The following is a 50,382-nucleotide window of genomic DNA, read 5'->3' on the forward strand; positions in this document are numbered from 1 at the left end:
CGTAGTCGCCACGGTAGGTGCGCACCGCCATCCCGAAGCCCCAGCCGCCGTGCTGCCCGGTGCCGTACGCCAGATGGGAGACGTCGCGGGCCCAGGCCTCTCGGGCGGCCTGCTGGTCGGACGTGAGGCGGTTGGTGGTCATCAGCTCGACGGCGGGCCGGGACAGGATCCGCCGGGTGCCGTGCATGCCGTGGTCGAGCAGCATCCGGAAGTAGGCGTGGTAGTCGTCGACGGTGGAGTCCAGTCCGCCGCCGCCCGACTGGAACGCCGGGGGCCCGCTGTGGTGTCCCCCTTCGGCCTCGTCCTCCACGTTGAACGCTCCGCTCTGCCCGTCGGGGGCGTACAGGGGCGGCAGCCGGTCGATCTTGGCGTCGGGCACGTGGAAACCGGTGTCCTTCATGCCCAGCGGGTCGAAGATGCGCTCACGCAGGAACTCCTCGAACGACTGGCCGGTGACCCTGGCCACCAGCACGCCGAGCAGGTCGTCGCCGACGTTGTACAGCCACCGCTCGCCGGGCTGGTACATCAGCGGGAGCGTGCCCAGGCGGCGCATCCACTCGTCCGGTCCCGGTTCGGGCAGCAGCCAGCCGTCCGCCTGGCCGTAGACCCCCCGCTCGAAGAACGCGCTCATCATCGGAGCGGTCCGCGCCGTCATGTCCAGCCCGAGCCCCAGCGTGCTGGTGAGCAGGTCCCGCACGATGATCGGCCGCCGCGCCGGCACGGTGTCGTCGAGCGGGCCGTCGGCCCGCTTCAGCACCCGCCGGTCGGCGAGCTCCGGCAGCCACGTGTCCACCGGGTCGTCGAGCCGCAGCCGGCACTCGTCCAGCAGGACCATCGCCGCCGACACCGCCACCGGCTTGGTCGTCGAGGCCATCCGGAAGATCGTGTCGCGGCGCATCGGCGCGCCGCCGTCATGGCGCATCGTCCCGATCGCCTCGACATGCGTTTCCTCGCCCCGGCTGACCAGGGCGACCAGGCCGGGGATCCTCCCGGACTCGACATGACGCGTCAGCACCTCGCGCAGTCTGCGCAGCCCTGCTTTCGAGAAGCCACTCATCATGAATCTCCTGACGTTCAGTGTTCGACCTTGCGATAGGTGTCCGGGCGTGCCGCTCGATCGCTTCGACCGCCGCGCGGTGGTTCGGCGGCCACGCCTACTTGGTGGTGCCGACTACCGGTACACAGTAACGCCGAGTACCGGTATCTAGCAACACTGAATAGTCGCGGAGGTGGTGAAGAAGGCGGCGGTCTCGGCGTCCGTCGGGTAGTACGACTCGATCGCGACCTCGTCCAGGGTGATGTCCATCGGCGTGCCGAACGTGGTGGTGGTCGAGAACAGCCGCAGCTCCCGCCCCCCGAAGTTGAAGATCATCGGGATCGCGACCTCGGACGCGACCGGGTGGCTCACCTCGTCCGGGCCGGATGCCAGCAGTTCCTCGTAGAGGGTGGTGAGCTCGGGGTCGGGTGCCGCGGCGAGCTGACGCGTGATCCGGGTACGGAGCAGCGAGCGCACCTCGGCCAGGTTGACGATGTGCGAGGCGAGCCCGCGCGGGTCCAGCCCCAGCCGCACCATGTTGATCGGCGGCCGGAGCAGGTCGGGGGCGACGTGCGCGAGGAACGGGTCAAGGGCGCGGTTGGTCATCACGATGTTCCACCGGCGGTCGATGACCAGCGCCGGGTACGGCTCGTGCGCGCGCAGCACCCGTGCGACCGCGTCCCAGGCCGCCGACAGCGCCTCCCCGTCGAGCGGCCGCTCGGCATAGCGGGGCGCGAAGCCGGCGGCGAGCAGCAGCCGGTTGCGCTCACGCAACGGCACGTCGAGCTGGGCGGCGAGCCGCAGGATCATGTCGGCGCTCGGGTTGGACTTTCCGGTCTCCACCAGGCTGACATGACGGGCCGAGACGTCGGCGGCGATCGCCAGGTCGAGCTGGCTGAGTCCGCGACGCCGCCGCCACTGCCGCAGCATCTCCCCGACCGTGCGCATGGCCGCCGATGCTACTCCTCAGCCGGCGGAACGCCATGACATGCGATGTCATCGACAGCCGTCGCGACGACGGCGACACTGCTGCCCGTGACCGCACAGAGCACGACCCCAGACAACAAGACCATCGTCCAGCGGGCGCTGACGGCCCTGGTCGCGACGGGCGACGTCGACGCGCTCGCGCTGCTGCTGAGCGACGGCTTCCTCCACCACCGGCCGGACGCGACCTCCTCGACCAAGGCGGAATGGCTCGCCGCCGTCCGCGCCGCGCTCGTCCCGCTCGCCGGCATGCAGGTCGAGATCCGGCACGTGCTGGCCGACGGCGACCACGTCGTGATGCACTCGCTGCGCCGGCTCCCCGGCGGCGGGCCGGAGATCGCGGTCGTCGACATCTGGCGGCTCGACGACGGCCTGATCGCCGAGGCGTGGGAGATCATCGAGCCGACGGCCGAGGCGGCCGCCCATCTGGTGTGGTGGGAACCGGCTGATCACTGACCCGCTGGAACCGCACGGCCGGGCGGCGCGTCTTTCGACCATGGACTCGGAACCATGGCGCCCGCTCCCCGAAGCGCCCTCGCGGGCCGGGCGTCGCGCAGGGACGCCGGCATGAGGCGTCTCGGCGCCTGGCTGGCGACGATCTGTCTCGGCGGCTCCTTCCTCGTGCTCGGCGTACGGACCGGGCCCGAGGAGGATCCGGATCCGCGGCCGACGGTGCAGCCGGCGGCGCGGCTGCCCGGGTTGCCGGCCACGAGGGCGCCGCGCCTCGACTACGCGGTCTTGTACGACCCCGACGTCGTACGGGAACCCGCGGCCGCGCATCATCCCTGGCGGGTCGGGAGCGGCTCCGGCGAGGAGTGGCGGTTCGAGGACGCACTGGGCTTCGTGCCCGAGGACGGCGGCCAGGCGGTCTCGCCCCTCGCCATCAGCGATGACGGGCGGCGCCTGGCGTATCTCCGGCGTTCCGACCGCGCCCTGGTGGTCAGGGATCTCGCCGGCGGAACGGCCGAGCGGATCTCCACCTCGGTCTACCGGCCCGGTGACGAATCGTGGAACGTCGAGCTCGGCTTCCAGGGCGATGGCGAGCTGCTGTTCGTGTGGAGCGCCGGCGCGGGGGCGAGCTGATCGATCTGTCGTCGAAGGCGCGTCTCCGCCTCGGCGTCGCTCAGAACGACGACCTGCTGGAGGCGCGTGCGGATGGCGGCCGGATCACCGTCCTCAGCCGCGAGGAACTCCTGGTTCGTGAGAACTGGAAGGCTCCGTTCACGGTGGTCCATCGCGACGGCGACACCGAGGACGGCACGCGCCCCGTGGTGCTGGGCGACGAGGCGGTGAGCGTCGTCCGGCTGGGAGACGTGGGAGACCTGCGCTACCGGCTGAAGCGCGTGGATCTCCGGCACCCCGGACACCGGGTCGCGCTCGCCGATCTCGCGCTGCCCTACGACCTGGAGACCGTCCAGGCCGTCCGCCCTCTGGGGCGCGACAGCGTGCTCCTCCGCGCCGAGCGGAGCCGGACCTGGCCCGACCACGGTTACCCGCCCGGACCGTGCGACTGGGAGGAGTTCTACGTCGTCGACCTGAGGACCGGGGCCGCCACGTGGGCCGACTACCGGGCGGCCGAGATCTGGGGAACGGAAGGCAAGCACATCAAGCGGCAGGCCCACGCACGCGACTTCGTCCCCAGGCCGATCGCGGAACGCCCCGTACCGGCCCAGGACCGCGGGCGCTGCCTCTGATCCGGCGTCGGCGCCCGCCGTGGTCACACCCCAGGCCGCCGCCGGCCCCGCGGCGCCGGACCTTCGTCCCGCGAGGGGCCACCAGATCGACTCCACTAGGATCGGGCCATGGTTCTGACCGCGGACGACGTCACCTGGTTCGAGGCGTCCAGGCCGCGCATGGAGGCCATCGCCTACCGCCTCCTCGGCTCCGCGGGCGAGGCCGAGGACGCCGTGCAGGAGACGTTCCTGCGCTGGCAGGCCGCCGACGTCGGCCGCATCGAGGTCCCCGAGGCCTGGCTGACGAAGGTCCTCACCAACCTGTGCCTCAACCAGCTCACCTCCGCGCGGGCGCGCCGCGAGACCTACGTGGGGCGCTGGCTGCCCGAGCCGCTGCTCGCCGGTGACCCGATGCTCGGCCCGGCCGAGACCGCCGAGCAGCGCGAATCGCTCTCGTACGCGGTCCTCACCCTCATGGAACGCCTCTCCCCCATCGAACGGGCCGTGTACGTGCTGCGGGAGGCGTTCGACTACCCGCACCGGGAGATCGCCGAGATCCTCGACATCACCGAGGCCGCCAGTCAGCAGATCTTCCACCGCGCCAGGAAGCACGTCGCCGACGGCAGGGCCCGCGCCGAGATCGACGAGGCCGCCACCCGGCGCGTCGTCGAGGAGTTCCTGGTGGCCGCCGCCAGCGGCCGGACCGAGCCGCTCGTCCGCCTGCTCATCGGCGACGCCATCGCCGTCGCCGACGGCGGCGGGAAGATCCCGGCCCGGGTCAAGGCGTTCGAGGGCGCCTCCGCGGTCGCGACGTTCCTGCGCGGCATGTTCAGACCCAGCGAGGCCAAGCGCGCCATGGTCGGCGGCGCGCCCGCCATCTACGCCTGGACCGCCAACGGCGGCCCCGCCGTGGTGGCCGTCGTGGACGGCCGGGTCGTCGGCGTCATGTGCCTGGAGGTCGCCGCCGAAGGCATCGCCGCGTTCCGCAGCCAGGTCAACCCCGACAAGCTCGCCCGTGCCACCGCCCGATGGGCGGCCACCGACCACGGAGAGCCCCTGGTCTCCTGGTGACCCTTGCGTGAGGCGCTTCACACCGCTGTGTGCCGGCCGCCCCGGCGCGCTGCGGCTGCGCGAGCGCCTGGCCAGCCTCGACGCCGGGCGGAGCGTGGTGGTGGTCGGCGGCGGCCTCACCGGCCTGGAGGCCGCCACCGAGATCGCCGAGGCCCGCCCGGACCTCCACGTCGCGCTCGCCACCCACGGCGCCCTCGGCGACGGGTTCTCGCCCAAGGGCCGCGCGCACTTGCGGACGGTCCTCGGCAGGCTCGGGATCACCGTGCACGAGCACGCCGCCGTCACCGGCGTCGAGGCCGGCCGCGTCGTCACCGCCGGCGGCGCCATCCCGGCCGAGGTCACCGTGTGGACGGCCGGCTTCGCGGTCCGTCCGATCGCGCGGGCGAGCGCCCTGGAGGTCACCGGCACCGGCCGGATCGTCGTCGACGCGACCATGCGCTCGCTCTCGCACCCGGACGTGTACGCCATCGGCGACGCGGCCCTGGCGATGGGCCCCGGCGACAAGCCGCTGCGCATGTCGTGCGCCTCGGGCATCCCGACCGCCTGGCAGGCCGCCGACGCGATCACGGCGCGCCTGACCGGCGGGAAGCTGCCGAACGCGCCGCTGCGCTACTTCAACCAGTGCGTCTCGCTGGGCCGGAAGGAGGGCCTGATCCAGTACGTCACCGCCGACGACCGCGCCGTGCCGGCCGTCCTGACCGGCCGGCTCGCCGCCGTCTACAAGGAGCTCATCTGCAAGGGCGCCGCCTGGAGCGTCGCCAACCCGACGTTCGCGCTGCCGGGCCGGCGCCGCCGCGTCACGCGGGAGCCGGCCGCGGCGGGCTCGGCCGTCAGGACGCCGGCGCGGAGCACGCCGTCCGCGCGGTGACGGCCGCCCCGGCGGGCTACGGGTTGTGGAAGGCGACCTCGGGGTTGGCCGGGGACGGCCCGTCGAGCAGCGGCTGCTTCCTGCCCTTCAGGTGCAGGTCGAAGAACGCGCCGACGTAGGCGCGGGTGAGCTCCAGGGAGCGCAGCGGCGGCAGGGCGTCAGGCCCCGGCCTGCCGACCGCGTGGTGCAGGATGGTCAGGTCCGTGAAGCTGGCGTGGTCGGTACGGTCCACGGTGAGCCAGCGCTTCCAGCCGCGCATCTCGCGCCAGCCGTCGTCCCAGGTGTCGTCCTTGCCGGGGACATGGTCGGCCTTGCTGCCGAGCAGCAGGAACGGCCGGTCGAGGGCGACGACGGGGTGGAAGGTGCCGTCCAGGTCCACCCCCGCCCGTACGCGCCTGTCGACGACCATGGTGGCCGCGGCGGCGTCGCCGCCGAGGGAGTGGCCCGCCATGCCGATCCGCCGGGGAGCGATCATGCGGGCGTTCCTCCAGGCGGGGTGCCGGCCGGTCAGCTCGTCGAGGACGAAGGCGATGTCCTTGGCGCGGTTCCTGGTGATGGTCGCCTGCCCGCCTTCCGGGGGCTTGGGCTGGTCGCACAGCGGGGCGCAGGTGATGGTCCGGCCGTCGGGCAGGGTGGTGCCGGAGGACTCGTAGGCGTGGTCGACCAGGGCGACGACGTAGCCGCGGCTGGCCAGGTCCTCGGCCAGGAAGGTGAGGCTGGCGCGCGGGAGGCCGAGCCCGGGAGACAGGACGACCAGGGGATGCCGGCCGCGCTCGGGCGCCGCGCCGGTGGCGGCGTAGGTGCGGGTGGCGCTGAGGATCTCGGGCGGAAGCTTGACGCCGGGGGCTTTGCGCCGCAGCAGCGAGGCGGCCTCCGCGGTGGTCATGTAGGGGGCGGGGGCGCCGGTGGCGGATCGGGCGGGGTAGTACATCGACACCATGAGCCGGCGCGGGCCCGAGGCGGGCACCCAGGGGTCGGTGCGGCCGCGGTCGACCAGGTACAGGATGTCGCGTCCGACCGGGTGAGGGCCGGTCGGACGGGGAAGCTCCAGCCGGACGTCTGCGGCCCGAGCGGTGGAGGGGGTCGGTTGCGCGGTCGCGGCGGCAGGGGCTCCCCAGCCGGACGCGGCAGCGGCAGGGGTGGTCCGGCCGGATGTGGCGGCGGCCGTGGGCCCGCCGGACGCGGCGGTGGCCGCCGTGGCCCAGGCCGGCGCGCTCAGGGTCAGGCAGGCCGTCAGAGGTACGGCCAGCAGGCGCGCTCGGGTCGACGGTGCTGTCATGTGATTTCTCCTGTTCGGAAGGGTCATGAGCGTTCGGGGCGGTCATACGTCGCGGCGACGTACGACGATCAAGGTCACGACAGCGGCGGCCAGGGGCCACAGCGCGAAGGCGGCCCACGAGCCGGCCACCGTCGGCAGGGCGGGGTTGTCGCGCAGCTCGGACAGTCCCAGGCAGGTGCGCCAGACGTAGAGGGGCACCAGGGCGTACAGGTCGTTGAGCCACTGGTGGACGGTGGGCTGGAAGAAGCTGGGCACGATGACCAGCGCGGCGCAGACGGTGACGACGGCGGCGGCGGTGTGCCGCAGCAGCGCGCCGATCCCCATGCCGGTCAGCGCGGCCACCGGCGCCAGCAGGGCGTTGGCGGCCAGGACGCGCAGCACGCCGGGGTCGCCCGGCGAGACGGCGACGCCGCGGCCGGACAGGACGGCCTGGCTGACGGCGAACGTGCCCGCCGAGATGATCGCGCCGGCCGCGAGCGTGACCACGGCCACGACGGTGAGCTTGGCGGCCACGACGCGGTGGCGAGCCGGTACGGCGACCAGGGTGAAGCGCATGAGGCCGGTGGCGTACTCGCCGACGATCGTCAGGGCGCCCAGGCTGCCGGCGCCGATCATGAGCAGGGAGGCGGACACCCCGCTGAACGCCTCGTCCAAGGGGTTGAACATGGCCTTCTCCATCGCGGTGAAGCCGGGCCAGCTCTGGTAGGTGTCCAGGCTGCTCTGGGCGGCGAACGCGACTATGGCGAGCGTGCCCGCACCGATGAGCCAGGCGGTGGAGCGCAGGGACCAGAGTTTGATCCACTCGGCGGCCAGCAGGTCGCGGAACCGGCCGGCGCTCATCGCGCACCACCGGCCAGGGCCTCGGCCCGGCGGTCCGGCCGAACACCGGTCCGTACGTCGGCCTGGTGGTCGGCGCGGTCGGCGGTCAGCTCCATGAACGCCTCCTCCAGCGAGGCGGCCCGCGGAGCCAGTGCGTGCAGCATGATGCGGCGCTGATGGGCCAGCTCGCCGATGCGGGAGGCGTCCACCCCGGTCACCGTCAGCGCGTCGCCGCCGTCCGTGCGCACGGTCGCCCCCTCCAGGGCGAGGACCGCCGCCAGCTCGGCAGGGTCGGGAGTGCGCACCGTGACGGACGCGCCGGCGCCGCGGGCGGCGAACGCGGCCAGGCTCTCCTCGGCGATCAGCTCGCCGCGGCCGATGACGACCAGGCGGTCGGCGGTGTTCTCCATCTCGCTCATCAGGTGGCTGGAGACCAGCACGGTGCGTCCCTCGGCGGCCAGGCGCCGGAACAGGCCGCGTACCCAGCGCACGCCCTCGGGGTCCAGGCCGTTGATCGGCTCGTCGAACATCAGCACGGGCGGGTCGCCCAGCAGGGCGGCGGCGATGCCGAGCCGCTGGCGCATGCCGAGGGAGAAGCCGCCGATCCGGCGTCGCGCCACCGCGGCCAGGCCCACCTCCTCCAGCACCTCGCTCACCCGGCGGCGGGGCAGCCCGTTGCCGGCCGCCAGCGCGCGCAGGTGGGCGGCGGCGCTGCGGCCGCCGTGGACGTCGGCCGCGTCCAGCAGCGCGCCGACGTGACGCAGCCCGGCCCGGTGGCGGGCGAACGGGCGGCCGTCGATGGTGGCGGCGCCCGCGGTGGGGCGGTTGAGGCCGAGGATCATGCGCAGGGTGGTGCTCTTGCCGGCGCCGTTCGGGCCGAGGAACCCGGTGACGTGCCCCGGCCGTACGGTGAAGGTGAGGTCGTGCACCGCCGTCACCGCGCCGTAGCGCTTGGTCAGTCCGTTGACTTCGATCACGCGGCCAACGTTGTCGCAGCTCGCGGGTGCGCCGCATCGGGCCGCGGGCCGGTTTCCACGGCGCGGGGGTGGCCTGCGGGCATAGGCCCGCGGGCCGATGCCGGGACGCGAGCGGGTCACTACGATCGACCGGGTGCGCGACAGAACGCCCAGGCCACCCCTTTGGTCACGGTTGCCCCGTGGCGTGCGGACGCTGCTCGCCTGGTGCGGCGTGGCGGCCTTGGTGCCGCCGCTGTACGCCGTGACGCTGACCGACGGCGAGAACCTGCTCCCGGTGGGCGCCTCCCATGCGGCGTTCGCTGCGGCCATGGCCGTTCCCCTGGCCTGGGCGCGGCGGCGGCCGGGTGTGGTGCTCGCGGTGGTGCTGAGCGGGGCCGTCGCGGCGATGGTCCTGGGAGCGCCGGCCCAGCGGTTCTGGCCGCTCTTCCCCGCGGCCGACGTCCTGGTCTGCCTGCTCGCCGCCGCCCGGTCGCGCCGCGCGGGTCTGGCGGCGGCGGCCGTCGCGCTGCTCGTGCAGGAGACGGCCTACCAGGTGGATCTGGCGCGTCACGGCCTGCGCGCGGGGGCGCCGGGGTTCGCCGGGCTTGCGGGCCTGCTGGGGCTCGGCGTCGCGGTGGCGTGGCTGGCCGGGACGTTCGTCCGGCAGCGGCGCGCGTACGAGCTGGCGCTGCGCGCGCACGCCGAGGCCCGGACGGTCACCGAGGAGCGGCTGCGCATAGCGCGTGAGCTGCACGACATGGTCGCGCACAGCATCGGCGTCATCGCCATCCAGGCCGGCGCGGGCGCCCGGGTGATCGACGACAGTCCGGAGCGGGCGCGCGAGGCGCTGGAGGCGATCGAGGCCACCGGCAGGCAGACGTTGAAGGGGCTGCGGCACCTGCTCGGCGTGCTCCGCGCGCCCGAGGACGGGCATCCGGGCGCGCCCGGGAGCAGGCATCCGGGCGTGCCCGGGCGCGACCATCCCGGCCCGTCCGAGGGCGGGCGTCCCGGCCCGTCCGAGGGCGGACGTCGCGGCGGAGCGGCGTTCCCGGCCGGGCTGGACGATCTGGACCGGCTGGTCCGGACGACCACGGCCGCCGGTCTGCGGGTGGACGTGCGCCGGCGCGGTGAGCCCCGCCCTCTGCCCGCCGCCGTCGACCGGTCCGCCTTCCGCATCATCCAGGAGTCGGTGACGAACGTGCTGCGCCACGCGGGCGCCGACCACTGCCGGGTCGTGATCGACCACGGGGAGGAGGACCTGCGCATCGAGGTCGTCGACGACGGGCCCGCCACCGCCCGATCCGCCGCTCGGCCCGCCGTCGTCCGCGAGGGCGGCGGCGGGCACGGCATCACCGGCATGCGGGAACGGGTCGCCCTGCTGGACGGCGACTTCGACGCGGGCCCCCGGCCCGGCGGCGGCTTCCGCGTCACCGCACGCCTGCCGCTCGCCGACGAGCCGGATCCCAGGTCCCGGGGTCAGAAGACGTTCTTCAGGAACGGCAGCAGCGCCGCGGCCGTGCGCTCGGGGAACTCCGACATCGGGTAGTGGCCCGCGTCGTCGATCACGACGGCCTGCCCGCGCAGCAGCGACGCCTGGGTCCGCGCCTCCGCCGCCGGGTCGGGGAAGTCGGGGTCCTTGGCCCCCATGAGGACCAGGACCGGGCAGCGGACCTGGGCGGCGGCCCGCCCGGCGTCGGGTTCGCGGTTGAGGAGCATGGCGCGCATCGCCTCGCGCCGTCCGCGCTGGCGCAGCATGGCCACCAGCCTGGCGCGGTGTTCGCCCAGGTCGGCGGGCTTGGCGGTGCGGTGCGCCATGGCGTAGGAGAGGCTCCACAGGCGCGGGGACGCGGCGACCAGCCGGAGCAGCGCGCGGACGGCGACGTTGAGCGGGACGGCTCTGACGAAACCGTCGATCACCACGATGCCGGCCACCCGCTCGGGCGCCTCGGCGGCGGCGTGGACGATCCCGCCCCCGGCGTAGGAGTTGCCGAGCAGCACGGCGCCGGGCGCGTCCAGCTCCTCCAGCAGGGCCACGAGGTCGCCGCCCACCGCGGCCTGGGAGTAGTCGTCCCACCCCGCCGACGACTCCCCGTGGCCGCGCAGGTCCGTCGTCACCACCCGGTAACCGGCCTCCACCAGCAGGGGGCGCAGCGACCGGTAGGCCCCGCGGATGTCGCCCAGGCCGGGTACGCACACGACGAGCGGCCCTTCGCCGGCGCAGTCGTAGGCCAGACGGCCGCCCGGCACGTCAACGAACATCTCGGCGCGCCTCCTAGGTGAGGACGTCGACGGCCAGGCCCAGCACGAGCAGCAGCGCCATGACGCCGCCGGAGAGCGTCGCGCGCCAGGTGATCGGGGCGCGCCGCCGTACCGAGCGGAAGTACAGGACGGCTCCGGCCACCAGCAGGACCCCCTCGACGGCGGCCGTGGCCCACGGGGCCCGCCACAGCCCGAGGCCGAGCAGCGGCAGGTCACCGGCGTTGCCGGGCAGCAGCGGCAGGTCGGCGCGGTGGACGAGCAGGTCGAGCAGCCAGTGGCTGAACGTCGTCGCGCCCAGCACCCACCCGGCCCTGCGGCCCCACCGCCAGGCGCCGAGAGCGCCGTACAGGGCCGACAGCAGCAGCGCGCCCAGCAGCGAGTGGGTGTAGCGCGCGTCGATCAGCGCCTCGCCGTAGGTGCCCGGGGCGACGGCCTGGAAGGACTCGATCCCGCCCGCCAGGTACAGCACCACGAAGACCACGTCGAGGAACTGCGTGGCGAGCATGAGCGACCACAGCGGGACGCGCGGCTGGGACGCCTTGACCGCGGCGGCCAGCCCGAAGTGTCCGACGAACATCTCAGCGTCCTTTCCCGGAGGCCGGCTCGGCGGCGCGGGTGGCCCACTGGTCAAGCCATCCGCACAGAACTGCGAATAACAGCAGAAAAATCAGGAAATCCACGCTTTTCTCCCCATGTCGGCGCGTCCTCGCGCGGACCGCGTCTCGTGGTACGACGCTAGGGATCGGGACCGTCCGTCCGGTATCGGACGAATGTCTGGTGCGCCCCCCGGCTGTCTGGTGCGCCCCCCGGCGGCCCGGCCAAGCCCGGGACGCTACATTCTGATGATGCTGGTGGGGCGGGAGCGGGAACAGGCGGAGATCGCGGCGCTCGTCGCGCGGGCCGCGGCCGGCCGCAGCGGCAGCCTGATCCTGCGCGGCGAGCCCGGCATCGGCAAGTCCGCGCTCCTCGAGCACGCCGCCCGCTCGGCGCGGGACGTGCGGCCGCTGCGCGGCACCGGCATCGAGACCGAGGCCGAGCTGCCGTTCGCGGCGCTCCACCTGCTGCTGCGCCCGGCCCTCGACCGGATCGGCCGGCTTCCGGCGCCGCAGGCCAGGGCGCTGGAGGGCGCCTTCGGCCTCGCCGCCGCGCCCGAGGACCGCTTCCTCATCGGCCTGGCCGCCCTGTCGCTGCTCACCGAGCTGGCCGAGGACGGCCCGCTGCTCTGCCTCATCGACGACGCCCAGTGGATGGACCGGCCGTCGGCCGAGGCGCTGCTGTTCGCGGCCCGGCGGCTGCACTCGGAGGGGATCGCGCTGCTGTTCGCGGCCCGGGAGGCCTTCCCCGCGCACGGGCTCCCGGAGCTGCGGCTCGAAGGTCTCGACCGGCAGGCCGCCGGCGATCTGCTGCGCGAGCGCACGCCCGGCCTGGGCCCCGCCGTACGCGACAGGATCCTCGCCGCGAGCGGCGGCAACCCGCTCGCCCTCATCGAGCTGCCCCGGATGTCGGATGCGTCGCAGCACACGCAGGAAGGGCTGCCGCTGCCGCGCCGGATCCAGGAGGCCTACGAGGCGCGGATCGCCGTCCTGCCTCCCGGCACCCAGACGATGCTGCTGGTCGCCGCCCTGGACGACGCCGGGGACCTCGACGTCGTCCTGCGCGCGGCCGGGACGCTGGAGCTCGACGCCGCCGCCCTGGGCCCGGCCGAGCGCGCCGGTTTCGTCTCCGCCGCCGGCGGGCGCCTGACCTTCGGCCACCCGCTGATGCGTACGGCGGCGGCGCGGCGGGCGGCCTACGACGAGCGCCTGGCCGCGCACCGCGCCCTGGCCGCGGCGCTCGACGACGAGCAGGACGCCGACCGCCGCGCCTGGCACCTGGCCGCCGCCGTGACCGGCCGCGACGAGCCGATCGCCGCCGCGCTCGAACAGGCGGCGGGCCGGGCCCGCGAACGCGCCGGCCACGCCGCCGCCGCCGCGGCCCTGGAGCGGGCGGCCCGGCTCACCCCCGGCCTGGCCGAACGCGCCCGCCGGCTGGCCCTGGCGGCCGAGGCCGCCGCCGACGCCGGCGACCTGGAGCACGCCCAGGTCCTGGCCGAGCAGGCGCGGCGGATCGGCGACGACCCGCTGACCGCCGCCCGGCTGGCGGGGCTGCGCGGCCGGATCGCGTTCGACCGCGGCGCGGTCCACGACGCCCACCGGATCCTGCTGGACGGCGCCGCCTCCATCGCGGAGCTGGACCACAAAGGCGCGGCGCTCCTCCTGCTCGACGCGGTGCGCAACGCCTGGTACCTCAGCGATCCGGCGGCCGTCGCCGAGTCCGCGGCCCGGCTGGCGGCGCTGCCGCTGACGCCGCAGGACGGGCTCGACGGGTTCGTGGGGGCGGCCCGCGCGATGGCCGACTTCCTGGCCGGCGACCTGGACCGGGCGCTGCCGCCGTTCCGCGAGCTCATCGCCGTGGCCGCGGCCATCCCCTCCGGCCTGGCCGCCCTGCGGATCAGCATCTGCTCGCTGGCCGGGATCTCGGGCGACTTCGACAACGGGCTGGCCATCGCCCACTCGGTGATCGAGGAGTGCCGCGCCGGCGGCGTCATCGGGCTGCTGCCGCTCGGCCAGGCGGTGCTGGCGATCCATCAGATGTACCTCGGGCGTTTCCGCGACGCCGTCACGACCGCGACCGAGGGCCGCCGCCTGGCCGGCGACATCGGCCAGACGCACCGCATCGCGCACTTCGAGAGCGTCATGGCCATGGTGGCCGCCGTCGAGGGCCGCGAACAGGACTGCCGTGAGCTGGCCGAGCGTACGATCGCGCACGTCAGCACCCATCCGGTGGCGACGATCGTCGGCTGGGCCGAGTGGGCGCTCGGGCTGCTGGATCTCGGGCAGGGCCGCTTCGAGCTCGCGCTGGAACGCTTCGAGGCCGCCGCCCGCGGGCCGCTGCGGCACCAGATCATGCCCTTCTACTTCGCTCCCGACCAGATCGAGGCCGCCGTACGGCTGGGCCTGCCCGACCGCGCCGCGCAGCCGCTGGCCCGCTTCGCGTCCTGGGCGACGGCGGCCGGCCATCCGTGGGCGCGGGCCGTCCTGCACCGCTGCCGCGCCCTGCTGGCCCCCGACGACGAAGCCGAAGGGCACTGGGAGCGGGCCGCGCGAGCGCACGCCGAGGCGAACCGGCCGTTCGAACGGGCCCGCACCGACCTGCTCCACGGCGAGTGGCTGCGCCGCGCCCGCCGCAAGAGCGAGTCGCGGACCCGGCTGCGCGCGGCGCTGGAGACCTTCGAACGCGCCGGCGCCAACCCGTGGGCCGAGCGGGCGCGCGCCGAGCTGCGCGCGGCGGGTGAGACGGTGACGCGCGGCGCCCCGGACCTGGCCGCCTCGCTCTCACCGCAGGAGCTGCAGGTGGTACGCCTGGCCGCCACGGGGATCACCAACCGGGAGATCGCCGCCCAGCTGTTCCTCAGCCCCAAGACCGTCAGCCACCACCTCTATCGCGCCTTCCCCAAGCTCGGCGTCACCACCCGCACCGAACTCGCCCACCTCGACCTGGGCTGACGCGCCGTCCTCCGCCGCGACGTGCCACCTCAGGCACCGCGCACCCGCGCTGGACGTGAGCGGGACCCGTTGTGATACCTTCGGCGGCGCCGTGCAACCGCATCGAACCGGAGGAGGTGAGACCGATCAACGCTGTGACAGGTCGGGGCTCCCTCCCACGCATGGCCTAGGGAGCGCCCGCGCAAGGCATCCCGAAAGGCTTGAAACGCGCATGCGCTTCACCACCCTGACGTCGACCGACGGCGTCACCGAACGATCCTTCACCCTCGGCGAGATCCCCGGCGTGCTGTGGACGCCGGACGACGCCGAACCCCGCGCCCTGGTCCTGCTCGGACACGGCGGCGGACAGCACAAGCAGGCCCCCGGCGTGGTGGCCCGTGCCGTCCGGCTGGCGGCCGAGTGCGGGTTCGCGGCGGCCGCCATCGACGCCCCCGCCCACGGCGGCCGCCCCAGGAGCGCCGAACACGACCGGATCATCACCGAGATGCGGGCCCGCATGGCCGGCGCGGGCGACCCGATCCCGCTGCTGGCCGAGCTCCACACGCTGCTGGCCGCCCAGACCGTCCCGGAATGGCGCTCGGTCCTGGACGCGCTCGGCGATCTCGGCCCGGTGGGGTACTGGGGCGTGTCGCTGGGCTGCGCTCTCGGCATCCCGCTGGTCGCCGCCGAGCCACGCATCCGCGCGGCCGTGCTGGGGCTGAGCGGGACGTCGCTGGCTTCGGCCGAGGCCGCCTCCCGGGTCACCGTACCCGTGCGGTTCCTGATGCAGTGGGACGACGAGCGGGTTCCGCGCGAGGACGCCCTCGCCCTGTTCGACGCCCTGGCCTCGGGCGAGAAGACGCTGCACGCCAACCCCGGCAAGCACGAGGACGTGCCGGCCTTCGAGGCCGACGACGCGGTGCGCTTCCTCGCCCGCCGGCTGGGCTGACCCCGTCGCCTGCCGTGCGTGACGCGCCGGCCGGGACCCGTTCCCGACCGGCGCGTCCGCCCCGCCCCCGCGGGTGTCAGCCGTCCAGCAGGCCCGCGGGGACGACGCTCTCGTGCCGATCCCGCCTGCTGTGCATGTCCCACAGGATGTCGGCCAGCTCGGCGGGGTCGGCGGCGGCCATGTCGGGCACGGGTTCGCCCTGGGCGCGGCGACGCTCGTAGTCGGCCTCGAAGGGGGTGCCGACGATGCGGGCGCCGATGTAGAGCGCGCCGACGTGGACGCCCCTGCCGGCGACCTCGGCCGCCAGCGACTGGAGGTAGTTGCGCTGCGCGGCCAGGACCGTGGGCCAGCCGCTCATGTTCGGCCGGCCCCGTACGGCGGCGGCCCCCTGGGCGCTGAGGATGGCGCCGTCTCCCCGCTCGACCATGGCGGGCAGGAACTCCCGGACCAGGGCCAGGAGCGTGTCCATCGTGATCGGCAGGCGTTCCCGGAGCAGCTCGGGGGTGAGGTCCACGGCGGGCACGAACATCGGGCCCGCGGGCACCGGGCCGTAGTAGAAGGCCGTGGGGTCGCCGACGCTCGCGCGGATCCGCTCGGCGAGCGCCGGGACGTCGCCGGTCCGGGCGAGGTCGGCGGTGACCACGTGCGCGGTGACGCCGCCGGCCGCCAGCTCCCGGGCGAGCGCGTCCAAAGGCTCCTGGCGGCGGGCGACCAGGACGACCTCGTACCCCTCCCTGCCGTATCGGCGGGCGACGGCCTGGCCGACTCCGGGACCGGTTCCGAACACTGCGATGGATTTCGTCATGCCGCCCAGCCAACCCCACCGGCCCTCAGACGATCCATGGGAGAAAGTCTGAAATACCTTTGTGGTCGTCTACGCTGATCGGGTGGACGTGCTCACAGACCTCCTGCATCGGGCTCGCGCGCAGAACGCCCTGGTCAGGCGGCTGATCCGGCGGCCGCCGTGGGGCATGGCCTACGCCGACGCGCCGCCGCTCACGGTCGCGGCCACGCTCGGCGGCCATGCCTGGATCCGGGTCGCGGGCGGCGTTCCGACGCGCCTGGCCGCGGGTGACATCGCCCTCGTCACCGCCCCCGGGGGGTACACGATCGCCGACGATGCGGCGACCGCGCCGGAGTTCGTGATCCGGGACGGGCGCAAGTACCTCCCGACGGGCGCACCGGCGCCGGCCCACCCGATGCCGGCGCCCCGCACGTACGGCGCCGACATGTCGCAGGCCGACGCAGCGGAGGCCGGCGCAGCGGAGGCCGGCGCAGCGGGGGGCGACGCGGCGGGGGCCGGCAGGTCCGGGGCGGGCCTGCCGGGGGTCACCGTCATGCTCCGCGGCGCGTACGAGCTGCGCGGCGACGTGGCCGCCCGCCTGCTGGAGCTGCTTCCGCCGCTGGCGGTCGTCCCCGCCGGTCCGCGTACCCGTACCGCGCTCGAACTGCTGTCCGCCGAGGCCGCCCGCGACGAGCCGGGCCAGGACGCGGTCCTCGCCCGGCTCCTGGACCTGGTCCTCGTGATCGCGCTGCGGGCCTGGTGCACCAGGCCGGAGGCGACGCCGCCCGCCTGGTACCGGGCGCTGGGCGACCCGTCGATCGGCGAGGCGCTGCGGCTGCTGCACGACGATCCCGCCCACCGCTGGACGGTCGCCTCACTGGCCGCCGAGGTCGGCATGTCCCGCGCCGCCTTCGCCCGGCGCTTCACCGCCCTGGTCGGCCGGCCGCCGCTGGGCTATCTCACTGACTGGCGCATGACCCTGGCCGCCGACCTGCTCCGCGACACCCGCCACAGCGTCGCCACCGTGGCCCGCCGGGTCGGCTACCAGGATCCGTTCGCCTTCAGCGTGGCCTTCAGGCGCGCCCGCGGACGCACGCCCTCGGCCTGGCGCGTCCCCGCCTCCGAAGCCTCAACGCTCGCGATCAATCCGCCCGCGGGCGCGGCGCCGGCCGGCAGTCGAGAGGCCGGCAGTCGAGAGGCCGGCAGTCGAGATAGGCGTCCAGGGCGGCCGCGCCCGTGAGCATGGCGCGGCCCCTGGCCGAGAGCCGCTCGCCCCACTCGCGCAGCGTCGACTCCAGCGGCGCCACCCCGCCGGCCGCGCGGACCTGGCCGATCAGCGGAGCGATCTGCTCCAGCAGGTAGCCGCCGCGCCTGAGCTGGTGGGCCAGCCGGACGTCGCGGACGTCGGCCGCGCCGTAGACCCGGTAGCCCGTCTGCGGATCGCGGCGCGGCCGGACCAGCCCGGCGCGCTCCCACTTGCGCAGCGTGGCCGGGCGGATGCCGAGCCTGCGGGCCAGGGGGCCGATGAAGGTGTCGCCGCGTTCCTGCGGCACGGGCGCGTGCTCGCCCAGGGAGTCGCGCAGCGCGGCCTCGACGGCCTGCAGGGTGCGGCGGTCGTCGAGGAGCTGGGCGTGGCTGGCGTCGATGAGCCGCAGCGCGTCGTCGGTGGCGCCCCGGTTGACCGCCTGCATGATCGACGTCGCCGTCTGGTGGCCGTGCCCGGCCACCAGGGCGAGGAACGCGCGCAGGGCCTGCGCGTGCAGCGGGGTGTAGGTGCGGTAGCCGTGGACGGTGCGTTCGGCGGCCGGCAGGATGCCGGCGTCCTCGTAGTTCCTGACCGCCTGGGTGGACAGGCCGTGCTCGCGCGCCAGGTCCACCGGTCTCATGGTGAGGCTCCCACCGGGCGGAAGAGGAGGTTCACCGGCCGAAGTCTACGCCGCCGTCCCCCGCGACCCCCACTGTGCGGAGTCAGGCGACGCCGAGGGCCTCGGCGGCGTCGTCCCACAGCCGGCGCGCGAGGGCGGTGTCGAGGGCCGGCGGCCGCAACGGGACCTGCTTCGACTCCTCGAAGTACCGGCCCGTCCCCTGCGCCGCCAGCAGGTCCGCCACGGGCGGGGCCGCGTGCTCGGCGGGCTTCCACGTCCGCTTGACCAGCTTCAGGACCAGCCCGAGGGCCCCGCCGCGGTCGCCGAGCCCGGTGCGCAGCACCCCGGGGTGCACCGCGTCGATCGTCACCCCGGCGGCCCGCCACCGCTCGGCGAACAGCGGGAGCATCAGCAGGTTGGCCAGCTTGGTGGCGGCGTAGGTCTTCATGGGGTGGAAGTCCTCGCCCGTCGGGGTCCGCGCGGGGTCGACCTTTCCCGTCACGTACAGGCCCGCGCTGATCTGCACGACCCGGCGCAGCCGGTCCTCCAGCAGGTGGTTGAGCTGGAACGGCGCGAGATGGTTGGTGAAGAACGCCTGCTCGAAGCCGTCCTCGTTGAGCACGCGGCGGCTGGGCCACAGCGCCGCGTTGTGGACGAGCACGTCGATGCCGGGGACCGCCGCGGCGATCTCCTCGGCGGCGTGCCGCGTCGTGCGGACGCACGCCAGGTCCGCGACGACGAGCCGCGCCCCGATCTCGCGCGCCGCGGCCGTGCCCTCCTCGGCTCGCCGGGCCACGATCGTCACCCGATGCCCCCGCCGGACGGCCTCCGCCGCCACCGCCCGCCCGATGCCGCGGTTCCCGCCCGTCACGACCACGCTCAGCGACTCGCTCATGCCCGGAGTCTAACCGACGAACTGACCAACAGAACTGTTTTGGTCAGTTCGTCGGTTAGGGTGGCGGCTGACCTCACGGAAAGGGAACGCCATGACGGACACGGCCCGGCAGGGACGCGCGCTGGTGGTCGGACTGGGCATCGCGGGCATCGCCACCGCGCTGCGGCTGCGGCAGATCGGCTGGGAGCCGCTGCTGGTGGAACGGGCCGCCGCCCGCCGCTCGGGCGGGTACTTCATCATGCTGTTCGGCACCGGCCTCGCCTCCGCCGACCGGCTGGGCGTGCTGGAGGCGATCGGCGACCGCACCCCGCGGCGCCCGCCGTTCGAGGTGAACCGGGCCGGCCGCCGAAGCGTCGGCATGAGCCTGGCCGCCCTGCCCGGCAAACCCCGGGTGGTGCTGCGCGGCGACATCGAACGGGCGCTGTTCGCCGCGCTGCCGGACGATGTGGAGATCCGCTACTCCACCGTCCCGACCCGCATCACCCAGGACGACTCCGCCGCGCGGGTCACCCTGCGCGACACCGCCTCCGGCGCCACCGTCACCGAGCGCTTCGACCTCGTGGTGGGCGCCGACGGCATGCGCTCGACCGTACGCAGGCTGGCCTTCGGCCCCGAGGACCACCTGCGTCCGCTGAACTACATGATCGGCGCCACCGTCCTCGACGAGCCGATCGAAGGTCTCGGCCAGGACCAGGGCCTGACCCTGGCCGAGCCCGGCCGCTCGGCGTGGGTCTTCCCCTTCGCCGACCATGCGCCGGGCCTGCTGTTCTCCTACCGCACCGGCGACGTCGACGCCGAGTTCACCCGCCCGCCCGCCGACTCCATCCGCGCCGCCTTCGGCCCGCAGCCCACCGGGCCGCTCCTGGAGAACCTGCTCACGGCGTTCGAGCGGGCCCCGGACTTCCTGTTCGACTCGGTGAACCAGGTGCGGATGCCGCGCTGGCACCACGGCCGGGTGGTCCTGGTCGGCGACGCCGCCTGGTGCGTCACCCTGTACGCGGGCATGGGCGCCTCCAGCGGCATCGCCGGAGGCGAGCTGCTGGGCACCATGCTGCGGCGCCACCCCGGCGACCTGCCCGCCGCGCTGGCCGCGTGGGAGGACCGGATGCGGCCCTTCATCCAGACCGAGCAGGACAACGCGCTGATCATGCGCAAGATCTTCACGCCCCACGACCGCAAGGAACGGATCACGCGCGCCGCGATGCTGCGCCTGCTGAACGTGCCGCTCATCCGCCAGGCCATGGGCAAGATAATGAGAGGCCCCGACTTCGCGAACAAGGAGTTCGACGTCGCCGCCGTGTGACCCGCTCGCGCGGCCACGACAGCACAGCGCCCGACCCGTCGCGCGCCACGGACCACAGCCACGCAACAAGAGGACGACCCCGGTGAACCAGCTGATCGAGCACCACTCGCGCAAAGCCGCCCGCATCCTGGACAGCGCGCGCGAGCTGGTGGTCGACCACGGCGTGCGCAAGGTCACGGTCAGCGAGATCGCCCACGCGGCCGGCGTCGGCAAGGGCACCGTCTACCTGTACTGGGCCGCCAAGGAGGACCTCATCCTCGGCCTGTTCGCGCGCGAGCTGCTGACGTTCCTCGACGAGATCATCGCCCGCATCACCGCCGACCCGGCCACGGTGCTGCCGCGCCGCCTGGCGCCGATGCTGGTCGGCACCGGCCTGCGGCTCCCCCTGGCCTCCCGGCTGAAACACGGCGACACCGACCTGATGCGGGTGCTCACCCAGCAGGCCGCCGACCTCGACGTGTTCGCCCGCGTCAGGCCCAGCGCCCTGTGCGACGCCGTCATGCCGATCCTGCGCCGCAACGGCCTGATCCGCCACGACCGTCCCCTGTCCGAGCAGTCCTACGCCATGCACGCCGTGCTCACCGGGTTCGGCACCGCGATGTCCGACCCGGTCAACGCGCCGCTCGGCGTCGCAGACCCGGGCGCGGTCCTCGCCGACACCGTGGCCCGCCTCCTCGAACCGCCCGCCGCCCCGGACGAGGAGGCCGTCGCGGCGGCCGCCGCCGACACGGTCGCCGTCTTCGGCCAGAGCAGGGACGCCGTCCTCGGCCTCATCGCACGCAGCCAGGTCACCGGTCAGTGACCCGGGATCACGTGAACGATCTCGTCCACCGGGCCCTCGCCGCCGAGGCGGCCGGGGCCGCGGCACCCGCCGAACGCGCCGTCCGCGACCTGCTCACCGCTGGCCCCGGAGCGCTGCGCCACGTCCTCACCGTCGCCGAGGAACGCCCCGAACGCCACCACCCCCTGCGGTACGAGGTCGTCCGCCGCAGCACCACCCCCGAGGCCGTCCCGGTGCTGCCCGCCCACACGGGCACGGGCCCCTGAGTGGGGCCCCCTCGGCCGATGCCGCCACTGGATCGGCAGCCTCAGTCCGTGAAGTAGTGTCCCGCGTTCAGATCGGCGAGGAGCCCGGGCCGGTCAGCACTAGTACTCCAGCCCACCAGCTTCCGGGTCAAGGCGGAGGAGGCCGGCATGTCGAGCGTGACGAAGGAGGCCGGCCAGCCGAAGTGCTCGCCCGCCTGCCGCGCGGTGATCGCGGTCACCGGCACGCCGAGCCGGCGCCCGACGACGCCGGCGACGTCGCGTACCGGCACGCCCTCCCCGGTGCACCAGCGGCAGCCGCATCACCGAGACCCGCACCCCGCGCTCCACGAACGACAACGCCACCTGCTCGGCGGCCCCCCGGGGCGAATGCGCTCCCGGCTCGTCCTCCTCGGTGCCGACGCGGCCGGGCGGGAGCAGACCGGTGCCCGAGGTGATCGCGAACGGCCGGCCGGATCCCGCCGGCGCCTCGCCGAGCGCCGCGACGGCCCGCCGGTCGGTCCGGCCGGCGGCCTGGAAGTCCGCGAAGTCGTGCACGAAGGCCAGGTGGATGACGCCGTCCGCGGCGGCGGCCGCGGCGCGCAGCCCGGCGAGGTCCTCGAGCGAGCCCGGGCGGGGCTCGGCTCCCGCGGCCCTCAACGCCGCGGCGGCCTCCTCCGTACGGGCCAGCCCGAACGGGGGCGCCGAGTGTTCAGGTCGGGGTCTTCGACGTTGAGCGCGAGATTTCCGTTGCTCTGGCGGCTGTCCGGAACAGGCGCTTACGGGTCAGGACGCGAAGCACCGCAGGAAGCGCCGCAGGGTGGATGCGTCGCCGGTGACGGCGGCGTCTGCGGCATGCACGGCATCATCGAGGTCCCGACCGCCGAACACCAGGTCCTGCAGGACGCGCACTCCACAGGTGATCGTGGCCGCCGCGTCGGAAATCTCGCCTCGGGCGATGTGCAGCCGTCCTTCGGCGACTTCTGCGTAGAAGGCGTCGTCTCCAAGGCGCAGCTGGTAGCGGCCACATAGATCGCTCGCCGCGGCGGGGACAAACGTGGTCTTGAGGGCGAAAGCCAGCGCGTCCGTGCTCAACTCGGTCGCCGACGTGCTCGCAGGCGGGATGGAGCTGCCCCACCGGCCGAGCGCCAGCAGAACCGGCTCGAGCTCCCGGCCGCGCGGCGTCAGCTCGTAGACCCGGGCTCCAGCGGGCGGTCCCAGGACGCGACGCGCAACCACGCCGGAGTCCTCGAGCTCCCGCAGGCGCTGCGACAGCACGTTGTGACTCACTCCGGACAGCCCGCGATGCAGATCCACGAAGCGTTTGGGACCGAACACCAGCTCGCGCACCATCAGGAGGGCCCAGCGCTCACCCACGACATCCAGAGCCCGGGCGATGCCACACAGATCTCCATAACTACGCGAACCTGACACTCTACGATTTGTCCTTCTTTAGGAGTAGTCGCTCCTATATCAGGAGTATAGCCGGATCGAGGAGAGAAACGATGCCGCAGGTCACTTCCCGGGACGGTACGTCGATCGTCTACGAGCGGGCCGGCAGCGGTCCGGTCGTCGTCCTGGTGGGCGGCGGGCTGGACGACGGGGCAGAAAACCGGCCGCTGGCCCAGGAACTGGCCGAAGACTTCACTGCCGTCAACTACGCTCGCCGTGGCCGCGCCGCAAGTAGCGACGTGCAGCCGTACGCACTGGAACGTGAGATCGAGGATCTGGCAGCGTTGATCGACGCGATCGGCGGGCCGGCGCATCTGTTCGGCGCCTCCTCCGGTGGTGCGCTCGCGCTGGAGGCGGCGGCGGCCGGACTGCCCATCGGCAAGATCGCCGTGTTCGACGTGCCCTATGCCATCGGCGACACCGCCGTCCGGACCTGGCAGGCGTACGTCGGGCAGTTGCGCGTCGCGCTCGCCGGCGAAAAGCATGGCGAGGCGCTGAAGCTGTTCATGCGGCTGGCCGGCGCCTCCGAGCAGGCCATCGCCGGCGCGGAAGACTCGCCGATGTGGCCGCCGCTGCTGAACCTCGCGCACACGCTGGCCTACGATGCCGCCTGCCTGGGAGAGGGGCCTCCACCCGCCACGCGACTGTCCACGATCGATCAGCCGGTACTGGTGAGCACCGGAGCGGGCGTCGACCCGCATATGGCAGGTCTTCCGGGCGGCTTCTTCGGCCAGGCCGCCGACGCGATCGCCGCATGCCTGCCCCACGCCGAGCGCCGGACTCTCGACGTGCGCGAGCACATGGTCAACGCCAAGGTCCTCGGCCCCGTGCTCACCGAGTTCTTTCGCATTTGACCGAGGAAGTGCCGCCCACCACCCATCCTTGAGCCAGTCCGATGCCGGACTGGCTCAAGAATGAGGGCGGCGTTCGCAGCCGGTAGCCCCAGGGGGTCTGGTTCGCATGGGGACAATGAAACGTCAGCCACGCGAGCCAGGGGCGGAGTGCGCAGACTCCGCTTCTCACCCTCGTTGTCCGGACCGACGCAACGAGCGCTGCCGCCCGCGCGGCCAAGACCTGCAGCGCTGAGCGCTCAACCTCGACGTCACGACTCAATGGTCGACGCCACCGAACTCGACTTCCGAGATTGCGCGTTCCGGATCCTCGCAGGCGCCCGGATCGGCTTCCGGGATTACGAAGCGCGGTCCAGGCGCCCGCCCTACCCGGCTGCCGGCCGCCTACGAGGCGGTCCTCGGGGAGTACGCCGCCGCGTTGGAGCGCACACCATTGTCGGCCGAGACCCGGCGCACCTACCGCTTCCGGGTGCGCATGTTCCTGTCCTGGTTGGCCGATCACGCCGCCACCTGTTCCGCCGTTCCCCTCGCCGATCGGCAGATGCGGGACTGGGCGGTGCGCGACTGCCGGATGTGGCTGCTGCGCAACCGCCCGGCCAGGCGCAGCCGCCTCTACGTCAACTCCGTCCTGACCGCGCTGGACGACTTCCACGTCCGCAGGGGCCTGGGCCGCCGTCGGCCGCGAAGACCTGCCCAAGAACGCGCCGCGCGCGCTGGCCGAGCGCGCCCGCATCCGCTGGCTGCGCGCCGTGGAGGCGCATCTGTCGCCCCGGGCCGCTGCATCGCGCTGATCTTGTACTGCGCCGCTCGACGAACGCCTCAACTGGCCCCACGCCGGCGACAACCGGGCCCTGTTCCTCAACGCCAAGGGCGGACGGCTGAGCAGCCGGGCCGCCGGCGGCATCATCGCCGAGATCGCCCAGACCGCCGGGCTGGACGATCCCACCACCGCGCACGTCCTACGCCACACGCTCGCCACCACCCTGGTCCGCGGCAGCGCAGCCCCACCTTCGGCAGCGCGCCGCGCTTGCCGCGCATCCCGTCCTGCGGTGGCGCGGATCTCACCGGCCTCCCGCGAACGCGCGCTTCGCACCGGGTGATGTCCGCCGCGGCGCCGGGGATCTCCGTGAAGCTCGACCGGCCGGACGTCGTTCAGCGACTGCCGGGCGGGCGCTGCGGCGCCCAGAGCCGGTCGGCGTCACCGGCGGCGAGCCGGCCCCGGTAGACGCCGATCTTGCGGTCGATGAGCGTGAGGTTCTCCTGGAGCCCGGCGAGCCTGGCGATCACGTCGGCGCGGTGGGCCTCCAGCAGGGCGAGCCGGTCCTCCTCGTTGCCGCGCCCGGCCGCCACCAGCTCGGCGTAGCGGCGGATGGCCTTGATCGGCATGCCGGTGGCCCGCAGCTTGGTACAGACCTTGATCCAGTCGAGGTCGAGCTGCCGGTAGCGGCGCCGGCCGCCGGCGGTGCGGTCGACGGGGGTGACGACCAGGCCGGCGCGTTCGTAGTAGCGCAGGGTGTGCACGCTGACACCGGTGCGGCGGGCGGCCTCGGCGATGCTCAGCCCCTCCTGCTCGGCGCCGTCAGGGACGGCGCCGCTCCGGCCGCCGGCCTCCTGAACCCCGCTCCGGCCGCCGGCCTCCTGAGCGCCGATCTGGCCGCGACCCTCTTCAGCCCCGTTCTGGCCGTGAGTCTCTTGAGCGTCGCCGTGGCCGTGAGCCTCCTGGGCACCGCGGCGGGCGGATCCGGATCCGGGCCGCGGGTTGACTTCGAGCACGCTCTAAATCCTAGCGTCGGTGGTCATGAGTTCTTCTACGCTGCCCAGACCCGCGGCCGGCGAGCCCGGCGGGCGCCGGCGGTTCCTGGTGCTCGCGATCTGCTGCGCCGCCATCGCCGTCGTGGTGATGGACATCTCGATCGTCAACGTCGCGCTGCCGGCGATCCGCCGCGACCTGCACGCCTCGGTCCCTGACCTGCAGTGGACGATCGACGCCTACACCCTGGTGCTGGCCGCTTTCCTGGTGCTGGCCGGATCCACCGCCGACCGGGTCGGCCGCCGGCGCGTCTTCCAGACGGGCCTGGCCGCCTTCGGGCTCGGCTCGCTGTTGTGCGGGCTGGCGCCGAGCATCGGCTGGCTGATCGCGGCGCGCGCGCTGCAGGCCGCCGGCGGGACGATGCTCAACCCGGTGGCGATGGCGATCATCGCGAACACCTTCACCGTCCCGGCCGAACGGGCCAGGGCCATCGGCGTGTTCGGCTCGGTGTCCGGCCTGTCGCTGGCGCTGGGGCCCATCCTCGGCGGCGCGCTGGTCGACGCCTTCGGCTGGCGCTCGGTCTTCTGGGTCAACGTGCCGGTGGTGGCCGCCGCGATCGGGTGCGCCGCGCTGTTCGTGCCCGAGTCCCGCGCCGCCCGCGCGCGCCGGTTCGACCCGGTGGGCCAGCTCCTGGTGGTCGCGGTCCTGGGCGGCGTCGTCTACGCGATCATCGAGTCGAGGTGGCTGGGCTGGACGTCGCCGGCCATCCTCGCCCTGCTCGCCGTGGCCGCGCTCGGCGTGCTGGGCCTCCTCCGCCACGAACCGCGCCGCGCCGACCCGCTGCTGGAGCTTCGCCTGTTTCGCAGCGTGCCGTTCAGCGCGGCGATCGTGATGGCGATCTTCGCCCTGTGCGGGTTCGGCGCGTTCCTGTTCGTGAGCACCCAGTACCTGCAGGACGTACGCGGCATGTCGGCGCTCGGCGCCGGGCTGTGCCTGCTGCCGGTCGGGGTGCTGGTGGTGGCGCTCTCCCCGCGTACCGGCCGGTGGGTGGGGGCGCGCGGCCCCCGGCTGCCGCTGGTGGTCTCCGGCGCCGCGCTGGCGCTGGGCGGCGGCGCGTCGCTGTGGGTGGGACCGGCCACGGCGCTGCCGGCCGTGCTGGTGACCTATCTGCTGTTCGGCGTCTTCATGGGCACCGTCAACCCACCCATCACCAACACGGCGGTCTCGGCGATGCCGCCTTCGATGGCCGGGGTGGCGGCCTCGCTGGCCTCGGCGGGCCGGCAGACCGGCACCACCCTGGGCGTCGCGATCGCCGGAACGATCGTGGGCACGTCCCTGAGCGGCGGCAGGGCGGCCTACACCGGCGCCGAGCACGGCGTGTGGTGGATGGCGCTCGGGCTCGGCGCCGGCATCCTGGCCCTGGCGCTGCTCAGCACCGGACGCCGCGCCCAGGACACCGCGGCGCGGGCGGCGGCCCTGTTCGAGGAGGCGGACGGCGACGCCGCCGGCGCTGCTAAGGTCCGGCCATGACCAGGAAACGATCATTCGGGCCGGCCGGCTTCACGTAGGCACGCCAGGAGAGACCTGGCGGTGCCACGAGGAGAACGAATGTCGCGCACCGCCCATCACATCCGTCGTCCGAACCCCGGCGGCGCCGGCCTGAGGGGAGCCGCATGGCGTACGGTGACGGTCGTCGATCTGCGTTACAGCGCCGCCTGCCTGCGGGAGGGGCGGCGGGACGGGCGCCGGCCGCGCCCGGCCGCCGTCCGCCGCAGGGTGGACGTCTACTCCTGGGCCAGGGCCGAGCCGCGAGACCGGTGGGTGTCGTGGGCGGCCGGAATCGAGGAGGGCCGGGCGCGCGGGCGGCTGCGTCTCGGGCTGGAGGCGGTCCGCCGGGCGGTCAACGCCACCGTCGGCGGCCGGCTGGCCGTCGGGGCGGCCGACGACCTCGACGTCGCGCCGGCGCGGCACCGCCGCGCCGCCGTCTGGCAGTACTGATCAGCGCGGGTCAGAGGGTGCGCGCGGCCTGGGCCGCCGCGCGCAGCCCGGCCGCCATCGCCGCCGAGTCGTGCTCCGGCTCGACCCCGTCGACCAGCACCAGGACGCCGGGGATGTGATCGGCGCGCAGCCGCTTGATGGCCCGGTAGGCGGGCGAGTCGTACCAGGCGCGGGCCTGCTCGATCGCCGGGAACTCGATGATCACCAGGACACCGGGCCAGTCGCCCTCCCGCACGTCCAGCGGCGCCCCGTGCACCAGGAACCGGCCGCCGAACGGGTCCAGCGTGTCCTGGATGCGCTCCATGTACTCGTACACCTCCTCGTGCAGCTCGGCGGGGGGAACCTGGTAGGCGAGGGCGTATGCGGGCATGGTGGCTCCTTCGTCAGGGAATGGCGGCCGGTCGGCCGGTGGAAAGGGGTCAGCGCCGGCCACGGAAGGTCCGCCGCAGGTCCTCCACCCACGCGTCGGGGATCTCCCACGGGATGAAGTGGCCGCCGCGGTCGTGGGCGGTGAGGTTGACCAGGTTGTACCAGGCCGCCCGGTCGCTGCCGCGGAAGTGCTCGACGCGACGGTCGGTCGTGACGCCGGGCGGGTTCTCGTGGCCGACGAGGGTGATGCCGGTGGGCGCTTCGACGGCCGGCTGCCGGGGGTGGGACGGGGTCCAGGGGTAGCGGTTGTTGTTGGCGTAGGTGCGGATCGAGGTGCTGATCGAGTTGGTCACCCAGAAGATCATGGCGTGGGTGAGCAGGTCGTCCTTGGTGAAGACGGTCTCGATGTCGCCGCCGTTGTCGCTCCAGCTCATCCAGCGTTCCAGGATCCAGGCGAGCATCCCGGCGGGCGAGTCGGTCAGGCCGTAGGCCAGGGTGCTCGGGGCGAGCACGTGCGCGGCCAGGTGGACGGCGAAGCGCCTGTCCAGCTCGACGATCCTGGCGTGGACGTCGGCGGGCAGGCCCTCGGGGATGGGCTGGCCGCCGCTGAGGTCCCAGGCCCGGTCGCCGTTGAACAGGGTGAGCTTCTGCCCGGAGCCGATGTGGACGGCGTGCAGCTCTCCGGCGTACTTGTGGCCGAGCTGCCCGGTGACCAGGGCGCCCACGTCGCAGCCGGCCGCCCCGTACTTCTCGTGGCCGAGGACCTCGGTCATCAGGGTGTGCCACAGGTCGGCGACCTTCCAGAAGTTCATGTCCGGGCGGCCGGGCAGCGGGCTGGAGAAGCCGAAACCGGGGAAGGAGGGGACGATCACCTCGAACGCCTCGGCCGGGTCGCCGCCGTGGGCGCCCGGGTCGGCCAGCGGGTCGACGACCTTGGACCAGTGCCAGAACGTCCAGGGCCAGCCGTGCGTGAGGATCAGCGGTGTCGGGGCGGGGCCCACCCCGGGCCTGCGCATGAAGTGCACCGGCACGCCGTCGATCTCGACGTGGTAGTGCTCGTAGGCGTTGATCGCGGCTTCGGCCCTGCGCCAGTCGTAGCCGTCGAGCCAGTACTCGACGAGCGGGCGCAGGTAGGTGCGGGGGACGCCGTAGGAGCCGTCCTCGTTGCCCGCGTCGTCGGGCCAGCGGGTCAGCTCCAGGCGCTTGCGCAGGTCGGCCAGTACCTCGTCGGGCACGTGAATGGGGGTCGGTCGCAGCGGCGACATCACGGTCCTTTCTCCTGTTGCCGGCGCCGGTCGACGTCCACCAGGCGCCTGAGGGCAGGCAGGGCCGCCGTGACGGCGGCCCACTCCCCCGGCGTCAGGTGGCCGGCGAGCTCGGCGAGGTGCGCGACGCGGTCGGCCCGGCGCCCTTCGACGACGGCCGCGCCCGCCGCGGTGAGGTGCACGAGGACGGCACGGCTGTCGGACGGGTCGGCCCGGCGCTCCACCAGGCCGTCGCGCTGCAGCTTGGTCACCATCTGCGTCATGGCGGGCTGTGTGACCTGCTCGCCGGCGGCCAGCGCGGTCAGCCGCTGCGGGCCGCGGCCGGCCAGCGTGTGCAGCACCGACAGCGTGGTGAAGCTCAGTCGCTGCACCGACGGCAGCCGGATGAACATCCGGGTGAACTCCTCCAGCGCCGAGGTCAGGTCGGTGACGCTCACGTCGGCGGCGCGAGCTCGCGGCGTGCTCATCGCGCCCGGCAGGGGGCTCGGCGGGCTGAGCTCGCTGTCACGGCTCCTCCGTTCCGTTCTTTCCGCGCGTCGGCACGAAGGAGAATGTATCACCAATTTATATAAGTTGCTTATGACTTTGCGTCCCGACCGTCCCTGACCGGCGCTCAGGGACGGCGCAGACCGCCGAGCTTGTCCGGGTTGACCTGCAGTCGCAGATTCCAAATACGGCCCTCGACCAGGTCGAACGTCAACGCGCCGACGGGCACCTCCCCGAAGCCGACCAGCACGCCCAGCTCGCCGTTGATCACAGCCGGCCGCAACACCGCGCCCCTCACCTGCGGCTTGGCCAGCACCCCGAGCATCCACCGGCCGACATGGTCGGGCCCGTGCAACGGACGGCGCGCCGCCGTGACCTTGCCGCCCCCGTCGGACCAGGCGGTCACCTCCGGCGCCAGCAGCTCCATCACCGCGTTCAGGTCGCCGCCCGAGCAGGCCGCGATGAACCGCGCGGTGACAAGCTCCCGCTGCGCCCGGTCGCTGTCGAAGCGCGGCCGGCGCGCCTGCACGTGCTCGCGGGCGCGATGCGCGATCTGGCGGATCGCCGGCTCGGGCCGCTCCAGGATGCCGGCGATCTCGGCGTGGGAGTAGCCGAAGCTCTCCCGCAGCAGGAACACCGCGCGTTCAACCGGGCTGAGGCTCTCCAGCACCACCATCAACGCGGTGGAGACGGTATCGGCCACCTCACTCCCCTCAGCGACGTCGGGCGAGGTCAGCAACGGCTCCGGCAGCCAGGGGCCGACATAGGTCTCCCGCGTCGCCCGCGCGCAGGTGAGCCGGTTCAGCGACAGGTTGGTCACCATCCGCACCAGATACGCCCTCGGCCGGCGGACCTCGGCGCGGTCGGCGGCGTTCCACGCCAGCCAGGCGTCCTGCAGCACGTCCTCGGCGTCGGCGACGCTGCCCAGCAACTGGTAGGCGGTGGCGAACAGCAGCCGCCGATGCTCGAGGTAAGGGTCCGATCCGGGCATCGCGTCCATCATCACCCGCTCATCGTCTCGATCCGCCGGCCCGCGAACGGCGCCGGGTGCCACCCCGCCCGCTCAGAGCGCCGCCTGGTGGAGGGCACGGCCGCCCCTGGAGACGACGGTCGTCACGTGCATGCGCCTGCTGAGCCGGTAGGTCAGCAGAGGGCTGCCGCTGACCAGCTCCTTGTAGACGACGGCGGCCCGGCCGGTGAGCCGCAGGCGGGCGGGGGTGTCGTCGGCGTGCGTGAACTGGACGACCGCGTCGCGCCGTCCCAGGCTGACGGGCTGATGGAAGTAACCGAACCGGAACGGCTCGACGGGCTTGCCGCGCAGCAGCCGGGCGACGGCGTCGGCGGTGTACTGGGCGGTGGGCAGCCCGCTCTGGCAGGTGCCATGGATCCGTCCCCACGGCATGCGGATCGCCGCCGCGTCGCCGATCGCGTGCACCTCGGGGTGGGAGATCGACCGCAGCGTCGCGTCGACCAGGATCAGGCCGCGCTCGTCCACCGCGATCCCGGCCTCGGCGGCCAGCGGCGAGACCCTCACCCCGGCGGTCCACAGGCAGGCGTCGGAGCCGGCCAGCTCACCGCCCTCCAGCTCGACCGCGCCGGGCAGCACCTTGACGACCCTCGCGCCGGCCCTGACCGTGACACCGAGCCGCTCGAGCGCGCGCATCAGGTACGCGCGGGCCTCGCCGCCCATCATCGTGGCGGGCTCGTCGAGGCTGATCAGGGTGACCTCCAGCCCGGGGTGGCTCTCGGCGATCTCGGCGGCCGCCTCGATGCCGGTCAGCCCGCCGCCGCACACGGTCACGCTCCCGCCCGCCTCGTCGACCTCGGCCAGACGGGCGGCGAACCGGGCGGCGCCCCGCGGACTGTCGAGGGTGAACGCGTGCAGGTCGGCGCCCGCAACCGTGCCGGTGTCGGGCGAGCTGCCCAGCGCGTAGACCAGCGTGTCGTAGTCCAGCCGCGCCGCGCCGCCGTCGATCTCCACCACGCGCCCCCGCGGGTCGATCGCGGTGGCGGCGCCCTTCACGAAGCCGACCCCGGTCCCGGCCAGCAGGTCGGGGATGCGGTGCTCGGCCAGCCGCTGCCCGGCGGCGATCTGGTGCAACCGCAGCCGCTCGACGAACCGGCTCGACGGGTTGACCATCGTGATCCGGACGCCGAGCTTCCGGGTGCGGCGGGCCAGCCTGATCGCGCCGAACATGCCCGTGTAGCCGGCGCCCAGCACGACGATACGGCGGTCACTGCGCATCGCTTCACACTCCCCTGGTCAGGTCACCGGAACGGAACGATGAGGACCGGTGACGACCATGGGACAAACAACCCCGAACCAACGTGACACGTCACCCCTGTGAGCCGCATCACACATCCAGCCGGGCACGAGCGACAGCGGCGCCCGAACAGCCCCGCCTACGCCTTGACCTCCTGCTGGAAGCGCACCATGTTGCCCGACGGGTCACGGAAGGCGCAGTCGCGCGGCCCCCACGGCTGGTCGATCGGCTCCTGCAGCACCTCGGCCCCCGACGCCCGCACCCGCTCGAACGTCGCGTCGAGATCGTCCGCACTGAAGACGATCATCGGCAGGACACCCTTGACGAGCAGCTCCTGCAGCGCGTCGCCGTCGGCCTGAGGACGACCCGCGTGCGGCTCCGACAGCACGAACTCCGGATCCCGCCGATCCGGGCCGCCGAGCGTCACCCACCGGAACCCGCCGGACGCGACGTCGTTGCGCACCTCCAGGCCGAGCGCGTCACGGTAGAAACCGAGCGCCTCGTCCACGTCGTTGACGGTGATGTGGCAGTACTTCAGTGAGATGGTCATGCCGCCCACGTTAGGCGGCCGCGGCCCCGCCCGCTTCTCCGATCCTGCTCGACGACCTGCGTGTCGGCCGCGTCCGCACCTTCGCCACACACGCCGGCATCGCCGCCACCGCACTGTGCTCCCGGCGACGGTACGCACTCGGCGTCTCCCCCACCACCTCGGTGAAACGCGAACTGAACGACCCCAGCGACGTACAACCGACCGCCATGCACGCGTCCGTCACACTCATCCCCCCACGCAGCAACGCCATCGCCCGCTCGATACGCCGCGTCATCAGATAGCTGTACGGCGTCTCCCCATAAGCCGCGCGAAAGCGCCGCGCGAAATGCGCCGGCGACATCAACGCATGACGCGCCATCGTCGGCACATCGAGCGGCTTGGCATACTCACGGTCGATCAGATCCCGCGCCCGGCGCAGGTGAGCGAGGTTGGCGAGCTCTTCCGGAGTCATGGACCGACCCTAGCAACGCCCCCCGACAGAACCCGCCCCCACCTGCGCGCGGACCACCCCGCACCCTCACCCTCCGACGTACGCCGCCAGATGCTCACCCGTGAGCGTCGAACGAGAAGCGACCAGATCCGCCGGAGTGCCCTCGAACACCACCCGCCCGCCGTCGTGACCGGCGCCCGGCCCGAGATCCACGATCCAGTCGGCGTGCGCCATCACCGCCTGATGATGCTCGATCACGATCACCGACTTACCCGAGTCCACCAGCCGATCCAGCAGCCCGAGCAACTGCTCGACATCGGCCAGATGCAGACCCGTGGTCGGCTCGTCCAGCACATAGATCCCGCCCTCGTCGGCCATGTGCGTGGCCAGCTTCAGCCGCTGCCGCTCACCACCCGACAACGTGGTCAACGGCTGCCCCAGACTCACATACCCCAGCCCCACATCGGCCAGCCGGCCCAGAACCGCATGCGCGGCAGGCGTACGCGCCTCACCCGAACCGAAGAACTCCCGAGCCTCCTCCACCGGCATCGCCAGCACCTCGCTGATGTCACGCCCACCCAGACGGTGCTCCAGCACCGACGCCTGGAACCGCTTGCCGTCACACTCCACGCACGTCGTCGCCACACCCGCCATCATCGCCAGGTCCGTGTACACCACACCCGCGCCGTTGCAGCCCGGACAGGCACCCTCGGAATTGGCGCTGAACAACGCCGGCTTGACACCATTGGCCTTGGCGAACGCCTTACGGATCGGATCCAGCATCCCGGTGTAGGTCGCCGGGTTGCTGCGCCGCGAACCACGGATCGCCCCCTGATCCACCGACACCACCCCCGCCCCCGCCGGAATCGACCCGCGCACCAGCGAACTCTTGCCCGACCCCGCCACACCCGTGACCACCACGAGCACCCCGAGCGGAATGTCGACGTCCACCTCGCGCAGATTGTTCGCCGACGCGCCCCGGATCTCCAGCACCCCCGACGGCCTGCGCACCGCCTCCTTCAACGCCGCCCGATCATCCAGATGACGCCCCGTGATCGTGCCGCCGCCCCGCAACCCCTCCACACTGCCCTCGAAGCACACCGCCCCACCCGCCGCACCGGCCCCCGGACCGAGATCCACGACATGGTCCGCGATCACAATCGTCTCCGGCTTGTGCTCCACCACCAGCACCGTGTTGCCCTTGTCGCGCAAGCGCAACAACAGATCGTTCATCCGCTGGATGTCATGCGGATGCAGACCCACCGTCGGCTCGTCGAACACGTACGTCGTGTCGGTCAGCGACGAACCCAGATGACGGATCATCTTCACCCGCTGCGCCTCACCACCCGACAACGTGCCCGAGGGCCGCTCCAGCGACAGATAACCCAGCCCGATCTCCACGAACGACTCCAGCGTCCGCAGCAACGCCGCCAGCAACGGCGCCACCCCCGGCTCATCCAGCCCCCGCACCCACCCCGCCAGATCACTGATCTGCATCGCGCACGCATCAGCGATGTTCACCCCGCCGATCCGCGACGAACGCGCCGCCTCACTCAGCCGCGTCCCCCCACAATCCGGGCAGGCGGTGAACGTCACCGCCCGGTCCACGAACGCCCGGATGTGCGGCTGCATCGCCTCCCGGTCCTTCGACAGGAACGACTTCTGGATCTTCGGAATCAACCCCTCATACGTGAGATTGACCCCCTCCACCTTCACCTTCGTCGGCTCCCGATACAGGAAGTCCCGCATCTCCCGCTCGGTGAACTCACGGATCGGCTTGTCCGGATCCAGGAAACCCGACTCGGCGTAGACCCGCACCGTCCAGAAACTGTCCGACTTCCAGCCCGGGATCGTGAACGCCCCACCCGCGATCGACAAGGAATCGTCGTACAGCTGCGACAGATCGATGTCGGAGACCCTCCCCCGCCCCTCGCACCGCGCGCACATACCGCCCGTCAGCACGAACTCCTGCCGCACACTCCTGCCCGCACCACGCTCGACCGTCGCCGCACCCGTGCCCCGCACCGACGGCACATTGAAGGAGAACGCGTTCGGCGAACCGATGTGCGGCCGCCCCAACCGGCTGAACAGGATGCGCAACATCGCGTTGACGTCGGTCACCGTGCCCACCGTCGAACGCGGATCCGACCCCAACCGCTGCTGATCCACGATGATCGCCGTCGTCAGCCCCTCCAGCACGTCCACGTCCGGCCGCGGCAACACCGGCATGAACCCCTGCACGAACGCGCTGTACGTCTCATTGATCAGCCGCTGCGACTCCGCGGCGATCGTGTCGAACACCAGCGAACTCTTACCCGACCCCGAAACACCGGTGAACACCGTCAACCGCCGCTTCGGAATCTCGATACTGACGTCCTTCAGATTGTTCTCACGCGCGCCGTGCACGCGGATCACATCATGACTGTCAGCGACGTGCGACGACGCCGGCCACCCATCCCCCGACCCCGCACCCGTCCTCGTGGCCATGCTCATCCCTGTTCTCCATCCGTGTCACGGCAACGCGCCCCTGAGCCGCTCAGGCTAGCCGCGCCACACCACCCGCGCTTCTCCGATCCTGACCAATCAGAGCGGACGCCGCCCCGGCACCCCCCGCCCGATCACCACACTCACCCCCGACGCGACCCCCACAGTTCCAGGCCCCATGATGGGTCCGTGGACTTCGAGCCCTACCGCGACGAACTGGTCGCGTACTGCTACCGAATGGTCGGCTCCTTCCACGAGGCCGAAGACCTGGTCCAGGAGACCATGCTGCGAGCCTGGAAAGCCCGCGACCGGTACGACCACACCCGCGCCTCCCTACGAACCTGGATGTACCGGATCGCCACCAACACCTGCCTGACCGCACTCGACAAACGCACACGGCGCCCCCTGCCCTCCGGACTGGGCACACCCAGCGACGACCCCGGAGCCCCCCTCACCCCCGCCCTCGACATCCCCTGGCTCCAACCGTTCCCCGACACGCGATTCGACCCCGGAACCCGAACCGACATGCGACTCGCCCTCGTCGCCGCGATGCAGAACCTGCCACCACGACAGCGAGCCGTACTCGTGCTCCGCGACGTACTCGACTTCACCGCCGCCGAAGTCGCCGCCCAACTCGACACCACCGTCCCGGCCGTCAACAGCGCCCTGCAACGCGCCCGCGCCACCCTCGCGAACACACACGGGATCGACGAGATCAGCGAGCCGGACGACCCGAAGGTCCGCGCGACGATCGAGCGGTACGCCCGCGCCTTCGAAGCAGCCGACGTCCCCGCACTCGTACGCCTCCTCACCCAGGACGCCATCCTCGAGATGCCGCCCGTGCCCCTGTGGTACCGAGGCAGCCACCACTACGGCCTGTTCATGCGCCGCGTGTTCGACATGCGCGGCACAGGCTGGGCCGTCGAACACCTCACCGCCAACGGACAGCCCGCACTCGCCGCCTACACCCCCGAGCCCGGCGGCGGGCACCGCCTGCACACCCTGCAGGTGCTCACGATCACCGGCGGCCTGGTCGCGCGCAACGTCGTCTTCGCCGATCCAGCCGTCTTCAGGGCCTTCGACCTCCCCGAACGAATTCCTGCCGGCGACTTCGGCCCCGGGCGATGAGTTCCGCCGATGCCGCCGGTACGTACGGGTGAGCATCGAGCGAAAGGACATCCATCGTGAGCGTCATCGTCATCGCCTTCATCACCCTGGACGGGATCGTGTCCGACCCGGACGGCTCCATGGGCACGCCGCGCCGAAGCTGGTCGCCTCCCGCACCCTGACCGACACCTCGGCATGGGCGAACTCCGAGGTCATCGACGGCGACCTCACCGACGTCGTCAAGCGCGAGCGGCGTGACGTGATCGTCACCGGCAGCCTGAGCGTCGTGCGCGCGCTGATGGCCGCGGACCTGATCGACGCGTACCGGCTGCTGACCTTCCCCACGATCCTCGGCACCGGCGAGCGGCTCTTCCCCGCCGGCGCGGCACCCGCCCACCTGGAATGCACGTCGGCCGAGCAGATCGGCGCCGCCGTCCTCACCCGCTACGAGAGGACGGCGCCGGTTTCCGGTCGGTGATGGGTTGTCTGGGCCGGAACGCGTGTTTGCGTTCCGGCCCAGCGCCTTTACATTGTAGATTCATAAGCCTTCAGCTTTGGTGCTGCTCCGGCAGGTAGCTCTCGGCATGCGCCCACACCAGCACGTTGGGCAGGTTCTCCCGTTCGAAGAAGGCGAGGACCTCCCGGTCCGAGTGACGCAGGCTGAAGTGGGTCAGCACGAACAGGGTGTCCGGATGGGCCAGGACGAACGGCCTGAGCTCACTCCACACCGTGTGGCCCACGCGTCGCGCCCGGTCGAGCTCGGCGTCGTCCAGATACGTGCACTCGGTGACGAGCACCGGATAGTCGAACAGCCCGGGGACGCGCCCCAGCGCGCTGGCGTGCGTGTCCCCCAGGTAGGCGAACAACGGCCGCCGGACCTGCCGGTCGACCTCGACGCCCCGCCTGCGCCGGTCGGCGACGAGCCGGCCGAACTCGGCGGCGTCGAGCGTCGCCCTGAGCTCCTCGACCTCCGGCAGCAGGGCTCGCCGGTTCTCGGCGACGCCGTAGCCCACGCTGGGCACCTTGTGCACGGTCTCGAGCACCCGCACCGTGTGGGAGCCGTTCCTGCCGAAGCGGAACTCCTCCCCCGGCCGCACCCCGTGCACCCGGGCCCCCGCCGCGAGGGCCGGGTCGTAGGCGGCCACCTGGTTCAGCTCGGTCGTGGCGCGCAGGTACTCGCGCACGTACGGCAACGCCTCGCCGGGCACGTAGATGTCGACCCCCGTGGGCCTGGTCGCCAGGTAGTCGAGGTCCTTGGAGTGGTCGAGGTGCGTGTGCGTCAGCAGCACCGTGTCGACCTGGCGGCCCTCGGCCAGCCCGGCATCGAGGGCGAGCTTCAGCTCGGGGACGTGGAAGAAGGTCTTGTCGTTGGCGCGCGAGTAGCCGGTGAGCGTCAGGCGGGCGCCGGGCGTCCGCCACGTCTTCCACTGCCGGAACGGATGCCCGCGCTCCAGGCGCTCGGGACGCGTGATCATGGTGAGGAGGATATCGACGGGCGCAGGACGTCCGCTCGCGTCGAACCACTCCCCCGGCGCGCGGACGGCGTCAGCGGCGCTGGAGCGGTTCTTCTTCCTCGATGACGAGGACCGGAAGGTGATCGCCAAGCGGCGTGACCTCAACGTCCTGGACGGCGTCAGGTGCCGACCGGGCGCACCGATCAGCTTGTGTGCCGCCGCCTTGGTCCGCCGCTTCGCAGCCGTGACGGTCTGCTCCCCCGCGGCCCGGAGGCCGCCACGGCGTGGTTGCAGCCGTTGGCGGGAGGCATCGTCACGTCCTACTCGGCCGGGTCCCAGGCACTGAGCTGCTCGAAGATACGTCGGTCGCCGTCGAGCTCCAGGGAGTCGATCGGGATACGGTCGTGCAGGATGAAGACCAGCTCGCCGGCCGTGCCCCGAGCGGAGAAGAAGGCGGCGGCCGCGTTCGGGCCCTGGCCGGCAGCGGTGGCCGGCATGGTGCCGGCCCCGGGGAGGCGGGCGGTCCGTGCGCCGTCGGCGGAGAGCGAGAGCCGCCAGGAACGCCCCTCGGAGGCGTGGAAGTCGACGGCAGCGGGCTTGTGCGGCCAGGCACTCGTCGTTGCGACGCAGGTGGACAGGAACTCGTCGACACCGTCCAGCAACCGCGATCCGGGCCGGCCTTCCGCAATGCGTCCAGCAGGTGCTCCGTGGACTCCGCCAACCAGGCCAGCAGGGCCTCGCGCTCCCGAGGCGCAGCCGGGGCGCGGCACCTGTACGTCGAGGCTGGGCGCGGAGGCGACCGCGGTGCGGAAGGCAGTCGACCGTTCAGCATCGAGTCCCTCGTGAGACTCCTCGGCGTTTCCGCCGGCACCCTCTACAACCACATCCCCGACCTGCGTGACCCCGATGTCCGGCCGCTTTCAGACGGCGTTGATCGGCGCCGGGTTCTCGGGGAGCTGCCAGCCGCCGCCCCGGTCCTCCTTCGAGAAGCGCGCGGCGAGATCCGGAACGCGCAGGAAGGAGGCCAGCGCGGTGGCGGCCTGGAAGGCGTCGATCGCACGCTGGGTCATCGGCATGCCCAGGCGCAGGAGACGCGGGTTCACCTCGCCCTGGATCTCGTCGATGAAGGGCCGCAGGGCGCTGTCGTAGTTCGCCAGGGCGGTCGGCAGGTCGCCCGGGTGCCGGTTGATCTCGCCGGCCAGGACGTGGGCCCCCACCAGGCCGCCGGAGACGCCCATGCCGCTGTAAGGGGAGGCACAGTGGGCGGCGTCGCCGGCCAGGACCACGCGGCCCGTGGACCAGGTGTCGATGCGGACCTGGACGATCTCCTGGGAGTAGAAGAAGGGGCTCGTCCGCATGCCGTCGACGAAGCGCTCGGTCTGCCAGCCCGCGTCGCGGAACCTGCTCGCCCAGAACTCCCGCTGGCGCTCGACGGGTTTCCGGTGGATCGCCGAGGCCTCCTCGGACTCCTCCCTCATCACGAAGTACACCTGGGTCTCGGTCGGGTTGTGGCTGCGGCGCATGATCTGACGGCCACCCGGGACCATGTAGGTGTCCCGGATGTTGCCGTCGGACGCCGTGCGCGGAATGAACCAGTAGGCCATGTGGATGCCGAGCCGCCAGTACGGGTCGAAGCCCGCGGGGAGCATCGCCCGCCGGATGCGCGATCCCTGCCCGTCCGCGCCGACCAGGAGGTCGAACTCGCCGGAGGACCCGTCGGAGAAGTGCGCGACGACCTTCTGTTCGTCCTGCTCGAAGCCGTCCACGCTCACGCCGAAGACGTACTCGGTGTCGTCCTTCGACGCGTCGTGCAGGATGCGCACCAGGTCGCCGCGCATGATCTCGTACTCGGAGGTGAGGCTCTGCCGGCCCCGGCCGGAGGTGTTGGCCATGATCGTCGCCTTGGCCCTGCCGCGCGCATCGACGAAGGCGACCCCCGCCTCGTCCACCAGCTTGCCGCGGACGGCGTCAAGAAGTCCCATCCGCTCGACGGCCTCGATGCCCTGTCCCCGGAGGTCGACCTGCGCCCCGGTGGCCCGCAGCACCGGAAAGCGTTCGACGACGGTCACCCTGTGCCCGCCCCGCGTGAGCCAGAAAGCCAGCGCCTGGCCCGCTATCCCGCCGCCGGCGACAAGGACCCGCAGGGGGCGCGCTCCCGATCTGTCGGCCATGCCGTCACCCCAAAAATCTATCGGTGAATGATTCCTCTTCAGAGTCATCTATCAGTGATAGATTTGTCAACGTGACCAAGGTGAACCGGGAGATCGTCGTCTCCGAAGCGCTCGACCTGCTCGACGAGGTCGGGCTGGACACGGTCAGTACGCGGCGGCTGGCCAAGCGGCTGGGCGTCGAACAGCCCTCGCTCTACTGGTACTTCCACACCAAGAAGGACCTCCTCGCCGCCATGGCGGAGGCGGCGATGGCACCGCATGCGGCCGCCCCGCTGCCGACGCCCGACGACGACTGGCGCGAATGGTTCCTGGACAACACGCGAAGCTTCCGGCGCACCCTGCTGATGCGCCGGGACGGCGCCCGCCTCCACGCAGGCAGCACTCCTGCCAACGATCTCGACCGGATCCGCCGCAAGCTGGACTTCCTGATCGCCTCCGGAGTGCCCGAGCGGGACGCCCAGATGGCGATGCTGGCCGCCGGCCGTTTCACTGTCGGCAGCGTCCTGGAGGAACAGGCGGACGCCGACACCGGCGACGGCTCGGATCCACCGGCGGACATGCCGGTGATCGACCATGAGTCGGCGTTCGAGGCCGGCCTGACCCTGATCCTGGACGGCCTGGTGCACCGCACCGCAGCGCCTCGATCGCGGGGCACGCGCGTGAGCACGGGGTGAGCCGAGTCGCCGTGCGCACCGCGCTGGCCGACCTGCTGCCCGACCCGAGGGTCCCGCCCCCTCAGTCCTGATCGACCAATGGGCCGCCCGCATCCGAACGGCAGGCGGCGGCAACTCCGCCCGAACCGGCTCGCCGGGCGGCGAGGGCGGCGTGGGCGGCTCGCTCCCCAGCGAGGAGGGCGCCTTCGACGCGTGGCCACGCATGTGCGTACACTGTTCGCAAGACGCGCACGGCGTCCCCGGCGATATCTGAGGAGAGCATCATGCCCGCGACCCTGAACTGGAACTCCGACGGCGAGTGGACCGCGCGGGACGAGTGGGGGATGCGCGACTCGGCGGGCCGCCGCTTCGAGCGCGACCGCTGGCAGGCACGCCTGGACGAGCTGCGCGCCACCCACCACGTCCCCGGCGCCACGCTGGCCGTGCTGGTCGACGGGCAGGTGCACGAGCTGGCCAGCGGCGTGCTGCATCGCGGCACCGGCGTGGAGGCGACGACGGACTCGGTGTTCCTGTCCGGCTCGATCGCCAAGGTCTACACGGCCACGCTCGTCATGCGGCTGGTCGACGAGGGGCGGCTCACCCTGGACACGCCGGTCGCCGACGTGCTGCCGGAGTTCGCCACCCCCGACCCGGAGGCCACCAGGACGATCACCGTCCGGCAGCTCCTGTCCCACACCGGCGGCGTCACCAACGACTTCAACCACGACAGCGGCCGCGGCGACGACTGCCTGGCGCGATACGTCGAGGCCGCCCGGGACGTGCCGCTCGACTGCCCGCCCGGCACCGCCATCTCCTACGGCGGGCTCGGCTACGTCGTGCTGGGCCGTCTCGTCGAGGTCCTCACCGGCCGGACCTGGGACCAGGCGCTCAAGGACCTGCTGTTCACCCCGCTCGGCCTGGAGCGCTCGATGACGCTGCCGGAGGAGGCGCTGCGCTTCCGGGTGGCGATGAGCCACCTGGGCGAGGAGGGCGGCGACCCCGACCCGGCCCCGGCCTGGGACCTGATGCCGCGCTCGGCGGGACCGTACGGGCGGGTCATCGTCTCGGCGGGCGACATGGCCCGCTTCGCCGGCCTGCACCTGGCCGGCGGCCTCGCCCCCGACGGCACCCGCGTGCTGTCAGCGCAGGCGGTCGCCGCGATGCAGCGCCGCGAGACCGACGTCCCCGACAAGTGGACGGTCTCCGCCGACGGCTGGGGCCTGGGCTGGACCCTGTACGACTGGGACGGCGTCCCCGGCTACGGTCACGACGGCGCCGCCATCGGCCAGTACGCCTACCTGCGGGTCGTGCCGCACGCCGGCCTGGCCCTGGTCCTGATGACCAACGGCGGCAGCGCCCGCCTGCTCTACGCCGACCTGTTCCGCGACCTCCTCGCCGATCTCGCCGGCGTCACCATGCCCGCCCCCTTCGGGCCGCCCGCGCAGCCGCCCGCCGTCGACCTCGCCCCGCTCCTGGGCACCTACCGGCGCGAGGGCGTCGTCATCACCGTCAGCCGCGGCGACGACGGCGGCCCCCGCATGCGGTACGAGTTCGTGGACGGCATGAAGGACATGTCGCCGCCCCTCGACATGGAGCTCGTCCCGGTGACGCCGGCCGTCTTCGCCGCCTCCGGCGCCGGCGCCTCCTTCAGCGAGGACTACATGCCGGTCGTCTTCGCCACCCTGTCGAACGGCACTCCTTGCGTGTACGTCGGGATGCGGGCCACACCGAAGGTCGCCTGACCTCGCATAGTGTCTCCCCGTGGAATGAGTTATCCGCGTAAGCGTTGTGCGGATGACGGACGTGCGGGCACCCCGGGAGAGCAACGTGGACTTCGAGCAGGCCGACGCCCTGAACGGCGCGATCAGGACGATCACCATCCGCCACCGTGCGCGCGCGGCGGTCAAGCTGGCCGAGCTGGGCCTGCATCCCGGACATGAGGCGGTCCTGCTGCTGCTGGACGCGAACGGCCCGCAGACCCAGAAGCAGCTGTCCACCGGGGCGGGATGCGAGCCGCCGAGCATCACCCTCATGGTGCGCAAGCTGGAGGCGGCCGGCCTGGTGGGCCGGCGTCCGTCCGAGCAGGACGCGCGCGCCGTCGTGGTGACCCTGACCGACGCCGGCCGTGAGGTCATCGCGCCGCTCAAGAAGCTGTGGTGCGAGCTGGCCGACGAGACCGTCGCGCACCTCACCGCCACCCCGGTCGACCGGCTGCTCGCCGCGCTCACCGACCTGGCCGGCAGCCTGCGCGCCGCCACGGGCGAGGACCGGACCACCTGATCGCCCCGGCCCGGTACGGGCTTGCCAATCCTTACCGCCCAAGATATAACCTAGCCTCGTTAGTTACTTCCTAATGTCTCTAGGAAAGAGGCGCGCATGGCACGGGCCGGGTTGACGGCGGACCGGGTGACGCTCACCGGCGCCGAGCTGGCGGACGAGGTCGGGCTCGACCACGTGACCATGTCGGCGGTGGCCCGCCGGCTCGGGGTGAAGGACGCCAGCCTGTACGTGCACGTCCGCAACCTCGAGGACCTGCGCGGGCGGATCGCCCTGCTGGCCGCGGACGAGAAGACCATCCGCATCGCGGAGGCCACCGCCGGGCGCGCCGGCAAGGACGCGCTGGTGGCGTACGCGAACGCCTACCGGGACTACGCCCACGCGCACCCGGGCCGCTACACGGCGACGCAGATCCCCATGCAGATCGACCCCGAGCTGCTGGCGCGGGCGCCCGGGCCGCGCCGCGCGATCGAGCTGACCTACAGCATGCTGCGCGCCTATCACCTGGACGAGCCCGACCTCACCGACGCGGTCCGGATGATGCGCAGCATGCTCCACGGCTTCATCAACCTGGAGGCCGCGGGCGGGTTCGCGCACGCGCGCCCGGTCGAGGACTCCTGGGTCCGCTGCCTCGACGCCCTGCACGCCCTCCTGGAGAACTGGCACGCGCATCGCGAAGGAGACCCGGCATGACCAGCCCGACCATCGGCAGCCTGCGCGTGGACGGCGCCACCCTGCACTACGAGGTCCGTGGAAGCGGCCCGCTGCTGCTGCTGATCCCCGGCGGCACGGGCGGCGCGGCCGCCTTCGACGGCGTCGCCGACGCCCTGGCCGCCGACTGGACGGTCGCCTCCTACGACCCGCGCGGCATGTCCGGCAGCCACCTGGACGACCCGGAGGCCCCGCAGCGGGTCGAGCAGCACGCCGACGACGCGTTCCGGCTGCTGGAGCTGCTGTCTGCGGACGCGCCCGCCCGCGTGGCCGCCTGCAGTTCGGGGGCCATCGCCGCGCTGCACCTGCTCACCGCCCACCCCGAGCGGATCGAACGCGTCGTGGCGCACGAGCCGCCGCTGGTGGAGGTGCTGCCGGACGCCGCCGAGCACCGCGCGATGCTCGCCCGCGTCCAGGACACCTTCCGCCGGGAGGGGCTGATGCCCGCGGCGGCCGTGTTCGCGGCCGGCCTCAGGCGGCCCGGCGCCGAGGCCGCCGACCCGCCCGCCGCCCCGCCCGCCGACCCCCGGGCGGCGCTCGCCGCGCTGCCGCCGGAGGCGAGGGCGCGCGTCGAGCGGACGATGGCCAACATGCCGTACTTCCTGGGGCGCATCGTGCCGAGCTTCATGGCCTACACCCCGGACCTCGACCGGCTGGAGGCCCTGTCGGACCGGCTCGTGCTCGCCGGCGGAGCGGACTCGCGCGGCGAGCTGCCCTACCGCCCCGCGGCGTTCCTGGCCGAACGGTTCGGCACGGAGTTCGTCGAGTTCCCCGGCGGGCACACGGGCCTCAGCACCCACCCCGCCGAGTTCGGCGAGCTGCTGCGCAAGGTGCTGACGCTCCGGTGAACGACGGCGCCCGGCCGGGGCACCGTCACGGTGCTCCGGCCGGGCGCCGAAGAAAGCCCGCCTCCTACTTGAGGCTGTCCGGGACGCCGGACTTGTCGCCGAGGCCGACGAGGTAGTCCGCGTACTCCTTCACGTTGTCCTTCGTGACCAGCTTGCCCTGCAGCGTCTCGTCGGGCTGCACCTGCTTGCCGCCCAGGACGTCGCCGGCCAGCGAGAGCACCTTCTGCCCGAGCGCGAACGGCGACTCGGCGTTGGTGGCGTACATCTCCCCCGCCGCGACGGCGGCCAGCGCGTCGGCGATGCCGTCGTTGCCGACGACCTTGACCTTGCCCACCAGGTTGCGGGCCTTGAGCGCGGACAGGACGCCCATGGCCATCTCGTCGTTGGCCGCGTACACGCCGTCGATGTCGGGGTTGGCCTGCAGCACGTTCGTCATGACGTTCAGGGCCTTGGCCCGGTCGAAGTCGGCCGCCTGCGTGGCGACGACCTTGATGTCCTTGTGCGTGGCGATCTGCTGCTGGAAGCCCTTGCTGCGGTCCTGGGCGACGTTGGTGCCGAGGATGCCCTGGATCTCGACGACCTTGCCCTTGCCGCCGACGGCCTCGGCCAGCGCGTCGGCCGCGTTCTTGCCCGCCTGGACGGCGTCGTAGCCGACGAACGTGGCCAGCTTGCCGCCGGACGGCTTGCGGTCGAACGCCATCACGGGGATGCTCGCCGCGTTCGCCTGGGTGACGGAGCTGCTGGCGGACTGGCTGCCCACCGGGTCGAGGATGAGGATGCCGGTCTGCTTGGAGATGGCGGTCGTCGCCTGGTTGAGGAAGGTGGCGTCGGAGTTGTCGGCGTTCTGCACGTTCAGGGTGATGCCGCTCTTGGCGGCCTGCGCCTCGGCGCCGTCCTTCACGCTGATGAAGAACGGGTTGCCGAGCGTGCTCATGATGATCGTGGCGTCCTTCTTGCCGGACGCCTGCGGGGCGCCCGTGGTCGTCTCCTCGCCGCCCCTGCTGCAGGCGGTCAGGGAGACGGCGGCCAGGAGCGCGACGGCGACGAACTTGCGGGGAGTGCGCATGTCTGTTCCTTCTGGATGTGCTGGGCCTAGATGTGCTGGGCGAGTTCGGGGGTGCGTGCGGGGGGCTGGGCGGCCCTGCGCGGCACGAGCCGGCGCAGGACGTCCACGTTGCGGTCGAGGAAGACGGCCAGCAGGATGACCAGGCCCTTCACCACGTCCTGCAGGAACGGGGAGACGTCGAGCAGGTTCATCCCGTTGTCGATGACGCCGAGGACGAGCGCCCCGACGAGGGTGCCGAGCAGGGTGCCGCGGCCACCGGCCAGGCTGGTGCCGCCGATGATGACGGCCGCGATCGCGTCCAGTTCGAGGCCGGCCCCGGCGGTCGGCTGGGCCGTGGACAGCCGGGCGGTGATGACGAACCCGGCCAGGGACGCCAGCACGCCGCTGATGACGAAGGCGAGCACCTTGACGCGGTGGACCCGGATGCCGGACAGCCGCGCGGCCTCGACGTTGTCGCCGGTGGCGTAGACGTAGCGGCCGAAGCGGGTGCGGGCCAGGACGAACCCGAAGACGCCGAACGCCACCAGCATGATCCACACCGGTACGGGCACGCCCGCGAACCTCGCCTGCCCGATCCCCTGGAAGTCGTAGTCCGTCACCGGGATCGGGTTGCCCGAGGTGATGTGCAGGGTGAGTCCGGCGAACACCGACATCGTGGCCAGCGTCGCGATGAAGGACGGCATCCTGGTCCTGGTCACGAGCAGGCCGTTGATCAGCCCGATGGCGGCGCCGGTCGCCAGGCCCGCCGCCAGCGCGGGGACCAGCCCGTACGTGCCGAGCGTCAGGGCGGTGACGACGGCGGAGAAGCCGAGCGCCGAGCCCACGGACAGGTCGATCTCGGCGAGGATGATCACGTACGTCTGCCCGGCGGCGAGCAGCGCGGCCACGGAGGTCGCGAGCGCGACGTTGAGCAGGTTCGTCGGGGTGAGGAAGACCGGCGAGGTCACCGAGAGGACGACCCCGACGAGGAGGAGCATCCACACCGCGCGCAGCCGGCCCGCGACGGTCTTGAGTTTCGAGGTCATGCGGCACCTACCAGTGCGTGCTTGAGGATGGACTGCTCGTCGAGGCCGTCGCCGGTCAGCTCGGCGACGAACCGTCCTTCGCGCATCACGACCACGCGGTCGGACATGGCGACGAGTTCCGGCAGGTCGGAGCTCACGAGCAGGACGGCGACGCCGTCGGCGGTGAGCTGGTTGATGATCCGGTAGATCTCGGTCTTGGCGCCGACGTCCACGCCGCGGGTCGGCTCGTCCATGAGCAGCACCCGCGGCCGGGTCATCACCCACTTGGCGAACAGGGCCTTCTGCTGGTTGCCGCCGGACAGCGAGCTGACCGCGATCGACGGGGAGGCGGCGCGCACCCGCAGGTCGGAGATGACCGCGCCGGTGGCCGCCCGCTCCTTCGCGCGCCGGACGACGCCGATCAAGGGGCCGCCGCCGGAGCTGAACGCGCGCAGCGAGGCCAGCGACACGTTCGCCTCCACCGACTGGCCCATGCACAGGCCCTCCGCCTGCCGGTCGGGCGACAGGTAGGCGATGCGGCTGCCGATCGCGTCCTCGACGCTCGCGACGCGTACGGCGGAGCCGCCCACGAGCACGGACCCGGTCAGCGGCTGCAGGCCGAACAGCGCGCGCAGCAGGTCGCTGCGCCCGCAGCCGACCACGCCGCCGATGCCGACCACCTCGCCGGCCCTGACCTGGAGGTCGATGTCGTGGAAGCGGGCGCCGTTCCCGCCGCGCACCTCCAGCACGACCTCGTCCCCCGCGTTGCGCTCCTTGGGGTAGAAGTCGTCCACGGCGTCGCCGACCATCGCGGTGACGACCTGGGCCGGGGTGAGCTGCCCGGTGGGGGCGTCGAGCGTGACCCGGCCGTCGCGCAGCACGACGACGCGGTCCGACAGGGCGAAGACCTCGTCCAGCCGGTGGCTGATGTAGATCACCGACACGCCGGCCTCGCGCAGCCGGTTCACCTGGGCGAAGAGCTGCTCGGACTCCTGCTCGTCGAGCGCCGCGGTGGGCTCGTCGAGGATGATCAGCCGCAGCTCGTGGGTCATGGCCTTGGCGATCTCGAGCATCTGCCGCTCGGCCACGCTCAGCTCGCCGACCTGGCGATGCACGTCGATCTCCATGCCGAGGCGGCGCAGCGCCCGCCCGGCCTCGGCGGCCATGCGCTGCTTGGAGACGAACAGGCGGCCGAAGACGCGCTCGCGGTCCAGCACGTACATGTTCTCGGCCACGCTGAGGTGCGGGAACAGGTTCTGCTGGAACTCCTGGTAGATGACCTCGATGCCCTGGGCCATCGCGGCCTGCGGGTCCTTGAGGACCGTCGGGGTCCCGTCGATGAGCAGCCGCCCGGAGTCGGGCTGGTGCGCGCCGGAGATCACCCGGGTGAGCGTGGACTTGCCCGCCCCGTTCTCCCCCACGAGCGCGACGACCTCGCCGGGACCGACGTCGAAGCTGACGCCCCGCAGGACGCTGTTGTCGCCGAAGGACTTGCGCACATCGGCAAGCTGGAGATGCATGCCAGGCTCCCGATCAGTACACGACGCCCGCGGTGAGCAGGACGTTGGCGTACGGGGTGAACTCGCCGGAGCGGACGGCCGCCCTGGCGCCGGTGGTGGCCTGCTTGAACGCGGTGTGCGGCACGAACTCCAGCGCCAGGCCGAGCCGGTCGAACCGCTCCTCGATGGCCGCCAGCATGTCGGGGCTGTGCTGCTTGATCTCCTCGGACAGCAGCACGCCCTCCACGGCCACCTCGTCGAGCACCGCGTCGAGCAGATCGAGGAAGCGCGGCAGGTTCTCCCGGACGGCGAGGTCCACGCGCTCCACCTCCCGCGGGACGGGCAGGCCCGCGTCGGTGACGACGATCGTGTCGGTGTGGCCGAGCTCGGAGATGACGCGGGCGAGCTGGGCGTTGAGGGTTCCCTGGTTGCGCCTCATCGGGCTGCTCCTTCCATGGAGGTGGTGACCAGCGGCTCGACCTCGTCCCGGCCGGGGAGCGAGGGGCTCGCTCCGGCCTTGGTGGTGGCCAGGGCGCCGGCCGCCATGCCGTACTGGATGGCGGTGTCCACGTCGGCCCCGGCGGCGAGGGCGCCGCCGAAGAAGCCGGTGAACGCGTCGCCGGCCGCCGTGGTGTCCACGGGCGTCACGGCGTACGCGGGGAAGTGGCGGGTGCGCTCCCCGGTCACCGACAGGGCGCCGCCCGAGCCCAGCGTGATGATCGCGTGGCGCACGCCGCGCTCCAGGAACCAGGCCGCCGCCCGCTCCGCCGACTCCAGGTCGGTGACCTGGACGCCGGTCAGCACGGTGGCCTCGCTCTCGTTGGGGGTGACGATGTCGAGGTGCGGCCACACGTCGTCCGGCAGCTCCTGGGCGGGCGCCGGGTCGAGGACCACGGTCAGCCCGGCCGCCGCGCCCTCCCGCGCCGCGTGGCAGGCGACCTCCGTGCGGATCTCCAGCTGGAGCAGCAGGACGCCGACCCGGTCGCGGACGCGCTGGATGCTCTGCGTGACCATCGCCTCGTCGAGGGAGGCGTTGGCGAGCGGCGTGATGACGATGTCGTTCTCGCCGGAGGCGTCCACGCGGATGTGGGCGACGCCCGTGCGGCCCTCGACCGTGCGGACCTCGGTGAGCATGACGCCGTGGGCCTCCAGGCCGGACAGCACGATGTCGCGGAACGGGTCCTGGCCCACGCAGGCGGCCATCCAGGTCGGGGCGCCGGAATGGGCCGCGGCCACGGCCTGGTTCGCACCCTTGCCGCCGAGGACGAGGGTGAAGTCGTCGCCGAGCACGGTCTCACCGCGCCGCGGCAGCCGCCGGCTGAACGCCGTGACGTCCGCGGTGATGCTCCCGACGACGAGAACACCGGTGGGTTCCATGGGGGTTCCTCCAGTTTTGGGGATGGGTGGCCCGAGGCCACGGCCCATGCGCCGTGTCCTTGCGGGTGCGGGGTCGATCAGATCCCGGCGGGGTGCCAGACCGTCTTGGTCTCCATGAACGCGGTCATGCGTCTCGTCCCCCGGTCCTCCGCCGCGGTGAGCACGCGCTTGAAGTTCTCGGCCGCCGCCTGCTCGCAGGCCAGGGCCAGCTCGGGGGCCGTCACGCCGGTGAGGTCGAGCCCGTTGACGTCCATGTGCGCGGCCAGCCAGGGCGCCAGCTCGGCCTGGTGGCCGGTGAGGATGTTGACGACGCCGCCCGGCAGGTCGGAGGTGGCCAGCACCTCGGCGAAGGTGATCGCGGGCAGCGGCGCCCGTTCCGAGGCGACCACGACACAGGTGTTGCCGGTGACGATCACGGGCGCGACGGCCGAGACGAGGCCGAGGAGGGGCTCGGCGGGCGCGACGACCGCGACCACGCCGCTCGGCTCGGGCGACGACAGGTTGAGGTACGGTCCCGCGACCGGGTTGGCCGTGCCGCGCACGGCGGCGATCTTGTCGGACCAGCCGGCGTACCAGACGAGCCGGTCCACGGCGGCGTCCACCTGCTCCAGCGCCTGCTTGCGCGGGCCGCCGAGCTCGTCGGCGAACTGGGCGCGGCGGCCCTCCAGCATCTCGGCGACGCGGTAGAGGATCTGGCCCCGGTTGTAGGCGGTGGCGCCGGACCAGCCGGGGAACGCCTTGCGCGCGGCGACCACGGCGTCGCGGGCGTCCTTGCGCGAGGCCCTGGCGGCGTGCTCCGTCCTCGTCACGAGGTAGGACCTCCCGCTCTCCGAGCGCGGGAACGCTCCACCGATGAACAGCTTGTACGTCTTGCGCACGGTCACGCGTCGATCAGACATCGAGGTATGCCTCCAGCCCGTGAAGGCCGCCTTCGCGGCCGTAGCCGGACTCCTTGTAACCGCCGAACGGCGAGGCCGGGTCGAACTTGTTGAACGTGTTGGCCCACACCACGCCGGCCCGCAGCCGCT

53 protein-coding genes and 2 pseudogenes (1 of these 55 cut by a window edge) are annotated in these 50,382 nt (G+C 72.8%); 23 read left to right on the forward strand and 32 right to left on the reverse strand.

Going from position 1 to position 50,382, the window contains the following annotated elements:
- Window positions 1-1,060: the 5' portion of a serine hydrolase domain-containing protein gene (locus HTZ77_RS30915; RefSeq protein WP_175593226.1), read on the reverse strand. Its footprint begins 170 nt before the window's first position; 1,060 of the gene's 1,230 nt are visible here — the first part of the coding sequence; it begins with the start codon at window positions 1,058-1,060; its stop codon lies beyond the left edge, outside the window.
- Between the two features lie 144 nt (window positions 1,061-1,204).
- Window positions 1,205-1,984: a helix-turn-helix domain-containing protein gene (locus HTZ77_RS30920; protein ID WP_175593227.1), complete on the reverse strand. Its 780-nt coding sequence runs from the start codon at window positions 1,982-1,984 to the stop codon at window positions 1,205-1,207.
- An 87-nt stretch (window positions 1,985-2,071) separates the two neighbouring features.
- Between HTZ77_RS30920 and HTZ77_RS30925 the strand changes: the two genes are divergently transcribed.
- The 5 genes from HTZ77_RS30925 (at window position 2,072) to HTZ77_RS30945 (ending at window position 5,632) form a co-directional block, all read left to right on the forward strand.
- On the forward strand, window positions 2,072-2,476 hold the full coding sequence (locus HTZ77_RS30925; protein ID WP_328808860.1) for a nuclear transport factor 2 family protein: 405 nt from the start codon (window positions 2,072-2,074) through the stop codon (window positions 2,474-2,476).
- A gap of 111 nt (window positions 2,477-2,587) precedes the next feature.
- A complete protein-coding gene (locus HTZ77_RS30930; protein ID WP_175593229.1) occupies window positions 2,588-3,103 on the forward strand; it encodes a TolB-like translocation protein in 516 nt (171 codons plus the stop codon).
- Window positions 3,076-3,714 (forward strand): hypothetical protein, encoded by a 639-nt coding sequence (locus HTZ77_RS30935; protein ID WP_175593230.1) that lies wholly within the window; start codon window positions 3,076-3,078, stop codon window positions 3,712-3,714. Before HTZ77_RS30930 ends, HTZ77_RS30935 begins: the two co-directional genes overlap by 28 nt.
- Before the next feature lie 108 nt (window positions 3,715-3,822).
- Complete coding sequence (gene sigJ / locus HTZ77_RS30940) at window positions 3,823-4,764, forward strand: RNA polymerase sigma factor SigJ (protein ID WP_175593231.1); 942 nt, start codon at window positions 3,823-3,825, stop codon at window positions 4,762-4,764.
- 7 nt (window positions 4,765-4,771) lie between these two features.
- Complete coding sequence (locus tag HTZ77_RS30945) at window positions 4,772-5,632, forward strand: FAD-dependent oxidoreductase (protein WP_328808861.1); 861 nt, start codon at window positions 4,772-4,774, stop codon at window positions 5,630-5,632.
- A 16-nt stretch (window positions 5,633-5,648) separates the two neighbouring features.
- Here the strand turns inward: HTZ77_RS30945 and HTZ77_RS30950 are convergent, their stop codons facing one another.
- Genes HTZ77_RS30950 through HTZ77_RS30960 form a run of 3 tightly spaced genes read right to left on the reverse strand, consistent with a single transcriptional unit; the run spans window position 5,649 to window position 8,707 of the window.
- Complete coding sequence (locus HTZ77_RS30950) at window positions 5,649-6,911, reverse strand: alpha/beta hydrolase family protein (RefSeq protein WP_175593232.1); 1,263 nt, start codon at window positions 6,909-6,911, stop codon at window positions 5,649-5,651.
- Between the two features lie 42 nt (window positions 6,912-6,953).
- Entirely contained in the window at window positions 6,954-7,751 is a 798-nt protein-coding gene (locus tag HTZ77_RS30955) for an ABC transporter permease (protein WP_175593233.1), read from the reverse strand.
- On the reverse strand, window positions 7,748-8,707 hold the full coding sequence (locus HTZ77_RS30960; RefSeq protein ID WP_175593234.1) for an ATP-binding cassette domain-containing protein: 960 nt from the start codon (window positions 8,705-8,707) through the stop codon (window positions 7,748-7,750). The genes HTZ77_RS30955 and HTZ77_RS30960 overlap by 4 nt, the downstream gene beginning before the upstream one ends.
- A 184-nt stretch (window positions 8,708-8,891) precedes the next feature.
- Here HTZ77_RS30960 and HTZ77_RS30965 point away from each other — a divergent pair, with 184 nt between their 5' ends.
- Complete coding sequence (locus tag HTZ77_RS30965; protein WP_328808862.1) at window positions 8,892-10,232, forward strand: sensor histidine kinase; 1,341 nt, start codon at window positions 8,892-8,894, stop codon at window positions 10,230-10,232.
- On the opposite strand, the gene HTZ77_RS30970 is transcribed toward HTZ77_RS30965, so the two are convergent.
- Window positions 10,163-10,945, reverse strand: coding sequence for an alpha/beta fold hydrolase (locus HTZ77_RS30970; RefSeq protein WP_175593236.1), 783 nt, complete (start codon window positions 10,943-10,945; stop codon window positions 10,163-10,165). The genes HTZ77_RS30965 and HTZ77_RS30970 overlap by 70 nt on opposite strands.
- Before the next feature lie 13 nt (window positions 10,946-10,958).
- Complete coding sequence (locus tag HTZ77_RS30975) at window positions 10,959-11,522, reverse strand: permease (protein WP_175593237.1); 564 nt, start codon at window positions 11,520-11,522, stop codon at window positions 10,959-10,961.
- 265 nt (window positions 11,523-11,787) lie between these two features.
- Here HTZ77_RS30975 and HTZ77_RS30980 point away from each other — a divergent pair, with 265 nt between their 5' ends.
- Both HTZ77_RS30980 and HTZ77_RS30985 read left to right on the forward strand, forming a co-directional pair.
- On the forward strand, window positions 11,788-14,490 hold the full coding sequence (locus HTZ77_RS30980) for an AAA family ATPase (RefSeq protein ID WP_235995423.1): 2,703 nt from the start codon (window positions 11,788-11,790) through the stop codon (window positions 14,488-14,490).
- Between the two features lie 211 nt (window positions 14,491-14,701).
- A complete protein-coding gene (locus HTZ77_RS30985; RefSeq protein WP_175593238.1) occupies window positions 14,702-15,418 on the forward strand; it encodes a dienelactone hydrolase family protein in 717 nt (238 codons plus the stop codon).
- A gap of 76 nt (window positions 15,419-15,494) precedes the next feature.
- Here HTZ77_RS30985 and HTZ77_RS30990 read toward each other — a convergent pair whose 3' ends face one another.
- On the reverse strand, window positions 15,495-16,223 hold the full coding sequence (locus tag HTZ77_RS30990; protein ID WP_175593239.1) for an SDR family NAD(P)-dependent oxidoreductase: 729 nt from the start codon (window positions 16,221-16,223) through the stop codon (window positions 15,495-15,497).
- Window positions 16,224-16,305: 82 nt separating this feature from the next.
- On the opposite strand from HTZ77_RS30990, the gene HTZ77_RS48450 reads away from it, so the two are divergent.
- Complete coding sequence (locus HTZ77_RS48450; protein WP_175593240.1) at window positions 16,306-17,442, forward strand: AraC family transcriptional regulator; 1,137 nt, start codon at window positions 16,306-16,308, stop codon at window positions 17,440-17,442.
- Here HTZ77_RS48450 and HTZ77_RS31000 read toward each other — a convergent pair.
- Together HTZ77_RS31000 and HTZ77_RS31005 are read right to left on the reverse strand one after the other, a co-directional pair.
- Window positions 17,345-18,088 (reverse strand): TioE family transcriptional regulator, encoded by a 744-nt coding sequence (locus HTZ77_RS31000; RefSeq protein WP_205303956.1) that lies wholly within the window; start codon window positions 18,086-18,088, stop codon window positions 17,345-17,347. The two genes, HTZ77_RS48450 and HTZ77_RS31000, sit on opposite strands and share 98 nt — an antisense overlap.
- Before the next feature lie 82 nt (window positions 18,089-18,170).
- Window positions 18,171-18,962: an SDR family NAD(P)-dependent oxidoreductase gene (locus HTZ77_RS31005; RefSeq protein WP_175593241.1), complete on the reverse strand. Its 792-nt coding sequence runs from the start codon at window positions 18,960-18,962 to the stop codon at window positions 18,171-18,173.
- Between the two features lie 91 nt (window positions 18,963-19,053).
- Here HTZ77_RS31005 and HTZ77_RS31010 point away from each other — a divergent pair, with 91 nt between their 5' ends.
- From HTZ77_RS31010 to HTZ77_RS31020, 3 genes are all read left to right on the forward strand, one after another.
- Window positions 19,054-20,265, forward strand: a complete 1,212-nt coding sequence (locus tag HTZ77_RS31010; RefSeq protein ID WP_175593242.1) for an FAD-dependent monooxygenase — start codon at window positions 19,054-19,056, stop codon at window positions 20,263-20,265.
- Between the two features lie 82 nt (window positions 20,266-20,347).
- Complete coding sequence (locus HTZ77_RS31015; protein ID WP_175593243.1) at window positions 20,348-21,067, forward strand: TetR/AcrR family transcriptional regulator; 720 nt, start codon at window positions 20,348-20,350, stop codon at window positions 21,065-21,067.
- Between the two features lie 11 nt (window positions 21,068-21,078).
- On the forward strand, window positions 21,079-21,312 hold the full coding sequence (locus HTZ77_RS31020) for a hypothetical protein (RefSeq protein WP_175593244.1): 234 nt from the start codon (window positions 21,079-21,081) through the stop codon (window positions 21,310-21,312).
- A 99-nt stretch (window positions 21,313-21,411) separates the two neighbouring features.
- Here the strand turns inward: HTZ77_RS31020 and HTZ77_RS31025 are convergent, their stop codons facing one another.
- Window positions 21,412-21,948: a Rossmann-fold NAD(P)-binding domain-containing protein gene (locus HTZ77_RS31025; protein WP_175593245.1), complete on the reverse strand. Its 537-nt coding sequence runs from the start codon at window positions 21,946-21,948 to the stop codon at window positions 21,412-21,414.
- 126 nt (window positions 21,949-22,074) lie between these two features.
- Complete coding sequence (locus HTZ77_RS31030; protein WP_328808864.1) at window positions 22,075-22,665, reverse strand: winged helix-turn-helix transcriptional regulator; 591 nt, start codon at window positions 22,663-22,665, stop codon at window positions 22,075-22,077.
- Window positions 22,666-22,793: 128 nt separating this feature from the next.
- Between HTZ77_RS31030 and HTZ77_RS31035 the strand changes: the two genes are divergently transcribed.
- Both HTZ77_RS31035 and HTZ77_RS48825 read left to right on the forward strand, forming a co-directional pair.
- A complete protein-coding gene (locus HTZ77_RS31035) occupies window positions 22,794-23,594 on the forward strand; it encodes an alpha/beta fold hydrolase (protein ID WP_175593247.1) in 801 nt (266 codons plus the stop codon).
- 839 nt (window positions 23,595-24,433) lie between these two features.
- A pseudogene (locus tag HTZ77_RS48825) lies at window positions 24,434-24,691 on the forward strand (tyrosine-type recombinase/integrase); the annotation flags it as partial.
- A 52-nt stretch (window positions 24,692-24,743) separates the two neighbouring features.
- Here the strand turns inward: HTZ77_RS48825 and HTZ77_RS31045 are convergent.
- Window positions 24,744-25,364, reverse strand: coding sequence for a MerR family transcriptional regulator (locus HTZ77_RS31045; protein ID WP_328808866.1), 621 nt, complete (start codon window positions 25,362-25,364; stop codon window positions 24,744-24,746).
- Window positions 25,365-25,389: 25 nt separating this feature from the next.
- On the opposite strand from HTZ77_RS31045, the gene HTZ77_RS31050 reads away from it, so the two are divergent.
- The gene (locus HTZ77_RS31050; protein WP_175593248.1) at window positions 25,390-26,871 is read left to right on the forward strand and encodes an MFS transporter; all 1,482 of its coding nucleotides are present in this window, start codon (window positions 25,390-25,392) and stop codon (window positions 26,869-26,871) included.
- A 153-nt stretch (window positions 26,872-27,024) separates the two neighbouring features.
- On the forward strand, window positions 27,025-27,339 hold the full coding sequence (locus tag HTZ77_RS31055) for a hypothetical protein (RefSeq protein WP_175593249.1): 315 nt from the start codon (window positions 27,025-27,027) through the stop codon (window positions 27,337-27,339).
- Between the two features lie 10 nt (window positions 27,340-27,349).
- Here HTZ77_RS31055 and HTZ77_RS31060 read toward each other — a convergent pair whose 3' ends face one another.
- The 8 genes from HTZ77_RS31060 to HTZ77_RS31095 form a co-directional block, all read right to left on the reverse strand.
- Entirely contained in the window at window positions 27,350-27,709 is a 360-nt protein-coding gene (locus tag HTZ77_RS31060; protein WP_175593250.1) for a DUF1330 domain-containing protein, read from the reverse strand.
- A gap of 49 nt (window positions 27,710-27,758) precedes the next feature.
- Window positions 27,759-28,973, reverse strand: coding sequence for an epoxide hydrolase family protein (locus tag HTZ77_RS31065; protein ID WP_175593251.1), 1,215 nt, complete (start codon window positions 28,971-28,973; stop codon window positions 27,759-27,761).
- Window positions 28,973-29,440, reverse strand: a complete 468-nt coding sequence (locus HTZ77_RS31070; protein ID WP_175593252.1) for a MarR family winged helix-turn-helix transcriptional regulator — start codon at window positions 29,438-29,440, stop codon at window positions 28,973-28,975. The genes HTZ77_RS31065 and HTZ77_RS31070 overlap by 1 nt, the downstream gene beginning before the upstream one ends.
- A gap of 146 nt (window positions 29,441-29,586) precedes the next feature.
- Complete coding sequence (locus tag HTZ77_RS31075) at window positions 29,587-30,450, reverse strand: RNA polymerase sigma-70 factor (RefSeq protein WP_205303958.1); 864 nt, start codon at window positions 30,448-30,450, stop codon at window positions 29,587-29,589.
- 72 nt (window positions 30,451-30,522) lie between these two features.
- Complete coding sequence (locus HTZ77_RS31080; protein ID WP_175593254.1) at window positions 30,523-31,704, reverse strand: NAD(P)/FAD-dependent oxidoreductase; 1,182 nt, start codon at window positions 31,702-31,704, stop codon at window positions 30,523-30,525.
- Window positions 31,705-31,862: 158 nt separating this feature from the next.
- Window positions 31,863-32,273, reverse strand: a complete 411-nt coding sequence (locus HTZ77_RS31085; RefSeq protein WP_175593255.1) for a VOC family protein — start codon at window positions 32,271-32,273, stop codon at window positions 31,863-31,865.
- A 10-nt stretch (window positions 32,274-32,283) separates the two neighbouring features.
- Complete coding sequence (locus HTZ77_RS31090; RefSeq protein WP_175593256.1) at window positions 32,284-32,724, reverse strand: helix-turn-helix transcriptional regulator; 441 nt, start codon at window positions 32,722-32,724, stop codon at window positions 32,284-32,286.
- 66 nt (window positions 32,725-32,790) lie between these two features.
- Window positions 32,791-35,196 (reverse strand): ATP-binding cassette domain-containing protein, encoded by a 2,406-nt coding sequence (locus HTZ77_RS31095; RefSeq protein ID WP_175593257.1) that lies wholly within the window; start codon window positions 35,194-35,196, stop codon window positions 32,791-32,793.
- On the opposite strand from HTZ77_RS31095, the gene HTZ77_RS31100 reads away from it, so the two are divergent.
- Window positions 35,122-36,315, forward strand: coding sequence for a sigma-70 family RNA polymerase sigma factor (locus HTZ77_RS31100; protein WP_175593258.1), 1,194 nt, complete (start codon window positions 35,122-35,124; stop codon window positions 36,313-36,315). The two genes, HTZ77_RS31095 and HTZ77_RS31100, sit on opposite strands and share 75 nt — an antisense overlap.
- Before the next feature lie 28 nt (window positions 36,316-36,343).
- On the forward strand, window positions 36,344-36,772 hold the full coding sequence (locus HTZ77_RS31105) for a dihydrofolate reductase family protein (RefSeq protein ID WP_205303959.1): 429 nt from the start codon (window positions 36,344-36,346) through the stop codon (window positions 36,770-36,772).
- A 70-nt stretch (window positions 36,773-36,842) separates the two neighbouring features.
- Here HTZ77_RS31105 and HTZ77_RS31110 read toward each other — a convergent pair whose 3' ends face one another.
- The 4 genes and pseudogenes from HTZ77_RS31110 to HTZ77_RS31120 all read right to left on the reverse strand — a co-directional run bounded on the left by HTZ77_RS31110 (window position 36,843) and on the right by HTZ77_RS31120 (window position 39,919).
- The gene (locus tag HTZ77_RS31110) at window positions 36,843-37,769 is read right to left on the reverse strand and encodes an MBL fold metallo-hydrolase (protein ID WP_175593259.1); all 927 of its coding nucleotides are present in this window, start codon (window positions 37,767-37,769) and stop codon (window positions 36,843-36,845) included.
- A gap of 299 nt (window positions 37,770-38,068) precedes the next feature.
- The gene (locus tag HTZ77_RS45510) at window positions 38,069-38,410 is read right to left on the reverse strand and encodes a hypothetical protein (RefSeq protein ID WP_205303960.1); all 342 of its coding nucleotides are present in this window, start codon (window positions 38,408-38,410) and stop codon (window positions 38,069-38,071) included.
- Between the two features lie 17 nt (window positions 38,411-38,427).
- Window positions 38,428-38,580: pseudogene (locus HTZ77_RS48830) on the reverse strand (hypothetical protein); the annotation flags it as partial.
- Between the two features lie 88 nt (window positions 38,581-38,668).
- A complete protein-coding gene (locus tag HTZ77_RS31120; RefSeq protein WP_175593260.1) occupies window positions 38,669-39,919 on the reverse strand; it encodes an FAD-dependent monooxygenase in 1,251 nt (416 codons plus the stop codon).
- A 71-nt stretch (window positions 39,920-39,990) separates the two neighbouring features.
- On the opposite strand from HTZ77_RS31120, the gene HTZ77_RS31125 reads away from it, so the two are divergent.
- The 5 genes from HTZ77_RS31125 to HTZ77_RS31145 all read left to right on the forward strand — a co-directional run bounded on the left by HTZ77_RS31125 (window position 39,991) and on the right by HTZ77_RS31145 (window position 44,408).
- Window positions 39,991-40,593 (forward strand): TetR/AcrR family transcriptional regulator C-terminal domain-containing protein, encoded by a 603-nt coding sequence (locus tag HTZ77_RS31125; RefSeq protein WP_175593261.1) that lies wholly within the window; start codon window positions 39,991-39,993, stop codon window positions 40,591-40,593.
- A gap of 263 nt (window positions 40,594-40,856) precedes the next feature.
- The gene (locus HTZ77_RS31130) at window positions 40,857-42,314 is read left to right on the forward strand and encodes a serine hydrolase domain-containing protein (RefSeq protein WP_175593262.1); all 1,458 of its coding nucleotides are present in this window, start codon (window positions 40,857-40,859) and stop codon (window positions 42,312-42,314) included.
- A 52-nt stretch (window positions 42,315-42,366) separates the two neighbouring features.
- The gene (locus HTZ77_RS31135) at window positions 42,367-42,852 is read left to right on the forward strand and encodes a MarR family winged helix-turn-helix transcriptional regulator (RefSeq protein ID WP_205303961.1); all 486 of its coding nucleotides are present in this window, start codon (window positions 42,367-42,369) and stop codon (window positions 42,850-42,852) included.
- A 96-nt stretch (window positions 42,853-42,948) separates the two neighbouring features.
- Entirely contained in the window at window positions 42,949-43,542 is a 594-nt protein-coding gene (locus tag HTZ77_RS31140) for a TetR/AcrR family transcriptional regulator (protein ID WP_175593263.1), read from the forward strand.
- Window positions 43,539-44,408 (forward strand): alpha/beta fold hydrolase, encoded by an 870-nt coding sequence (locus tag HTZ77_RS31145; RefSeq protein WP_175593264.1) that lies wholly within the window; start codon window positions 43,539-43,541, stop codon window positions 44,406-44,408. Before HTZ77_RS31140 ends, HTZ77_RS31145 begins: the two co-directional genes overlap by 4 nt.
- 64 nt (window positions 44,409-44,472) lie before the next feature.
- Here the strand turns inward: HTZ77_RS31145 and HTZ77_RS31150 are convergent, their stop codons facing one another.
- The 7 genes from HTZ77_RS31150 to HTZ77_RS31180 all read right to left on the reverse strand — a co-directional run.
- The gene (locus tag HTZ77_RS31150; RefSeq protein ID WP_175593265.1) at window positions 44,473-45,474 is read right to left on the reverse strand and encodes a substrate-binding domain-containing protein; all 1,002 of its coding nucleotides are present in this window, start codon (window positions 45,472-45,474) and stop codon (window positions 44,473-44,475) included.
- A 26-nt stretch (window positions 45,475-45,500) separates the two neighbouring features.
- Window positions 45,501-46,499, reverse strand: coding sequence for an ABC transporter permease (locus HTZ77_RS31155; RefSeq protein WP_175593266.1), 999 nt, complete (start codon window positions 46,497-46,499; stop codon window positions 45,501-45,503).
- Window positions 46,496-47,998, reverse strand: coding sequence for a sugar ABC transporter ATP-binding protein (locus HTZ77_RS31160; RefSeq protein ID WP_175593267.1), 1,503 nt, complete (start codon window positions 47,996-47,998; stop codon window positions 46,496-46,498). Before HTZ77_RS31160 ends, HTZ77_RS31155 begins: the two co-directional genes overlap by 4 nt.
- Before the next feature lie 13 nt (window positions 47,999-48,011).
- On the reverse strand, window positions 48,012-48,416 hold the full coding sequence (gene rbsD, locus HTZ77_RS31165) for a D-ribose pyranase (RefSeq protein WP_175593268.1): 405 nt from the start codon (window positions 48,414-48,416) through the stop codon (window positions 48,012-48,014).
- Entirely contained in the window at window positions 48,413-49,354 is a 942-nt protein-coding gene (locus tag HTZ77_RS31170) for a ribokinase (protein ID WP_175593269.1), read from the reverse strand. The genes rbsD and HTZ77_RS31170 overlap by 4 nt, the downstream gene beginning before the upstream one ends.
- A gap of 77 nt (window positions 49,355-49,431) precedes the next feature.
- The gene (locus tag HTZ77_RS31175) at window positions 49,432-50,253 is read right to left on the reverse strand and encodes an aldehyde dehydrogenase family protein (RefSeq protein WP_175593270.1); all 822 of its coding nucleotides are present in this window, start codon (window positions 50,251-50,253) and stop codon (window positions 49,432-49,434) included.
- The coding region (locus HTZ77_RS31180) for an aldehyde dehydrogenase family protein (protein WP_175593271.1) at window positions 50,246-50,382 on the reverse strand (137 nt) is incomplete at its 5' end. The genes HTZ77_RS31175 and HTZ77_RS31180, both read right to left, overlap by 8 nt.

This window comes from Nonomuraea montanisoli (assembly GCF_013363975.1).
GTDB classification, from domain to species: Bacteria; Actinomycetota; Actinomycetes; order Streptosporangiales; family Streptosporangiaceae; genus Nonomuraea; species Nonomuraea montanisoli.

Coding starts and splice junctions, on each gene's coding strand:
- HTZ77_RS31005 (WP_175593241.1), bottom strand. CDS start 18,962: ATGAGCGAGTCGCTGAGCGTGGTCGTGACGGGCGGGAACCGCGGCATC.
- HTZ77_RS31090 (WP_175593256.1), bottom strand. CDS start 32,724: ATGACTCCGGAAGAGCTCGCCAACCTCGCTCACCTGCGCCGGGCGCGG.
- HTZ77_RS31050 (WP_175593248.1), top strand. CDS start 25,390: ATGAGTTCTTCTACGCTGCCCAGACCCGCGGCCGGCGAGCCCGGCGGG.
- HTZ77_RS31155 (WP_175593266.1), bottom strand. CDS start 46,499: ATGACCTCGAAACTCAAGACCGTCGCGGGCCGGCTGCGCGCGGTGTGG.
- HTZ77_RS31160 (WP_175593267.1), bottom strand. CDS start 47,998: ATGCATCTCCAGCTTGCCGATGTGCGCAAGTCCTTCGGCGACAACAGC.
- HTZ77_RS30975 (WP_175593237.1), bottom strand. CDS start 11,522: ATGTTCGTCGGACACTTCGGGCTGGCCGCCGCGGTCAAGGCGTCCCAG.
- HTZ77_RS31085 (WP_175593255.1), bottom strand. CDS start 32,273: ATGACCATCTCACTGAAGTACTGCCACATCACCGTCAACGACGTGGAC.
- HTZ77_RS31010 (WP_175593242.1), top strand. CDS start 19,054: ATGACGGACACGGCCCGGCAGGGACGCGCGCTGGTGGTCGGACTGGGC.
- HTZ77_RS30970 (WP_175593236.1), bottom strand. CDS start 10,945: ATGTTCGTTGACGTGCCGGGCGGCCGTCTGGCCTACGACTGCGCCGGC.
- HTZ77_RS31175 (WP_175593270.1), bottom strand. CDS start 50,253: ATGTCTGATCGACGCGTGACCGTGCGCAAGACGTACAAGCTGTTCATC.
- HTZ77_RS30990 (WP_175593239.1), bottom strand. CDS start 16,223: ATGACGAAATCCATCGCAGTGTTCGGAACCGGTCCCGGAGTCGGCCAG.
- HTZ77_RS31100 (WP_175593258.1), top strand. CDS start 35,122: ATGACTGTCAGCGACGTGCGACGACGCCGGCCACCCATCCCCCGACCC.
- HTZ77_RS31135 (WP_205303961.1), top strand. CDS start 42,367: ATGACGGACGTGCGGGCACCCCGGGAGAGCAACGTGGACTTCGAGCAG.
- HTZ77_RS31070 (WP_175593252.1), bottom strand. CDS start 29,440: ATGAGCACGCCGCGAGCTCGCGCCGCCGACGTGAGCGTCACCGACCTG.
- HTZ77_RS31130 (WP_175593262.1), top strand. CDS start 40,857: ATGCCCGCGACCCTGAACTGGAACTCCGACGGCGAGTGGACCGCGCGG.
- HTZ77_RS30955 (WP_175593233.1), bottom strand. CDS start 7,751: ATGAGCGCCGGCCGGTTCCGCGACCTGCTGGCCGCCGAGTGGATCAAA.
- HTZ77_RS31080 (WP_175593254.1), bottom strand. CDS start 31,704: ATGCGCAGTGACCGCCGTATCGTCGTGCTGGGCGCCGGCTACACGGGC.
- HTZ77_RS31140 (WP_175593263.1), top strand. CDS start 42,949: ATGGCACGGGCCGGGTTGACGGCGGACCGGGTGACGCTCACCGGCGCC.
- HTZ77_RS31095 (WP_175593257.1), bottom strand. CDS start 35,196: ATGAGCATGGCCACGAGGACGGGTGCGGGGTCGGGGGATGGGTGGCCG.
- sigJ (WP_175593231.1), top strand. CDS start 3,823: ATGGTTCTGACCGCGGACGACGTCACCTGGTTCGAGGCGTCCAGGCCG.
- HTZ77_RS31120 (WP_175593260.1), bottom strand. CDS start 39,919: ATGGCCGACAGATCGGGAGCGCGCCCCCTGCGGGTCCTTGTCGCCGGC.
- HTZ77_RS31075 (WP_205303958.1), bottom strand. CDS start 30,450: ATGCCCGGATCGGACCCTTACCTCGAGCATCGGCGGCTGCTGTTCGCC.
- HTZ77_RS31145 (WP_175593264.1), top strand. CDS start 43,539: ATGACCAGCCCGACCATCGGCAGCCTGCGCGTGGACGGCGCCACCCTG.
- HTZ77_RS30920 (WP_175593227.1), bottom strand. CDS start 1,984: ATGCGCACGGTCGGGGAGATGCTGCGGCAGTGGCGGCGGCGTCGCGGA.
- HTZ77_RS31035 (WP_175593247.1), top strand. CDS start 22,794: ATGCCGCAGGTCACTTCCCGGGACGGTACGTCGATCGTCTACGAGCGG.
- HTZ77_RS31150 (WP_175593265.1), bottom strand. CDS start 45,474: ATGCGCACTCCCCGCAAGTTCGTCGCCGTCGCGCTCCTGGCCGCCGTC.
- HTZ77_RS30950 (WP_175593232.1), bottom strand. CDS start 6,911: ATGACAGCACCGTCGACCCGAGCGCGCCTGCTGGCCGTACCTCTGACG.
- HTZ77_RS31110 (WP_175593259.1), bottom strand. CDS start 37,769: ATGATCACGCGTCCCGAGCGCCTGGAGCGCGGGCATCCGTTCCGGCAG.
- HTZ77_RS31170 (WP_175593269.1), bottom strand. CDS start 49,354: ATGGAACCCACCGGTGTTCTCGTCGTCGGGAGCATCACCGCGGACGTC.
- HTZ77_RS30930 (WP_175593229.1), top strand. CDS start 2,588: ATGAGGCGTCTCGGCGCCTGGCTGGCGACGATCTGTCTCGGCGGCTCC.
- HTZ77_RS30980 (WP_235995423.1), top strand. CDS start 11,788: ATGATGCTGGTGGGGCGGGAGCGGGAACAGGCGGAGATCGCGGCGCTC.
- rbsD (WP_175593268.1), bottom strand. CDS start 48,416: ATGAGGCGCAACCAGGGAACCCTCAACGCCCAGCTCGCCCGCGTCATC.
- HTZ77_RS31060 (WP_175593250.1), bottom strand. CDS start 27,709: ATGCCCGCATACGCCCTCGCCTACCAGGTTCCCCCCGCCGAGCTGCAC.
- HTZ77_RS31065 (WP_175593251.1), bottom strand. CDS start 28,973: ATGTCGCCGCTGCGACCGACCCCCATTCACGTGCCCGACGAGGTACTG.
- HTZ77_RS31000 (WP_205303956.1), bottom strand. CDS start 18,088: ATGAGACCGGTGGACCTGGCGCGCGAGCACGGCCTGTCCACCCAGGCG.
- HTZ77_RS30985 (WP_175593238.1), top strand. CDS start 14,702: ATGCGCTTCACCACCCTGACGTCGACCGACGGCGTCACCGAACGATCC.